Origin of the sequence: Terriglobus sp. 2YAB30_2, from assembly GCF_052114765.1 — a bacterium.
GTDB lineage: Bacteria > Acidobacteriota > Terriglobia > Terriglobales > Acidobacteriaceae > Terriglobus.
Genome location: NZ_JBFRFJ010000023.1, coordinates 1 through 41,393 on the forward strand (window position 1 = coordinate 1; position 41,393 = coordinate 41,393).

The 41,393-nt window shown below is 57.0% G+C and carries 26 protein-coding genes and 1 tRNA gene; 8 read left to right on the forward strand and 19 right to left on the reverse strand.

All coding sequences use genetic code 11. From position 1 onward, the window contains the following. Positions 1–186 (reverse strand): hypothetical protein (locus AB4Y89_RS22600; RefSeq protein WP_442303204.1); only part of this gene is annotated, 186 nt, incomplete at its 3' end. Positions 187–313: 127 nt separating this feature from the next. Between AB4Y89_RS22600 and AB4Y89_RS22605 the strand changes: the two genes are divergently transcribed. Continuing rightward, positions 314–1,258: a ThuA domain-containing protein gene (locus AB4Y89_RS22605; RefSeq protein ID WP_442303205.1), complete on the forward strand. Its 945-nt coding sequence runs from the start codon at positions 314–316 to the stop codon at positions 1,256–1,258. A 9-nt stretch (positions 1,259–1,267) separates the two neighbouring features. Here AB4Y89_RS22605 and AB4Y89_RS22610 read toward each other — a convergent pair whose 3' ends face one another. Continuing rightward, positions 1,268–3,013, reverse strand: a complete 1,746-nt coding sequence (locus tag AB4Y89_RS22610) for a tetratricopeptide repeat protein (protein WP_442303206.1) — start codon at positions 3,011–3,013, stop codon at positions 1,268–1,270. Positions 3,014–3,144: 131 nt separating this feature from the next. Between AB4Y89_RS22610 and AB4Y89_RS22615 the strand changes: the two genes are divergently transcribed. Further along, positions 3,145–4,956, forward strand: coding sequence for a thiamine pyrophosphate-binding protein (locus tag AB4Y89_RS22615; protein WP_442303207.1), 1,812 nt, complete (start codon positions 3,145–3,147; stop codon positions 4,954–4,956). A gap of 132 nt (positions 4,957–5,088) precedes the next feature. On the opposite strand, the gene AB4Y89_RS22620 is transcribed toward AB4Y89_RS22615, so the two are convergent. Beyond that, entirely contained in the window at positions 5,089–6,432 is a 1,344-nt protein-coding gene (locus AB4Y89_RS22620; RefSeq protein WP_442303208.1) for an MFS transporter, read from the reverse strand. A gap of 284 nt (positions 6,433–6,716) precedes the next feature. Between AB4Y89_RS22620 and AB4Y89_RS22625 the strand changes: the two genes are divergently transcribed. Together AB4Y89_RS22625 and AB4Y89_RS22630 are read left to right on the forward strand one after the other, a co-directional pair. Continuing rightward, complete coding sequence (locus AB4Y89_RS22625; protein ID WP_442303209.1) at positions 6,717–7,487, forward strand: citryl-CoA lyase; 771 nt, start codon at positions 6,717–6,719, stop codon at positions 7,485–7,487. Between the two features lie 24 nt (positions 7,488–7,511). Next, positions 7,512–8,921 (forward strand): aldehyde dehydrogenase family protein, encoded by a 1,410-nt coding sequence (locus AB4Y89_RS22630; RefSeq protein WP_442303210.1) that lies wholly within the window; start codon positions 7,512–7,514, stop codon positions 8,919–8,921. Between the two features lie 146 nt (positions 8,922–9,067). Here AB4Y89_RS22630 and AB4Y89_RS22635 read toward each other — a convergent pair whose 3' ends face one another. Then, a complete protein-coding gene (locus tag AB4Y89_RS22635; RefSeq protein WP_442303211.1) occupies positions 9,068–12,331 on the reverse strand; it encodes a carboxypeptidase regulatory-like domain-containing protein in 3,264 nt (1,087 codons plus the stop codon). Between the two features lie 286 nt (positions 12,332–12,617). Here AB4Y89_RS22635 and AB4Y89_RS22640 point away from each other — a divergent pair, with 286 nt between their 5' ends. Further along, positions 12,618–13,613: a ThuA domain-containing protein gene (locus AB4Y89_RS22640; protein ID WP_442303212.1), complete on the forward strand. Its 996-nt coding sequence runs from the start codon at positions 12,618–12,620 to the stop codon at positions 13,611–13,613. A 90-nt stretch (positions 13,614–13,703) separates the two neighbouring features. Here the strand turns inward: AB4Y89_RS22640 and AB4Y89_RS22645 are convergent, their stop codons facing one another. From AB4Y89_RS22645 to AB4Y89_RS22700, 12 genes are all read right to left on the reverse strand, one after another. Further along, complete coding sequence (locus tag AB4Y89_RS22645; RefSeq protein ID WP_442303213.1) at positions 13,704–15,644, reverse strand: outer membrane protein assembly factor BamB family protein; 1,941 nt, start codon at positions 15,642–15,644, stop codon at positions 13,704–13,706. Positions 15,645–15,905: 261 nt separating this feature from the next. Continuing rightward, on the reverse strand, positions 15,906–17,081 hold the full coding sequence (locus AB4Y89_RS22650; protein ID WP_442303214.1) for a M24 family metallopeptidase: 1,176 nt from the start codon (positions 17,079–17,081) through the stop codon (positions 15,906–15,908). Between the two features lie 725 nt (positions 17,082–17,806). After that, positions 17,807–19,183 (reverse strand): aldehyde dehydrogenase family protein, encoded by a 1,377-nt coding sequence (locus tag AB4Y89_RS22655; protein ID WP_442303215.1) that lies wholly within the window; start codon positions 19,181–19,183, stop codon positions 17,807–17,809. Positions 19,184–19,216: 33 nt separating this feature from the next. Next, the gene (locus AB4Y89_RS22660; protein ID WP_442303216.1) at positions 19,217–20,911 is read right to left on the reverse strand and encodes an acetolactate synthase large subunit; all 1,695 of its coding nucleotides are present in this window, start codon (positions 20,909–20,911) and stop codon (positions 19,217–19,219) included. A 134-nt stretch (positions 20,912–21,045) separates the two neighbouring features. Beyond that, positions 21,046–21,576 (reverse strand): hypothetical protein, encoded by a 531-nt coding sequence (locus AB4Y89_RS22665; RefSeq protein WP_442303217.1) that lies wholly within the window; start codon positions 21,574–21,576, stop codon positions 21,046–21,048. A gap of 157 nt (positions 21,577–21,733) precedes the next feature. Further along, positions 21,734–25,012 (reverse strand): TonB-dependent receptor domain-containing protein, encoded by a 3,279-nt coding sequence (locus AB4Y89_RS22670; protein WP_442303218.1) that lies wholly within the window; start codon positions 25,010–25,012, stop codon positions 21,734–21,736. A gap of 259 nt (positions 25,013–25,271) precedes the next feature. Next, positions 25,272–26,309 carry a YncE family protein gene (locus AB4Y89_RS22675; protein ID WP_442303219.1) on the reverse strand — a complete coding sequence of 346 codons (1,038 nt, stop codon included), beginning with the start codon at positions 26,307–26,309 and terminating at the stop codon, positions 25,272–25,274. Positions 26,310–26,332: 23 nt separating this feature from the next. Beyond that, a complete protein-coding gene (locus tag AB4Y89_RS22680) occupies positions 26,333–27,727 on the reverse strand; it encodes a short-chain fatty acid transporter (protein ID WP_442303220.1) in 1,395 nt (464 codons plus the stop codon). Between the two features lie 105 nt (positions 27,728–27,832). After that, positions 27,833–30,979 (reverse strand): efflux RND transporter permease subunit, encoded by a 3,147-nt coding sequence (locus AB4Y89_RS22685; RefSeq protein WP_442303221.1) that lies wholly within the window; start codon positions 30,977–30,979, stop codon positions 27,833–27,835. Next, positions 30,976–32,316: an efflux RND transporter periplasmic adaptor subunit gene (locus AB4Y89_RS22690; protein WP_442303222.1), complete on the reverse strand. Its 1,341-nt coding sequence runs from the start codon at positions 32,314–32,316 to the stop codon at positions 30,976–30,978. The genes AB4Y89_RS22685 and AB4Y89_RS22690 overlap by 4 nt, the downstream gene beginning before the upstream one ends. Then, the gene (locus AB4Y89_RS22695; RefSeq protein ID WP_442303223.1) at positions 32,313–33,644 is read right to left on the reverse strand and encodes a TolC family protein; all 1,332 of its coding nucleotides are present in this window, start codon (positions 33,642–33,644) and stop codon (positions 32,313–32,315) included. Before AB4Y89_RS22695 ends, AB4Y89_RS22690 begins: the two co-directional genes overlap by 4 nt. 98 nt (positions 33,645–33,742) lie before the next feature. After that, complete coding sequence (locus AB4Y89_RS22700; RefSeq protein ID WP_442303224.1) at positions 33,743–34,771, reverse strand: YncE family protein; 1,029 nt, start codon at positions 34,769–34,771, stop codon at positions 33,743–33,745. A gap of 188 nt (positions 34,772–34,959) precedes the next feature. On the opposite strand from AB4Y89_RS22700, the gene AB4Y89_RS22705 reads away from it, so the two are divergent. The 3 genes from AB4Y89_RS22705 to AB4Y89_RS22715 all read left to right on the forward strand — a co-directional run bounded on the left by AB4Y89_RS22705 (position 34,960) and on the right by AB4Y89_RS22715 (position 39,086). Further along, positions 34,960–35,640 (forward strand): response regulator, encoded by a 681-nt coding sequence (locus tag AB4Y89_RS22705; RefSeq protein ID WP_442303225.1) that lies wholly within the window; start codon positions 34,960–34,962, stop codon positions 35,638–35,640. Further along, positions 35,637–37,157, forward strand: coding sequence for a sensor histidine kinase (locus tag AB4Y89_RS22710; protein WP_442303226.1), 1,521 nt, complete (start codon positions 35,637–35,639; stop codon positions 37,155–37,157). The genes AB4Y89_RS22705 and AB4Y89_RS22710 overlap by 4 nt, the downstream gene beginning before the upstream one ends. A 108-nt stretch (positions 37,158–37,265) precedes the next feature. Further along, positions 37,266–39,086: a phosphoenolpyruvate carboxykinase (GTP) gene (locus AB4Y89_RS22715; protein ID WP_442303227.1), complete on the forward strand. Its 1,821-nt coding sequence runs from the start codon at positions 37,266–37,268 to the stop codon at positions 39,084–39,086. A gap of 790 nt (positions 39,087–39,876) precedes the next feature. On the opposite strand, the gene AB4Y89_RS22720 is transcribed toward AB4Y89_RS22715, so the two are convergent. The 3 genes from AB4Y89_RS22720 to AB4Y89_RS22730 form a co-directional block, all read right to left on the reverse strand. Further along, a tRNA-Gln gene (locus tag AB4Y89_RS22720) sits at positions 39,877–39,950 on the reverse strand. Positions 39,951–40,112: 162 nt separating this feature from the next. Next, positions 40,113–41,135 (reverse strand): LLM class flavin-dependent oxidoreductase, encoded by a 1,023-nt coding sequence (locus AB4Y89_RS22725; RefSeq protein ID WP_442303228.1) that lies wholly within the window; start codon positions 41,133–41,135, stop codon positions 40,113–40,115. Between the two features lie 41 nt (positions 41,136–41,176). Continuing rightward, a partial coding sequence (locus tag AB4Y89_RS22730; protein ID WP_442303229.1) for a hypothetical protein occupies positions 41,177–41,393 on the reverse strand: 217 nt, incomplete at its 5' end.

Genomic DNA, 41,393 nt, shown 5'->3' on the forward strand with positions numbered 1-41,393 from the left:
ACGCTGAAAGGTTCCGGCCGAAACCAGTTGATCGCATAACCGGTCGTACTCTTCCTGCGAGCCGTCTACCCAGTGAATCGCCGACGGCTGGCATAGATCCGCCATCTTCTCTACCCAACGGATAAGGTGACGGTTCGTCGTCGGAAGCTTTGCTTGTATTTGTTGCGGTATGGTCTCCACTGGCATCTGTCCATTCTTCCGTTTGAGAAGACCGAGCGAGCGAAGAAAACAGTATCGCTACTGTTCTTGAGCTGTAAGAGCATTCATATCCCATTACGCTTTTAGGGGTGAACCCTTTCCTTGAAGGTGCGTCATGAAACGGTTGGCGCTTTTTGTATTAATGATGGGCGTCCTTCTTTCCGCGGTTGGACAACAAAGCCAGAACCGTCAGGGGACGGCAGACCTGGGAATGCAGGATGGTGTTCGCCGTGGCCCAGGCATGAACGCGGCAAGTGCAGGTGATGCGAGTTACCACAACAATGCTGTGCCGCATCGCAAACGTGTTCTGGCCTGGATCGATGTCAGTAATGGCTATCAGCATGACTCCATCTCACATGCAGTCGCGACAATTGAACGATTGGGCTACGAGACTGGAGCGTATGACACCTTCATTCGTTCCGACTCGAAGATGATCACCAAAGGCACGGTGCGTGGCGGCGATGGCCTGCCGCTGTTGTATTCCAAGAATCTGAATGACTATGACGCTATCTTCTTCTTCGGCGTTCGTGAGATTGACCTGACACCCGGACAGAAGGCCGATCTGCTTTCGTTTGTGCATGACGATGGCAAAGGTTTCGTCGCAGCTCACTCCGGAGCAACCGCTTTCTTCTCATGGCCGGAGTTTAGCGAGATGCTGGGCGGCCGATTCGATGAGCATCCATGGGGCATCACCGAGGCTCCAGTAATTGTGGAGGATTCGAAGTTTCCCGGGATGACCAACCTTCCCGGCTCGTTCGGGCACATCGATGAGTACTACCAGATCAAGGATTTCTCACGCAGTAAGGCGCGAGTCCTCCTGCGTCTGGATGTATCGGCACTCGATAAGAATGCACCGCTGGTCCATCACAAGGATGACGACTTCCCGTTGGCGTGGGCGAAGATGTATGGGAAAGGACGCGTCTACTATTCAGCGTTAGGGCACGACCCCAGCAACTGGGATGAGCGGACCGTGCAGGAGATGTATTACCAGGCGATTCTGTGGGCATTGAAGCTTACGGATGCAGATCTGGCTCCTCGGCCAATTCCGGGAGCTCGATAGACGCAATCCCTATGCCAGACCGAGTTGGCGGTAGAGTGACCTGAAGCGGTGGTCTTCGCGAACGTTATCGAAACGCGGGTCGATACTGATGGTTGCCAGCTCGAAGCAGCGGTCCTGAAATGCCTGTGTCAGGCGCTCGAAACCTTCATCCATATGATTCAGCGCAAAGTAGATCAGCGCCAGCTCAAAGGGTGAGATGTAGCGTCGCGTGGAAAGATCGTTCAGATCGCGCAGCAGACGCAGCGCCTCCTGCTTGCGGCCTGAGATCGCATACGTCCGCGCCAGCGCACCGACCACACGTGGATTTGGCGGCGTGAGCTCAATAGCACGCTGGAAGGCCGCAATGGCCTCTTCACTCTCGTCGCGCTGCTCCTGTACCAGGCCGAGCGTCCAGTAGGCGGCGGCGAAATGCGGGTTCTGTTCGATGGTGTAGTCGCACTGCTCGAGCGCCAGATCGTATTCACGGCGGAAGTGATAGATCTGCGCCAGGTCGCGAGAGACGATCGATGATATGGGATCAAGACTCTGCGCCATCGTGATCTCCTGCAAAGCCTCGTCCAGCCTTCCCAGAGGAACCATGCAGGACATGGCGTACCAGTGGTGGGCCATGGAGTTACGAGGATTCAAGCGAATAGCACGACGGAACTCCTGCTCGGAGCCTTCCCAGTCCCAATCCTGTACCGCCTTCACGTGTGCCAATGAGGTATGCGCATCACTGGAATCGTCGTCGAGCAGTACCGCATGGGCGGCATTGGAGGCGGTCTTGGTCCACAGCTCCATTGGAGCGGAGACACCATAGTTCGCCATCAGCAGTTGCGCATCAGCCATGCCGGCATATGCCTGGGCAAAACCGGGATCTTCGTCGATAGCCTTCTGGAAGTACTCCATTGCCTTGCGCAAACCACCTTCGGTGCGCTGGCTCATCTGATAACGGCCCTGCAGATACATGTTGTTGGCGGCAAGGTTGCCGACCTTCGGATGCAAGGTATGGCGTCCTTCCCCGTCAACCAGTTCAGAACGCAGTGTCTCCGCAACGATGGATGCGACTTCTTCCTGCACCTGAAACGGGTTCCCACGCTTGCGATCCATGGAATCGGACCACAGGATCGAGCCGCGCATCGCATCGCCGATCTGGGTCGTAATGCGCCAGGTATCGTTCGCCTTGCGGACGCTGCCACTCACAACCAGAGCAGCTACCGGTGTTCCTGCAGGTTGCGGTGCATTGTTATCGATGACGACGATGGAGCCAACCTTCGAGAGTGCATGCACGATCTCACTGGCCAAACCACGGCAGAAGTAACCTTCGTCGCCGGCCTGGCTGCAATCTTCAAAGACCTGCACCGCCACGGTATTGCGGCTGACAAGCGCCGGCGCCAGCGAACGCTTCTTAGGAGCGTGCTCTACCATACGGAAGGTAGGAGCATAACCACCTTTGGGCAGCTCGATCACAAGCTCATCGGCCTGCCCTTCTTCCTGATAGTAGGTGAAAAGGCGCATACGCAGGCGGCGGGCCTGAACACGCACAATGGGATCCATCCGCGGATCGAAGCTGGACTCTTTGCTGAAGACATCAACGCCGACGGGATACTCCTTGAGCTGATCGCCGCGACCAGCGAGCGTCTCGTCCACGATGTAGCTCAGAAAGCGCTGTAGACGATCTCCCTGGCGGAAGGACTTGCTGGCAATGATCTTCTGCAACTCGCGGCGGACGGCGTCGTCGAAGCTGACGGATTCGGCGATATTTTGCGGTTTCACTGGCACCGCACGATAGTACACAACCTTCGCGAAACGGTGCCAGAAGATTCAGCCGCCGAAACAAGGCCGACCGTTCCAACACCGTAACAATGTTGAAGACAGTAGTAACCCGCTCCTAAAATCCATGCTCTATGGTTCTGAAAATCGACGACGCCCCGATCGCACCCGCCAAACCTTACGGGCATGTTTTGACCAAGACTCCGCCACCGCCGAAAGAGGGTCACCGGATCGCCGCCTATCAGCTCGTCGATTATCTGGAGGTACTGGGGGTCGAGGTTGTATTCGGACTCTGCGGCCATACAGTAATCGCAATGCTCGACGCCCTGGGGAAGAACCAGAAGGTACGATTCATCACCACGCGGCATGAGCAGACGGCAGCTCACGCCGCCGACGGCTATGCGCGCGCTTCGGGCAAGGTCGGCGTGGTGCTCAGTCACCTTGGCCCGGGCCTCACCAATGCGGCGACCGGCGTCGCGAATGCTGCATTGGACTCCGTGCCTATGGTGGTAATTGCAGGGGATGTGCCCTCCTATTACTACGGCCGGCATCCACACCAGGAGGTAAACCTGCATGCGGACGCAGACCAGAGCCAGATCTACCGCCCGTTCTGTAAACGTGTGTATCGTGTCGATCGCGTCGAAGATCTGCCGCGCGCCGTCGAACGTGCGTTTTACCTGGCACAGTCTGGAAGGCCAGGGCCGGTGCTGGTAGACGTGCCGATGGACATCTTCTCTGCCGATCTGAAAGAAGGATCGTTCTCGAAGACACCGCCGAAGCTAAGTAAACAGGCGATAGATCCCGAGTCGGTGGAATATATCGTCGATGCGCTTGCCAACGCGGAGCGGCCGGTACTTTATGCCGGTGGAGGTGTGATCTCTTCCAAGTCCACCAAAGAGTTGCAGCGACTGGCGGAGGCGCTGGAGATCCCTGTCGCCCACACCTTGATGGGTAAGGGGTGCATGCCGGAAGAGCATCCACTGGTGATGGGCCAGACCGGCTTCTGGGGAATTCCAGTCTCGAATGAGATGTGCCGCACCGCCGACCTGATTCTTGCGGTGGGAACACGCTTGGCTGAAGCGAATTCCAGTTCCTGGGAGAAAGAGTTCACCTTTGACATTCCGCCGACACGGCTGATCCATATTGATATCGACTACGCCGAGATCGGCCGCAACTATCAGACAGAGCTGGGTGTCATCGCAGACGCGAAAGTGGCACTCACGGCTCTGGCCGATGCAGCCGAGGGACGATCGCATAAAGCGCGGCCGGGCATGAGAGAGAAGATCGCCGCGGGCCGCAGAGAGTTCAGCGATCTATGGGCCGATGAGTGGGCGTCGGATCAGTACCCGTTGCGCCCTGAACGCATCCTCTCAGAGCTGCGCAAAGCCGTTCCGGAAGACGGCTTCATTGTGACCGATGTCGGCTGGAATAAGAACGGAGTTGCGCAGCAGTTCAAGTTCCCTGTTCCGGGCACCTTTATTACGCCCAGCGGATTGGCGACGATGGGCTTTGGTCCAGCGGCGGTTCTGGGAGTAAAGTGTGCGCAGCCAGATCGCGTTGCGGTTGCGCTGATCGGAGACGGAGCATTCAGCAGCAATCCAGGTGTTGTGGCGACGGCGATGGAAGCAGGACTTCCCTGCATCTGGCTGGTAATGGATAACTCAGCCTTCGGAACAATCGCCGGCCTGGAGAAGATGCACTACGGCTGGAGTTTCGGATGCCTGTTCGAGTGTAACGGCGAGACCTACAACGTGGACTACGCCAACATCGCGCGGTCCTATGGCGCCAGGGGTATCTATATTAAGTCGGCCGCGGAGCTGGGGCCGGCATTGTGTGAAGCGATTGCGTCGAATATGCCGACGGTGATCCAGGTGCCCATGGAGAATGCACCGACGCCGACGCCGGGACACTGGAATATCAACGACATCTATCGCAACGGCGAATAACGAGAAACATCTCCTAACAATTACTTGCGGAAGACCATAATGGTCTTCCGCACTTTTTTGCGTGGAGGAGGAAGTAAAAGCAGATCCCTTCGCTACGCTACGGGATGACAAAAGGGAGATTTACATGCTCTCTCATGCTGACTGGCGGCATCGGGTTTCGCGAGTGAGGCTCAACAGAAGGACGGAGACGCATAGCCAGCCGACCATCAGTGCGAAGGCCAGCTGGTACGCATGCACGTTATAGACGTGAACACCCTTATTGAGCTGCCCTGTCCAGTGACGATCCAATACCCGACCAATGGCGGGTTGCAGCAGCGTGGGACCAACCATGTTGCCGATGTTCACCGTTCCGGAGATTGATCCGAGGAACTGCGGAGGGACTGACTCCTTCGCATATGCAAAGCCGATGACAACCGCTCCGCTGGCGAAGGCGGTTACCGCCGAGATCGCGACGAAGGCCGCCAGAGGCAGGCTCGCGAGATAGAACATTGATGTCCAGCCGAGCGCAGCCACGATGCATCCCCCGACGTAAATCGGTTTGCGGCGGCCGATCCTATCCGATAGCGCTCCACAGATCGGACTGGCGACTGCCCAGCAGACGATCATCACGGAGCAAACCTCAGCCGCGGTCGTGGCTTGCAATCCGAACCGCGCTCGCAGGAACGGCGCTCCCCACAAGCCGGTGAAGGACAGAATGGAGCCGACGATCCCGCCCTGCGCCAGGAAGATGAGCCAGGTATTGCGATATTCGAAGATGCGGCCAAACCCTTTCAGGCGCTCCACTACCGAGGCATCGCTGCGATGTACCTCCGGTGGCGCATAACTGCAGTGGCCACAGTCGATAGGGTCGTTTTTGACGAAGAAGAAGGAGAGAGCGCCAATACCGAGAACCACACTGGCCGAAGCAAAAACAACTGGCCGCCAGCCGAAATGCTGAATCGCAATCCGCAGAGGCACCTGCGCAAAGAGAGCTCCAAGGTTTCCGAAAAACAAGCCTAGCCCTGAGAGCATGGCGAAATGTCTGGCTGGGAACCAGTGGGTCGTCAAGCTAAGCAGCGTTACCCAACCCACGGCAGTGGACGCCCCGATAATGGCCCGACCGAGGCATGCCAGGGCAAAGCTATCCGTCGATGCAAAAAGAATCGTGCCAATGCCGGCAGCGATGGAACCGGTGATCAGCAACTTGCGGGCTCCCCAGGAGTCGATGAGGATGCCGGTTGGAATCTGCATCGCAAGGTAGCAGTAGTAGTAAAACGCCGAAAGGTTCCCCAGGCTGGCCGCGCCGATGGAAAAGGCGCGCATCAGCTCGTCCGTCATTACCGCCGGCGAGACCCGCTGGTAGAAGCCGGTGAGATAGAACAACGCAGCCAAAGCCCAGATAGACCAGCAGAGCCAGGCCGTCGGATAGCCCGTCTTCTGCGCTTCGGAAGATACAACCACAACTCGCTCTGACTTCGACATTTCCTGGATAATCACGCGTCCATCGCCTGGTTCAAGGGCCCCCGTTGCACGCCCGCGGAACAACCCGCAAACGCAGCACTTCCAAAGTGGCACCTACCGTAACACCACCTTCTCTCGCCCAGCAATGACGCAACCGTATCGCCACGGTAAGGACGGTTTTCGGGGAAATCCGGTGCTAGGCTCTGAATCTGTAATCACGTGCCTGATCGATCCGCTTTCGCCGTGTGGGACCCGTTGTCGCCCGGTTTAGGCTGTCTTTGAAGTCGGAATCGCGGCGAACACGAACGGGAGACGAGCACATGGTAGAGCCCTGGCGCACAGGCATTACAACTTACGACGAAACGAACATCTGGATCCGAGGGTACGAAGTCGGCTCACTGATGCAGCGGGCAAGCTTCGCCGAGACCATTTTTTTGCTGCATGCCGGGCGCATGCCCGGCAGGGAGGAAGGAAAGCTGCTGGACGCCATCCTGATCTCTTCCGCAGACCACGGTCCAGGATCGCCCTCAGCCGCAACGGCCCGGCTCGCCTGCTCAGGCAATCGCGGCTCTGTCTCCTCGGCGATTGCCGCAGGTGTTCTGGCCATCGGCGATCAGCACGGCGGCGCGGGCATGGCCTGTATGGAGCTCATCGCCGAGGGCACCGCTCTGGCGAAGGCCGAAGGCATCCCCCTGGAAGCTGCAGCCGAAAAGCTGGTTGAGCTGTACCGCTCCCGGGGAGAACGGCTCGCCGGCATGGGGCATCGTAAGCACAGCACTGACCCGCGCAAGGATGTGCTCTTCGGAATGGCCGATGAGTTCGGCTTGGCCGGCGACGGCGTGCGCTTCATGCTGGCGCTCGAAGACGCAGTAGCGAAGAAGATCAAACCGCTGCCCATCAACATCGACGGCGTGCTGGCGGCTGTGCTCTTCGACCTTGGATTTCCGCCCATCATGGGCAGGCTGATCTTCATTGTGGGACGCGTTGCCGGACTTAGTGCCGAGGTAGCAGAAGAGCTGGCGCGAGAGAAGGCGATGCGTATCCATGTCCCAGTTGTCTACGACGGACCTCCGCCAAGAGATCTGTCGTAACACGCAAATGCTTCAGGAGAACGTATGGCGCCAAAGGTAATTACCGAAGAACAGAAGCAGGAGATCCAGGAGATGGTGGCCCGAGCCCGCGCGGCGATGGACGCCATCAAGGACTACGACCAGGCAAAGGTGGATCGCCTATGCCAGGCTCTCGGCTGGGCAATCGCGAACGAGAACACCTTCACCCGCCTCTCGAACAAGAGCATCGACGAGAGCGGTCTGGGCGATCGGGAGACCCGTCCTGGCAAGCGATTCAAGATCCACGGAATTCTGCGCGATGTGCTGCGGCAGAAGAGCATGGGCATCATCGAAGAGGTTCCCGAGAAGGGGCTGGTGAAGTACGCCAAGCCCGTTGGCGTGATCGCTTCCCTGGTGCCGGTGACCAACGCCGCGCTGACCGAAGCCGGTAACGGCATCTTTGCTATCAAGGCAAAGAATGCTGCCATCTTCTCACCACATCCGGCGAGCAAGAACACCACCATCGAGACCGTAAACATTATGCGCGAGGTGCTGCGGCGCGAAGGCGTACCGGAAGATGTCTTCCAGGTGGTGGAGCGACCCAGCATTCCTGTCGCACACGAGCTGATGGCGCAGTGCGACATGACCATCGCGACCGGCGGCCCGGCGATGGTGAAGGCTGCATACAGCTCCGGCAAACCGGCCTACGGCGTCGGTGCGGGCAACGCCACGATGCTCTTTGATGAGACCACCAATGTGGAAGAAGCGGCGCGCAACACCCGCCTCAGCAAAGTTTCCGACAACGGATCGGGCTGCTCCTCTGATGGAAACCTGATCGTCGAGGCCACCGTCTACGATGCATTGCTGGAGCAGCTACAGAAAGAGGGCGGCTACCTGGTCTCTCCGGACGAGAAGGTGAAGCTGCAGGCGGTGATGTGGGATGCCGAGAACCATCGCACCGCACCGACGATTGCGCGGCCGGCAGCCACGATCGCCGAACTGGCCGGGTTTTCCATCCCCGCAGGCAAGCGCTTCCTGATCGTTCCGGAGGAACATATCGGCAAACAGTATCCCTTCTCGAGCGAGAAGCTTTCACCGGTGCTCTCCATCTTCAAATACAGCGGATGGGAGAACGCGTTGAAGATGGTGACCGAGATCTACAAAGTCGGCGGGCGCGGACACTCCTGCGGCATCTACTCATTCAACGACGAACACATTGATCAGCTTGCACGTCTGGCCCCCGTAAGCCGCATGATGGTGCGGCAGGCTCAGTCGAAGGCCAACTCAGGCTCCTTCACCAACGGCATGGCCATGACCTCCAGCATGGGCTGCGGGATCTGGGGTGGCAATATCACCAATGAGAACGTCACCCTGAAGCATTACATGCAGACCACCTGGGTGAGCCGTCCCATTCCGGAAGACCGCCCATCCGATCAGGAGCTGTTCGGCGAGTTTTACAACACGCAGACTTACTAAGACGTCCAATCAGTCCCTACTGGCCCTGTGCGATACGCACAGGGGCCAATCTTTTGAGTGCAAAGATGCCGTGCTATCCCTGGATTAAATAGCCAAGGCCTGTGCGACATCTGCACAGGCCTTGAGACGTAGTGCTTCGTTAGCGTCTAAAAGATGTACTTGCCGGCGAACTGCATGATGCGCGGATCACCCGCAGTGGTGATGTATCCGAACTGCGAGTTGCTCAGTGCGCTGGTTGGGTTATTGAAGTTTGCTTTATTGGGAACGTTGAAGGTCTCCCAGCGGAACTGGAACTTCTGCGACTCGGTTACCCTGAACTCGCGCGACAGGGACATATCGAGCTGGAAGGCGCCCGGCCCATGCAGCGTGAGCGGACGATCCAGGGCGTAGGTTCCATTCGCAGGAGACGTGAATCCAGACTTCACGAGGACGTTGGTGATGTATCCGTTGGCTACGCTGAATTTCGTCATCGCACCGTATGGATTACCTGACTTGATGGCGAGCTGCCCTCCCACGCCGGTCAGGGCGTTGTCGACGCCGGTCGTCACGGTGTAATACCCACCGCTGCGAGCCGTAAGGATGGTGGAAAGCCCCCACCCGCCAAAGATTAGATTGGCATAGCGCTCCGCGAAATGTGGCCCAGTCAGAATCAGCGAGACATTAGCCACGTGACGACGGTCCGAGTCGCAGTTGGAGTAGCTGGCGGCACGATTCCCAGGGATGACGTACGACGGTCCAGTTAGCTCCGTCGTCTCTGCCTCGCTCAGACAGTGAGACCAGGTGTAGTTGGCCACCATATTCACAGTCTTGGCTCGGCGGTTTACTGAGACCAGCGTACCGTTGTAGTTGGCTGTGCCACCATCATCCAACTGACCGGTCGTGGAGTAGTACTGGCCATTCGCCAGGTTCGAGGTGATCAACCGACGCCGGTTATTCGTATTGCCGGTGGTGGAGCATGCCCCGGACGTCGGACGTAACGATGACTGCATCCCGGCGCAGTCCGTGGAGGCACCCGTCATGGTCCCTGGGATATAGGTAGCCGGGTTCAGCTCATAGCTCGTCATCAAGTGCGTCGTCTTGTTCCCCAGATAGGTTGCGCCAAAGAGCCAGCGTCCTACCTGCTTCTGAACGGAAAGGTTCCACTGCTGCAGATACATCTGCTTCAGGTCCAGCGGCGCATTGACGTAGATGCCCTGCGTGACGAACGGTGTGGTCGGAGTCAGATGGGCAAGCGCCGGGAACGGGTTTCCGCCCGCATACGTGGCCCAGGGATTTGCCAGGTCAACGTTGTTGACGCTGACCGTCTGGCCCCACGGCGGCGAGTTGGAGTAGCGGGTGAAGAAGAACATCTGTGGAGAGTCGTAGAACATGCCATACCCGGCGCGGATCGACAGGGTTCCGTCCTTCGATGGATCCCAGATCAGGCCGACGCGGGGCTGGAAGCCGCTCATGACGTTGCCACGGTTGTAGGAGCGTCCCGGATATCCTGCATCTCCCGGAAAAGTCAGACCGGCAGGAGCAAGGGCGTACTGTGTACTCTTCGCGCCGGCGTTGAAACGATTGATGTCAAAGTTCTGTGCATGGCTGTCTACGTTGTAGAACGGAATGTATGGTTCCCAGCGCAGACCGTAGTTCACAGTCAGATGATTATTGGCGCGCCATGAGTCCTGCGCATAGAGCGCGACATAGTTCCAGCGGTCGTTCTCGTAGTCGGCGTTGCCCTGATTGAAGCTCGCGACCTTGCCCACCATGAAGTCTGCAAAGCCCGCGGTATTGGCGCCGTAGACTGTGCCGTTGAACGTATAAGCCCCATTCGTTGGCCGATTGTTGACGGTGTTCATATAGGCAAACAGATACTGCGCACCAAACGCGAGCGAGTGCGTACCCCGCGTCAGGCTGACGTCATCCCCCACCTGGTACTTCACAGTGTTGAAGTAGCCCGGATTATTACCACCCTGGCCAAGAGCGAACCCATTGGTGATACTGATGCCGATGAAGCCTTCAAGACCGGGCTTCGTATAARCATTGACCCCCACCGACTGCGGATCGAAGAATGGCGCCAGAAAACGAAGACCGAGCGTCCGGCTTGCCGTAATCCGTAGTGAGTTCACCAACGCCGGGCTGATGATGTACGTGTGTCCCAAGGTGAGCGCGTGCACCTGGTTCAACTGGCCAACCTGGTTTGCAGTAAGCAGGTTCTTCGGATCAACCGTAACCGGTGAGTTGAAGCGAGCGAACAGGTAACGCCCAAAGAAAGATTGCTTGTCGTTGATGGTGTAATCCGTACGTGCAATCACATCATGCCTGGTTGAGTTCTGCGAGTAGCGCACATTCAGGCTTCCGCAAGAGCTGTTAGCAACAATGGGGATTCCCTTGTTGATGATCGCCAGCGCCTGAGGGCTGAGGTTCGATGCACTGGTTTTATTAGTGCCCGCATACGGTCCGGTCAGCTTGGTTGAACCTGTGATCGGATAGCAGCCGGTGAAATCACCCGCCAGCATCGCCGGTGTCGGACCAAAAGTCGAAGCCGGATTGCTGAGTTGGCGGACAATCGTTCCCTGGTAACCTCCGAAGAAGAAGAGCTTGTTCTTCCTGATCGGTCCGCCCAGTACTCCGCCAAACTGGTTGCGCTTCAGGTTGTCCTGCGTCTTCACACCATTGACGTAGTTGAAGTAGTTCGCCGCATTGAACATGAAGTTGCGAACAAACCAGAAGACATCGCCGTGGAACTGGTTGGTTCCCCCTTTCGTCACAGCGTTGATCGCGGCCGAGGCATGATTGCCATACTGCGCGGGCAGAGAGCTTGTCTCCGACTTGAACTCCTGCAATGCGTCCGGGAACGGCAGCGGAAGGTTCAGGTTGTTGAAGACATCGTTGTGGTTGCCACCATCCAGGACGTACGCTACGCCGTTCGGCAAACCGCCCGCGACCGCGATCGTAATCGTTGGAAAGTTTTTATTTGTATTCAGATCACCTGCCGGTGCGGTCGTAGTAGCGCCGGCCAAGGCGATGAGCTGTGTTGGATCACGCCCGTTCAGCGGAAGCTCTACTACCTGCGTCCGGTCGATAACCTGACCGACGCCATTGCTTACTGTTTCCACGGAAACACCAGAGGTTGACTCGACCGTGATGACATCCGTGACACTACCAAGCGAGAGCTTCACATCCACGTCGGCATTACTGCCGACCTGCAGCAGAATGCCGGTGATCGTCGATGTCTGGAAGCCCTGCACGGTGACCTGGATCTTGTAAGGGCCGAGCGGCAGGTCGGGTGCGCTGTACGCCCCGTCGCTGGCCGTTTGTACCGTGCGTGTAAAGCCTGTCTCGGTCTGGGTCAGCACTACCGTGACGCCCGGCACGCCGGCGCCCGTAGGGTCCTGCACAATGCCACCGATTCGAGAGGTGTTCAACGACTGCGCCCCCGCAAACGCGCAGCACAAAAGTACTGCGACGAGTAAAACGTAGATTCTTTTTTTGGTCTGCATCACATCCTCACACTGGCTGAAAACCTGACCCGATTGGCCATTTGCACAATCAGTCCTGTTTCTCAATCGGAAGCGGATGCTAGGCGGCGCGTTTTTAAGGTGTCAACACAATTACCGTGCCAATACCGTTCACAAAAGGTATCAGCTTTGCCGTGCGTGCTAGCATCACGACCGGCACACGAAGACGCGCGCGAAGGTAAGGAGAGGTGGAATGGGTAAGAGCAGTTATCTGCGGTTCGCGGTGATCGCAGCCGTACTCGCGGCACCGGTCATCGGCTATGCACAACCGGCTGCAGCGGACTCAGGATGTCCAGCACCAGGTGTGCGTGGGCTGCGTCCTGGCGGACCGAATGGAGGGACAGGCGTACGTCCTGCCGGGCCACCTCCCGAGGCCGTCCCCGCAGGCCCACCGAAGAAGCGCCTGCTGATCTGGGCTGACACACGCAACGGCATCGCACAGCACGATATCGCCCATGCCATCGCGGTGATTGAAGAGATCGGCTACAAGTCCGGAGCCTATGACTCCTGGATTCGGACAGACTCCAACATCATCTCGCGAAATCCGAAGATGACAACCGGCGAACCTGCAAGCGGAGGCCCCAGCCTATGCAACGTCGATGCAATCTTCTTCCTCGGCCACCGCGAGATCGCACTTGACGAACCGCAGAAGACAGACCTGCTGTGGTTCGTCCACGATGCCGGAAAGGGCTTCGTCGCAGCGCACACGGGAACGACTGCGTTTCTCTCATGGCCTGAATTTGGTGAACTGCTCGGCGGACGCTTCGATCAACACCCATGGGGAACCATCGAAGCTCCTGTAATCGTCACCGACCCGAAGTTCCCGGGTATGGCGCAGTTTGGACCAACCTTCACGATGCGCGATGAGTTCTATCAAAGCAACGGCTTCTCTCCGGAGAAGAGCCGTGTGCTGATGCGCCTGGATACAACGCATCTGAACAACGACCCCAAGCGCGGCGTGAAGGCGGAAGACTATCCTTACGCGCTGACCTGGGCAAAGAGCTACGGCAAGGGACGAGTCTTCTACTCCACCTTTGGACATGCGCCTTCCATCTGGGATAACCCGAAGATCCAGGAGATGTATCTCCAGGCTATCAAGTGGGCACTCGGGGAGCTTGATGCGGATGCATCACCGATAGCCATGCCGCCACCCGCACCAGGAGCATTGCCGGAGAAGGCATCCGAGTAGGTAGCGCAATACTTCTGAGTGGGATTCCTTCTGTTGAGGGAATCCCACTTTGCCTTATCTCCTTTTCTTGCCCGAACGCTACGCTTGACGCTACTTTCCTGCCGTATGTTTCGCGGCCGGCTTGGCAGCGCTCTTCGGCAGAGCAAATGCGATAACAGCATCAGCCACTGGGTCCCGTAGAAAACCACCTCCGGCGGCAGACACAATCACGTACTGGCGGCCGTCCTTACCGAGATAAGTTGCGGGAATTGAGTGCGCAGGCGCATCAATCTTTGTAGACCAAAGCTCTTTGCCGGTTTTCGAATCGAAGGCACGGAACTTTGAGTCAACGGTGGCTCCGATAAAGATGAGGCCGCCGGCAGTGTTAATGCCTCCGCCAAGATTCGGTGTTCCGGTCTTGAGTCCCTTCTCTTCAAGCTCTGGAAACGCTCCGAGAGTCGATCTCCACGCGATCTCACCGTTATTGATGTTGACCGCCACCAGCTCCCCCCAGGGAGTCGGGGCGCAGGAGTAGCGCGTATCAGGCTGCCAGAAGCGCTGACCTTCTGGCGTGATCTTGCTGTAGCGCGGACCGGTGGGCGCAGTAGCAGGACGGTCTGCAAATTCCTGGTCGGGCGGGCCGGAAGGCTGCTGCCCTCCAGTTCCCGGCGGCGGACCTGACGGGCGGCCGCCACCCTGGGCGCCTGGGCGAGGTCCACCGAAACGTGGCCCACCGGTGCCGATATGCCCCCACTGGCCTGCGTTCATCACGTTAGTGAAGACGAGTCCAAGGGCCGGGTTGTACGAGACACCATTCCAGTTGCCGCCACCGACGGCGCCGGGAAATTCAACAACGTCCTGGTTGAGTTTCCACGCATTGAAGGGAACCGCATCCTCGAGCTTGTATTTCTTCCAGAGCCCCTCGCAATAGTCGGTCAAACTCTGGGTAATGTTCTTCGGCAGCTCCTCGTGCTTCATGCTGATGCGCGCGATCGGCTCCGGTTTGATCGGAAACGGCTGAGTCGGAGAGGACTTCTCGCCGGGGACTGTGCTCGGTGGCACAGGCCGCTCTTCTTCACCGAAGATCGGTTTACCGTTGCGGCGATCGTAGATGTACATCAGGCCGGTCTTTCCCATGTGAACAACGGCTGGAATCACCTTACCCTTTTGCCTAATCTCTACCAGGGTGGGCGCCGCTGCGGAATCGAAGTCCCAAAGATCATGATGGACAAGCTGGTGATACCACTTCAGCTTGCCGGTATTGGCATCGAGCGCCAGCAGCGAGGTTCCATACAAAGTGTCGCCTGGACGGCTGATACCGACATAGTCCGGCGATGGTGGCGCCGTCGGGATGAAAGCGATGCCAAGTTTTTCGTCAACCGTAATATGCCCCCATACATTGACGCCGCCTGTAGTCTTCCAGGCATCGTTGTCCCAACTCTCGTGCCCGGGCTCTCCGGGTTGCGGTACCAGGTTGAAGTTCCACACCATCTTGCCGGTCTTGGCATCCCAGGCGCGGACATGCGTATCCGTCGTCGGCAGAATGAGCATGTCCTTGTAGACGGCTGGAGGTGAGGTCATCTTGGACTTGATATCGAGGTAACCGTTTTCGCCAAACTCGGGTACGGGCTTACCGGTCTTTGCGTCCAGTGCCACGATGCGGCCCTTCTCGACGGAGCCGATAATCCGTGCGGGCGAGGTCTTATTGCCGGGCCAATAAGCAACGCCGCGTAACGTAGTCTCCTGGGCAGAGAATTTCCAGATCTGTTCGCCAGTGACACCATCAATGGCGAAGTACCCGTTCGGTGACGACATGTAAACAACCGAATCCACAATGACCGGCGTACCTTCGTTCTGAGTATCCCCGCCAGTGTGAAAGGTCCAGGCGCGCTCAAGTCTTGCAACGTTGGCCGGGTTGATCTGAGTCAACTTTGAAAATCGCGAGGCGCTCTGGTCTTGCCCATAAGAAGCCCAGTTTGACTGTGACCACAACGGGGTGACGCCGGCCAACGTAGTTAGCACCGCAAGACTGCGTAGATATGGATTTGTCATTTGCTCTTTCACATTGCACACGCCTCAGGAGCGCGTGGCCATTCAGCATAAATGGCTATCATGGAAAAACACGAGGTTGTTACCGTATCTACACCGAAGCCTGACCGGTGGAATGTCTCCGGCCGCCGAACGCGGCAAAATCGTCGGTTCACTGATGGCCGGTCTACTCTCCGGCGTTCTGCTTGCGCCGACCTTGGGGCTTTATCGATGATCGATGTCGCTACCTCGGATCCATTTCACATCGATTTCGTCCGCTATCCCCTACTGCAAGACCTTCTTATAAGCTCCAAGTACCAGTGCGCCGTCTTTTGTCACGACAACATCGTCTTCAATCCGAATACCGCCATGTGCGGTCGTATAAATGCCGGGCTCCACTGACGTAAACATACCTTCTTCCAGTACATCCTCCGAACGCGGCCCAAGAATGGGCGCCGGCTCGTGATATCCAAAGCCAAGACCGTGACCTGTGATGTGTGGGAAGCTGGAGCCGTACCCAGCTTCTTCAATCACGGCTCTGGCCGCGGCATCCACGTCTCTGGCGCGTACGCCGGCACGCACAGAAGCAACCGCCGCCTCCTGTGCCTCGCGTACCGTTTCGAAGATCCTCATCTGCTTATCGCTCGCGCGCCCCGCGACGCGAACACGCGTCCGGTCTGCCCAGTAGCCATCGACTACGACTCCAAGTTCCAGTACCGCAATATCTCCATCGGCCATCGGTCTCGTGGTGGAGATGACGTTCGGCCGATGCGCATAGGCTGTCTCTGTCGCCCCTGTCGTCACTTGAGCAAAAGCTCTCACGCGCACACTGTCGCGATACCCGGTACCGTGCACCATCACCGCCTGTTCCACCAGGGCAGCAAGCTGCACTCCAGAGATGCCAATATTGACAGCCTGCTCAAAGGCCTCCAGGCCGAAACACGAGACCTCACTCGCAATCGCGAGCCGCACGATCTCATACGCTGTCTTGCGCACCCGCCCTTCGAGCATCAACCGTGTCACATCGACGAGCGTCTTTCCCTCGCACGCCTCAGCGAGTAGGCATTGAAAGGAGGTTGTGGGCACCAGGCCTTCGGCCGCATTCCATGAAGGGGCAACCGTCTCGAAGTCTCCCTCATACCCAATGGTGCGCCACCCTGGCTTCATCTGCTGCGCCAGCAGATCCTTCACGACCAGGGCCGCCGGCGGATCCAGTGCGCCGCCCAATGGATAGTAGATCGCCTCACACTCAACGAGAGAGGCGCACACCTCCGCCTGGTAACACTCCGGAACAATGCAAACTGATTTTCCTTCACGGGGAAAAACCAGATACGCAGCGCCAATCATCGGCCAGTGCCCACTCAGCAACAACACATTCTCCGGCAGACGAAGAATCAGTACATCCAACTGTTGCGCTTCCATGGCGTGACGCATGCGGAGCCTGCGTTCCTGATTCACCATTCTCTGTTCACCATCCGTCTTCTTCCCTTGCATTGACAATCCCTGTTCTGCTTAACCCGCACCGATAAGCCCGGATACAGCAACATGCCGCCGTCAGAATAAATGGTTGCCCGTGAATGTAATCCGACTGATCTGAAACAAGCCACACCGCAAGTTGCGTGATGCCATCGGGCTCCCCAATCGTTTGGAGGGAATCAACTTCAGCAGCAATTGATCGAATAGTTAGGGAGTTTGCTTCTCATCTTCAGCGCTCATGATTCCGTGCGCTGGATAGAACTTCACGAAGACGAACCAGCATCGAGCGAATGGTATCGCTGTTCTTATGGGGCCGACTAACTCAACCTGATCTCTGCCGCGCGTGAGCTTACCCAACGCAGCTAAGAAAATGCACTATTGGTTGCCCCCAGGGAATCGAACCGATTGAAAACAAGGAAGATAGCAAAGATTTCCACTGGGTACCCGGAATCGTACCCCAGAAAACTCAGCCGGACGCGATCCTGCTTGGCGTGGTTTCGCAATCCAAATCTGCACGGTGGAAATGACGAGGAGTGGACTCTCCCTGCCGTGGCTGCATTCAATCGGCAAAAACGCTTTGCCTTTACAAAAAGACACCCCTCCCCAAGGGTAGGAAGAGGTGTGAAAAACCATATGCCTTAGTTCGGATGGAGCCTAACACGCTTGAGTCGGGTCAAGAGCCTCGATCCCATCCCGCGAAGCAGGCCCGATCATCGTTTCAGAACGATCAGCTTCTCGCGAGTCATCTCGCGCATACTATGGCCAATCCCGCCTACGCCAAGACCTGATTGGGCCCACCCCGAAAAGGGCATCCAGTCCGTTCGAAAAACCGTCATGTCATTGATCATCACCGCAGAGGCGTTCAATGAAGAGGCGGCACACAGCGCAGCGGAGATATCGCGTGCAAAGACTGACGCTTGGAACGCATAGGGCAAATTCCCGGCCTCCTTAACTGCGGATGGAAGATTGGAGAACCGGTAGACAGCGGTTACGGGGCCAAAAACCTCCTGTCTGGAGAGAAGCGCCTCCGGCGAGGGTTCAAGGACGACCGTCGGCTGAAACAATCGATCGCCGAGGCGCGTTCCACCGACAGCTACGGTTCCTCCCGAAGCGACTGCTTCTTGTACCCATGATTCGACGCGCACAACTTCTCGGGGGAGAATCAGCGGGCCAACCTCGGTATCAGGCAAGAGTGGATCGCCTGTACGCAGCATCTGTACGCGTTCTGAAAATAGCGTCACAAAATCATCGAACAGATTTTCGTGAACGAAGACCCGTTGCGTGGACACGCAGATCTGGCCAGCATGATAGTACCCTCCCTTGACCATCGGCTCTATCAAGTCAGGCAAGCAGGCCGATTCATCTACCAGCACCGGCGCCGCGCCGCCGTGTTCCAAGGCGCATCGAGTTCCAGGTGGAAGTTTCGACCGAAGGGACCAGCCAACCTTTGCCGATCCGACGAAGCTTAGAAAAGCCACTCGTGAATCAGTCGCCAATCGCTCCGCGAGTGCATTGTCTTCGAGGACAACCGCCTGACACCAGGCTTCGGGAATTCCTGCGGCGTGAGCAAAATCGACCAAACACAGACAACAGAGCGGAGTGATCGGTGAAGGCTTCACGATCACAGGACAACCGGCAGCGATAGCCGGAATCATTTGATGGACGATGAGATTGAGAGGATGGTTGAATGCGGAGATGGCGACCACCACCCCAATCGGCTCACGCGTCGTGAATGCCCAACGATCCTGCGACGATGGAGTCAGCCCCATCGGCACCTCGCTCCCTGCGAGGTGCTCGGGACCTGCACTCGCAGAGAGAATGCCAAGGACCGCGCGAGCGACCTCAACCCGCGCGTCTGTGATCGGCTTTCCACCTTCGCGTGCAATAAGAGCGGCGAACATCTCGGTTTCGTTCTCTACGAGGCGAGCGAGACGGCGGAGACATTCCATCCGCTTATACGTCGGGAACCAGTTGGCTCGATCTGCAAATGCCTGTACGGCCCGATGCAATTTGGATTCGATGCTCGCGGCATCGTCCGGAGACATCTCGGTTATGATCTCGCCATCAAATGCCTGTGTAATCAACATGGGCCCTCTTCTGCATCCCTGGGACAAAGAACGTCAAGCGGGGGTACTGCTGGTCATCGTTTTCTTGCAGTTGAGTTCGTCGACCAGCACCCGATGGTTCTCTGAATAGTCGATCTCCGCAACCACAAGGTGAACACCCCCTGCTTGAAAAGCCATTTCGAGGGCAGGGATGAGTTCGTCGGCGGAAGCAATGCGAGCTCCGGTAGCGCCGTATGCGCATGCATATCGAACGAAGTCTGGATTATTGAAGGTCAGACCGAAATCAGGGAACCCGTCGATTCTCTGCTTCCAGCGGATCATGCCATAGGCGTTGTCTTCAATAATCAGCACCACTAAATTGAGCCCGAGACGCACTGCCGTCTCCATGTCCTGCGAGTTCATCATGAATCCGCCATCGCCGCACACGGCCATGACCCGGCGCGTGGGGTGAAGCATCGCCGCCGTCATCGCAGAAGCAAGCCCTGCACCCATCGTGGCGAGCGCGTTATCGAGCAAGAGTGTGTTACTCCTATCGGTACGGTAGTTACGCGCAAACCATATCTTGTACATCCCGTTGTCGAGGCAGAGGATGCCGTCTTTAGGCATAACTTTGCGTACATCAGCAACCAGTCGCTGCGGGGCAAGCGGATAGCGTGGATCGTCGCTTCCCTCGGAGGTGCGCTTGAGAACAAGGTCCCGGACCGGGAACATTAAAGTGTCCTTCGCATGCTGACTGCCCAGTTCTTGTCCCAGCCGACACATGCTGTCGGCAATCTCTCCGATTACTTCAATTTGAGGAAAGTAAATCCGATCGACTTCTGCAGGGGAAAAGTCCACATGGATAACAATTGGGCCGCCAGGTCGCATGAGAAATGGGGGTTTCTCCGCGGTATCGTGACCGACTGCGATGATGAGATCGGCACGTTCTATGGCAAGGTGCACATAGTCGCCGGTCGAGAGAGCCGCGGTTCCGAGATAGAGCTCGGAGTTCCCATTGATCGCTCCTTTGCCCATCTGCGTATTGAAGAACGGGATTCCAAGCAGTCGGATCGCAGCAGAAAGACCTGCCGTCTGCCCTGGGCGGTTCGCTCCACCGCCAATCACAATCAATGGGTGACACGCCCGCGAGATCGCAGCCGCGGCCTGCGCGATGGAGACTGCGGAGGCGACCGAGAGATAAAGGGGACTCGGTGAGACAAAGTGAGGCACGGGAACGACCGTGGCAGCAATGTCTTCCGGCAGCTCAAGGTGAACGGGGCCCGGCCTCTCCGACTGCGCAGTACGAAACGCGTCTCGGACAAGGGTCGGTATGTTGCTGGCATCGATAATTTGAGATGCCGATTTCGCTAAAGGCCGCATCATGGCAACCGTATCCACGATTTGAAAGCGCGCTTGCCTACGGTGAAAGATCGACTTCTGACCCGTGATCATAAGCATCGGCATTCCGCCAAGCGACGCATAGGCGGCGGCCGTGACAAGATTTGTGGCTCCGGGGCCAAGAGTGCTTAAGCAGACTCCAGGTTTCCCAGTCAGCCGACCATAGGTGGATGCCATGAATCCCGCGACTTGCTCATGGCGGGTCACGATGAATTTTATGGACGAAGTGCGAATCGCCTCCAACAGAGCCAGATTCTCTTCCCCAGGAACACCGAAGACATACTCAACTCCTTCAAGTTCCAAAGCTCGCACAAGCAGCTCTGCACCGGTCTGCGGCTTTACTGGTGGCACAATTGCTTCAATTGCCGCCACTGTTGACCTCCTGTCCTTCACACTCGCTCCAGGAAAGCCTCAGCCCTCTCTTGCTCGGTACAAAGAGTTGGGGGACTGAGGCAGATATGCTCACGGATCTCTGCGCCAGGGTTCTCTGCTATTCACACTCGCGGTTAGCTCGCCGGGCCAAAGAGTTTGCTCTTCGAAGGCAGTTGCTCCTTCATCTCGTCGCGGACTTGATCGGCGATCTTGGCAAGCGCGGCTTTATCGTCACCAGGTTTGTAGTTGAAGACGACACCGAGCGCCCCTATGGTTTTACCGGATGCATCCAGCAAGATCAGTTCGTCTTCAAAATGTTTGCCTGTGGAGTTGAGCTCGAGGTTGCTCTTGCCGGTCCGGATGCAGCGAAGATCATCGTCGTCGCCGATTTTACCGATGCGTCCAAAATTCGATGCGACGATGAGGTTCTTGTGGCCAGGAGGCTGCGCATGGATGGCGATCAGGATGACTTCGGGATGCTTAGCGAGAGCCTCCTCAACAAGCTTTTGAGCAAAGGGCGCTGGCTTTGTATAGGAGGCGTCCATCTCCTTAGGATCTACTTTGCGCATACCGGCAATCGCTTGCTCCCGTGTGTCCTGCGCGAAAGCTGAACTGGCGGTTAGAGCGGCAAGAGCCAGGCAAAGAATGGTGGCGATACGTTTCATTGTTCCTCCCGGGTGTATTTGCTACAAGAATTGAGATACCTGCTGTCCATGGCTTTCTCCAAGATGGCTGTGGCAGATGAGTGATGGCTGAAGAGCGAATGAAATTGCATTCAGCCGTCGGGACGGGTTCGGCATCGCACAGTGAGCCTCCGCAAACCTAAAACAGCACCTTCAGTGCGAACTGAGCCTGTCGCGAGCTGGTAGCGGCAGGACCAACAATGACGCCGGCGCTCGCGGGGGAGAGTGCGACGCCGTTAGCACCGAACAATTGCGTTCCCGCCTTTGGCGGGGGGCCATAGTTGCCATGATTGAGCACATTGAAGAGCTCGGCTCGAAACTGAAGGTTGAAGCTTTCAGAGATGGCGCGAATCCTAGTGTTCTTTATCAGTGAGGTATCGAACTCGGAGAGCCTCGGGCCAATGATGGAGTTACGACCAGCGTTCCCAAGATGGGTGTAGCCCGTGGCTGGATCGACTGCGGGAAAGGCAAAGCATTGGGTCTTCACGAAGGCCCGGTTGATGGCGGTGAAGGATTGCGTGGGATTGCCCGAGCATCCCGGACTGGTGAGACGGTCTGGGAAGGCGAAGACATCGGCGCTCTTGAGATTGAGGGGATCGCCGCTGATCAGAGGTGTAAAGGGTTCGCCCGTGCTGAACTGGAAGATACCGCCCCACTGCCAGCCATTGAGAAGAGCCGAACCCAGCATCGTCTCACGCACGTTGGGCAGTTCATAGAGATAGTTCAGGACGAGATTGTGCGCAACGACGAAGTCCGAGATGGCGCGACGGCGGTCCGGCGCCCAAAGAGGAAGGCTGGAGACCGAGTTGGCAAAGGTGTCTCCGAAGGTGGAAGAAGAACCATCGTCGATCGATTTGGCCCAGGTGTAGGAGATCCCGAGTTGTGTGCTGTGCGAGAGCCGTTTATTCAGGCTGGCCTGGAGGGAATTGTAATGTGAGTAGCCGGTCATAAAGACGGCGCTTATTTGACCGATGTTGGAATTGAGCTTCGTGGCATTAAGTTGCGCCGCGGTCTTGCAGTTTGCCGCAACAGTGCAGTTTGGACCGAAGAACCCATAGCCCTGAGCGTCGCGGATCGGCTGGACGGTGTTGACGTCATCGACGCGATAGGGGAGATGGATGCCTCGTGAACCGGCATACCCTACCTGCAGCGTGAAACCGTACGATAGAGATTGTTGGACATTCAGGCTGTACTGTTCGACATAGCCGCGCTTAGGGTTCTGGTCCGCATACGCATAACGAAGCCCTGAGGCTCCAGCAGCATTCATCTTGCTATAGGCATTTTTCGGGAAATCACCCGCCCCAAGGGTGGTGATGTTCCCAAGAAGAAGATAGGGTGCCGTAAAGATGGAGAGACCCTCATACAAGTAGTTCAAGGTCTGAGTGTCATAGAGGCCAAAGCCTCCGCGAACAGAGGTTACATCCTTGCCAAACGGGTCCCAGGCGAAACCAACGCGAGGCGCAATATTCGTGTAGCTGGCGTTCTGGAAATATGGGCTGCCGAGCCGCGGCGCTACGGATGTCAGAGTTGGTAGAACAGCAATGCGATTGGCAGTCTCGGTGGGAACCGTGACGGGTTCATAGCGGATGCCTAGATTCAGGGTTAGGTTAGGAGAGATCCGGTAGTTATCGGTAATGTAACCGCCAAAGACAGATTGGCGGAGATCGCGAGGCGACGTACCCTGGGCAATCGGACTATTGAAGCTCGTAGGAGTAGCGCTGAGAAAAGTGGCGATGCTGGAGAAGATGTACTGGCCGTTGGGATTTGAGGTACCCAGCTGGTTATTCTGGAGACGCTCGAAGGCAAAGCCCATCTTGATGGCGTGCTTGCCCCGGGTTAGATAGACGTCGTCGTAGACCTGATAAGAGTTCAGATGAAAATCGAACTCGCCGGTCGCCTTGAGACCTCCCTGGAAGTTGGAGACCCCTCCTATGTTGATCAGGCCGACAGGAAGAGTGGGAACAAAACCGAGATTGACGTCTCCCGCCGCCGGATTGATTGCCGATAGCGTGGTCGGAGCGATCGAAACAACGCGGCTATAACCAAACTTGATGGAGTTCAGCAGCGACGCGCTGAAGGTATGCGATACGCCGATCGTTGCGAGCTGCCGTTTAGCGATGTTGCCGGTAACGCGAACGCCAAAGGGGTCCGGTGACTCGAGGTCACCGCTGTCGTAGAAATACGTGCCGGCCAATGAATCCTTGTCCGACAGTTTATGGTCGGCGCGTGTTGTGAAGTAATTCTCGTGGCTGATCTGGGGGGTGTTATAGGCAAATGTTCCTATGTCGCTGGTTGGACTATTGACAGTACCGGCGTTTGGCAAAGGGTAAAACGTGAGATACGGAACAACGGTTGGGCTGACAGGATTCTTCACTTTGCTCGCGCATGCACTATTGACACAAAGCAGGCCGCTGCGGGCGTCCGCGTTCGGAACATTGCTCGTTACATTGATGCCTTTGTACTGGCGAAGCCCCTCATAGTCTCCGAAGACAAACGTGCGTTCGCGAACAATAGGGCCACTCGCAGAAGCACCAAATTGATTGCGGCGGAATTGGGCGATCTGTCCAGGTAGGTCGAACTCATCGCGAGCATCAAGGGCGCTGTTGCGAAGAAACTCATAAACACTTCCGTGCAATTTGTTAGCGCCCGTCTTCGTGACGGCATTGATAATGCCGCCTGCACTCTTCCCATAGTCGGCAGTGGCGTTACTTGTGACGACCGAGAACTCCTGAATGGCGTCCACCCCTAGATTTGAGCCGATGACGCCGCCAGGACCGCCGTTCGAGTAATCATTAATGCTTATGCCATCGACACGGTAGTTGTTTTGCTGTGGTCGTGCGCCTCCGACCGTAAGCTGGCTTCCTACGCCACGATTCGCCCGCTGATTGCTGACGGCAACTGCCGGTTGGGTGCGAACTCCAGCGACACCAGGCTGAAGGTTAGCGAGCGACGTCCAATCACGACCGTTGAGAGGAAGATCTACGATCGTGCGCTCGCCAACGACAGGCATCGTCGTTGAGCTCACAAGATCGATATCGGGTGCCCCGGTCATGACAACAATCTTCTCGGTAACTTCACCGAGCCTGAGCGTGAAATTGACCTCTTGTTCGGCGCCCACACGCACCTGAATATCGTTGACGAGCTGCTCGGAGAAACCGGCAGCAGAGACCGAGATGTTATAAGACCCCGGCTGCAGATTCGGCACGGAATAGAGACCGCTGGAGCTGGTTCTGGTCTCTGACACAATGCCGGTGGCGCTATTCGTCACCCGTACCGAAGCTCCAGGGGTGACACTGCCGCTTACGTCAATCACGGTACCTGCAATGGTGCCCGTGGAAACCTGGCCAAATGCTTGCGATGCGATAGACATCACGATGAGCAAAGCTACTTTGCTTAAGTTACGGATGAAACCGTTCATGGAAGACCTCTTGGCTCGGCCGTGAAGAGTGTTATCGAGGGTTGGCTCGTCTAGCGCTCTTCCCTGGCCCCAAATTGGAACTCTGCCATTTAGGAGCCGCAAAATGAAGATCGACTAAAGCAAACATAAAAAAGCGTTCACACGATTTCGAATGCATCAATGCACCATCTCAGCCGCCCGAAAGCATAGGCCTTCCTCCAGTTGCAGGCAACCAAAAGTTGCACCGCACCGGGGGGCGTTTGCGTGCCTTTATGAACGGCTATTGGCTGATGACGAGAACTACAAAGCTGTCAGGGACTACCGCGGGCTTCGGTTTTGGAACCGCTGCCGTAGCTGCCGGCTTTGGTCCGAGATCCGCCGACACGGTATACAGTCTTCCGGACGCCGAGTCGACGGCCAGGGTCCTCGCCCCCAGTTTCGTTCGAAGGGTCTGAATCGTGACATAACGATTCGGGGTCACCTGCTGGACGACCGTAAGATTTCCGCTTTCGCCATTGGAGCTAAAAATCATTGACCGGACTGGATCATAGACAACTGCGTCCGGCCCTTCGCCAATCGCCACAGTGGCAACCAGCTTTCCAGAGATACTGTCAATCACAGCCATCTTTCTGTTGTCGCAGACCGAAAACAGTCGATGGTGAATGGCATCCATCGAAAGCCCGGAAGGCCCCTCGCAAGGCGCCAGGGGCCATGAACTCGTGATCTTTAGCGACGACGCATCGATGCGAAGGATCTGGCTGCTTCCTTCGATGTTGACGAAGACGTTTCCCCCCTCGCCGGCAACGGAAAACTCCGGTTTTCCAGGCAATGGGATAGTTGCCAGCACACTGTTTGTATCGTTATCGATAACCGTTGCGCTTTTGCTCGCCCCATTGAATACGAAGAGGCGGTGCGATACCGGCTCTATCAAAAGCGAGTCCGGGTTTTTCCCGGTTGGGATGGTAGCGATGGTTTTGTAGCTGGAACGATCGAACACGACTACCTGTGCGGCGCCCCCATCGCTGATATAGCCCGTCCTGCCGTTGTCATTGAGTACAACGCCATGCGCGTGTTCGAGACCGCCGATCTCCCCCAAGAGCTCTCCGTTTGATATGTTCACCACCATCACCCGGTTGAGGCGAGCTACGTAAAGCAGATGATTTGGGCTGTCGAGTGTCAGATAGTCCCAACTGCCGTCGCCGCCAAGCTTCCAGGTCTCAACGGGCTTGTAGCTTGGACCGGGTGCGCCCTGTGGAGGAGCCGCGTAGAAAAGGCTGGAGAACACCAGGGTTGAGCTGAGCAGAGATAAGCATTTCATGAGTTGTCCTTTGCCAGGCATGGCTAAGAGGTAGGCACCAGAAAGAGAAGCGAGAGGCCAAATACGATTGCGGAGACCGCGAATGTGACGACCATGAAGCCCATCATGCGGTTCATTTTGATGCCGGCGATCGCCAGGATGGGCAGCGCCCAGAATGGCTGCAGCATATTGGCCACGGACTCTCCCATCGCAACGGCCATCGTGGTGCCAGACAATGAGGCATGCAGCGCCTGCGCGGCAGGAACAGCAAAGGGGCCCTGCACGGCCCAATGACCGCCACCGCTCGGAACAAAGAGCGTAATGATCATCGAGGTCAGATAGGTAAAGAATGGTAGCGTATGCGCTGTAGAGAACCGGATAAATGCCTTTGAGAGCACGCCTGCAAGCCCGGTCGTGGTGATAATCCCCATGAGGCCGCCGTAGAGCGGATACTGCAGGATAAGAGAGCCGCTGATGCGAGCGGCATGTTTGACCGCCGCAATATAGGCCGAGGGCCGCCAGTGCAGCAGGAGACCTCCGAGCAGCAGCAAAACGATGACTGAGTTCAGATCGAGGGAGAACCCGCTGTGACGCCATACGGTGATCAGAGCGAAGATGCCCAAGGCCACCAGGAGCAGGTTAAAAAGCCAGGCATTGTCCAGCGTTGCGCCCAGGTTTTTCCCACGCTCTTTCGTGTCGCGCTGGCTGTCCTCCTGACGCAGACGATCCGGGTCTGCAACTACAACCTCCTGCGCCGCAGGCCCTAGCGACCGGAAGAGAATGGGCAAGATCACTAAAAGCACGAGGCAAGGTATCAGATTGAAGCCCGTAAAGACGGTCTGCGTAAGCGGAAGCCCGTGCCCCGTCACCTTCTCGACGATATTGAGTGCAGAGCCGTGCGTTGCTTGAGAGAGCGCGATCGAACCGGAAAGTCCTTCGGTAGAAACCACAAAACCGGTGTAAGCGGCGGCGACAAGCCAGCCGAAGTCCACGGGGATGCGCTTTGCCATCTCGCGCGCCAACAGCGCCGCGGTGACGAGCCCAAGGCCCCAGTTCACCCACGAAGCAATCATGCTGGCGACGACAGTGACGGAAATCGCCGAGAGCGGTGTGGAGGCGAAGCCTGCAATGCGCGCAAGGAAACGCTGAACGGGAGGAGCAACCGCCAGAGCGTAACCGGCAACCAGCATGATGACCATCTGGAAGGCGAAAGCAAAAATGGCAAAGACGCCTCCGTACCATGCTGAAGCGATGCTTGGGGCCGTGGCGCCAGGAGCAAGGACACGGGCAAGTATGGCTCCAGCAAAAGTAAGCAGAACCGCGAAGACAAACGGATCAGGCATGATCCGCTCAAAGAGATACACGAAGAAGCTGGTTACCCGCCCCAGAAGAGATTGCCTGGCCTCGTAGACCGCGGTTACCGGCAATGACTGTGACATAATCTCGTCTCCATTCCAAAGCTCATCTCAGAACCAGTCCATACTGGACAAGATGCAGTGAAGCCTACATAAAAGCTACATAAACAAGCGTTCATGATAGGCCAACTATCGATGCTCGACCAGCGACTCAACAGGAACCCGATGGCTGCGACGAGTCAGCTGGTAATAAACAACGGGAGTGACCACAAGCGACAGAACCATTGAGACCAGCAGACCACCGATGACTGCGATCGCAAGTGGCTGCAGCATCTGAGACCCGGCGCCCAGAGCAAAGGCCAGTGGGAGCATTCCCGTAATTGCTGCGAGTGCCGTCATAAGAATGGGACGAAGGCGCCGTCGAACGGCCTGAAGCATCGCTTCTTCAGGCTCGAAGCCCGCAGACCGGAAGCGGGACTCCGCGTCGAGCAAGAGGATGCCGTTCTTCGCCACGATTCCAATCACCATAATCAATCCCATAAAGGAAGCGACGCTGAAGGTTGTTCGCGTGATAAGAAGTGCGAACACCACCCCAAAGGCCGACAACACTGACGAGGCGAGAATGGCGAAGGGAGCGGATAGATTGCGAAACTCAGCCAACAGCACACCAAAGACCAGAACGAGTGCAAGTATCAGGACGCGAGTCAGTTCACTGAAGGACTTTTGCTGCTCCTCATAGGTCCCGCCATAGGAGACACGAACACTCTGCGGCAGGTGAAGAGCCTTGACCGCAACCTGTACTCGTCCCACGGCGGAGCCCAGATCGGAGCCTTCGAGACGCCCGGTGACGACCACATCGCGTCGAAGGTTTTCTCTGCGAATCTCTTGTTGGCCGGGCAACTGTTGCACTTCTGCCAAGGCATGTAGGGTTGAAAGCTTCCCCGAACTGCTATTGAAGATCGTATTCTCAATGGCACTCAGCGAAGCGCGATTCGCTTCAGGAAAGCGAACGCGGATCGTATAGGGATGACCGTTGGAGATCATGGGGACCGTTGCAGGCACGCCTTCGACAACCGCCGTGGTGTCGACGGAGACCTCCTCCGCGGTGAAGCCAAGACGTGACGCAATCGATGGGTTGACCTGAAAGGAGACCGCAGGCCCGCTCACCGTGTTCTCAAGCCCGTCCAGGACATCGACGACACCGTTCTCTTTCTTGATCGTATCGGCAACCCGGGTCGCAACCTCATCCAACGTCTCTGGATTTTCATTGAAGAGCTTTATTTGAATCGGCTCCGGCGCGTTGGAAAGGTCGCCGATCATATCCTGCAACACTTGTGTGAATTCGATATCGAGCTGTGGCTCGCTTTTCTTGATCTCGGCCCTGAGGTCTGCGATGACCTCATCGATCCCACGATCCCGTTTCTTTTTCAGCTTGACGGTGATGTCACCGGTATTCGCCTCGGTCACCGCGGCCAGGCCCATCTGGAGACCTGTGCGCCGGGAGATGCTCTCCACCTCGTCTGTCTTTTGCAGAATATGCTCAATGCGCTGAAGCACACGATTTGTCTCCGCAAGCGAGCTGCCCGGAGGCATGATGTAGTCGAGGATAAAACCGCCTTCGTCCATCTCGGGAAGCAGATCGGAGCCAAGCGCGGTATAACCTGCGCATACTCCTACCAGAAGAACGACGCAGCCGGCAAAGAGCAGCATGGGACGCTCCAGTGCCCGCCGAAGCAACTTGCCATGCGCGTCAAGAATGCGGAGCATAAAGCCGCTCTCCTGATGATGAACCGCGGGACGGCCATGTTCATGTCTCGCTTCAGAAGTTGCCCTGGAGCGCAACAGCAGCCCGCTCAACGCGGGGGTCCATGTGAGCGCCAACATCAGCGATGCCAGCAATGCAACCGTCATCGTAACCGCAAGCGCCCGAAAGAAGCTGCCCGTCACGCCCTGGACCGAGATAAGCGGCAGAAAAACAACGATCGGCGTAATCGTCGATCCGATGAGCGGAACGGTGATCTCATGCAGTGCCTTGCGGATCGCCTCGACTCTTCCCTCCCCTGCCTGTCGGTGAAGCACGATGTTCTCCACGACCACGATCGCATCGTCGATCACAAGTCCCACTGCCGCCGCAAGGCCGCCAAGCGTCATCAGGTTGAAGCTCTCGCCAAGCACATAAAGCAACACGAAGGTAATCGCGATGGTCGTAGGAATAACCAGACCGGCGACCAGAGACGATCTCCAATCACGGAGAAAGACAATGATGATAATTGTGGCGAGCACGAGACCGATCAGGATCGCATCGCGCACACTACCAATGCTCTCGCGAACAAGCTCCGACTGGTCGTAGTACGGCTGCAACGTCACGCCTGGAGGTAGCAACTGGCGTAGGCGCTCGACCTCGGCAGTCACTTCATCGGCGACCTGAGCCGTATTGCTGGACGGTTGCCGGGCAATATTGATGAGCACCGCGGGCTTACCGTTTGCGCGGACCATCGTGTAGTGCGGCTCGATCGACGGCTTCACGATGGCGACATCAGAGATCCGGATAGGGATGCCGGCGGCCGTATTCTTGATCACCACCTGCGAAAGCTGAGCCGCGTCGTGAACCTGCGCCCCAACGAGTCCCAAGACAAGTTCATGCTCCGTCTGAAAGAGTCCTGGGGAGTCGATCAGATTCGTGAGCTGAATGGAGTTGAGAATATCGCTGATGGTCACACCCGAAGCGACAAGCTTCGCAGGCTCAGGAGCAACCTCCAGGTTCGGGATCTGCTCCCCCTGGATGACGACCGTGCTTACGCCGGGCAGCCGATTCAATGAGGGCTTGAGTTCATAGGTCGCCAACTCCCAGAGCTTTGTGAGTGGAACCGTATCAGAGGTGAGGCTATAGCCCAGGATCGGAAAGGTAGCGAACGTCAGCCGGTTCGTCGTGATGACCGCGGTTGCAGGTAGAGTCTGGCGAACCTTGGATAACGCGGCGTCGACAAGTTGAAGCGTGTGAAACATGTCCACGTTCCAATCGAAGAAGAGGCTGACTTCAGCTGAGCCGCGACTGGTGTTCGAGCGCACCGTCTGAAGGCCCGGCACCGAGTTCATGGCGTCTTCGATGGGCTTGGTGATCGTAACCTGCATCTGCTCAACCGGCATGACACCGTTATCGATTCCAATAACGACCCGTGGAAAATTTGTTTCCGGGAATACAGAGATCGGGATGCGGGCGGAGAGATAAATTCCCGCCGCACTAAGCACGATGATGAAGAAAAGAATCGTGGTCGCATGGCGCGTCACCCAAAAATCTGATGGGCTCTCCGCATGAGTATGGATGGATTCTCTCACTTCTGGTCGCCTTTCTGAGGCGCTGTCGCAGAAGGCTTCTCGTCATCCGCCGCTCCCTGTTCTGCCTCTTCCCCATCGGCGGCCACCACTTTCACTTTGGTACCGTCGTCCATGCCATAGGCGCCCTTCGTGATCACCTGGCTGCCTGCTTTCACCCCGTGGAGAATCTGCGTATCGTGTCCGTCGGTGATCCCGGTCGTTACCTCCTTCTGCCGGGCGATACCATCCGATCCAATCACCATGATGGCCTGTTTGCCTGCCTTGGTTGAGATCAAAGCCTCATTCGGTATGGCAATCGCATCCGGTTCTGTGCGTGTCGCGATGGAAACGTGAACCGGCATACCGGCCTTATAGGCTGCATCCTTGTTTTTAACGAGCACCCACACTTCCAGCGTCGTCGAACCTTGATCCAATGCAGGGCTCACCAACATGACCGTGCCCGATATGGGGTCGGACTTACCTGTGACGTTGAGCGTTGCCGTCGCTCCCTTCTGAATGCCGCTCGCTTGCTCCTGGGAGAGATGTACCTTGGCAATCAAGGAAGAGACATCCATCACCGTGACAATGGCTTGCCCCGCATTGGCCATCTCCCCGGCAAACAAAGGACGATCGGTAACGACGCCATCGATCGGGGAGCGGATCTCGGAGTAGGTGAGACCAGCCTGAGCCGCCTCATACTTTCCCTGGGCAGAATCGAGAACGCCTGCCGCATTTTTGATCGTTGCCTTCTGACTGACGGAGTTCAGCGATCGAAGGTGTTGTTCCGCAATGTCCATCGCCGCTTTCGACTGCACGAGAGCGGCACGCGCCGTCTCCAGGTCTCGACGTGGTATCGCTCCCTGTTGCAGGAGCGCTTCGCGTGAATCGAAGACGCTCTGCTGCACGTCGAGGTTTGCTTTAGCTTGCTCGACATCGAGTTTTGCCTTCTGCATGTCCTCCAAAACGGCAGCCTGTGTAGTCGCAGTGTAAGTCGCGTCGGCCTGGCTAAGAGCTCCGCGGGTGTCATGTACCGCTGCGATCAGGTCGCGGTTTTCAAGTTCCGCAAGAAGCTGACCGCTATGGACATGCGCGCCGCGCTGCACTAAAAATCGTCGCACCGGAGCCGAGATCTTCGGCACAATAGCCGCCTGCGCCAGTGGCGTCAGCACCGTATCGCCCGAAACATATTCCGTAAGCGCCTTCTTCTCAGCCTTCTCCGCCTGTACTGACACCTCTGCCGCAGCGTCCGCCTCTTTGCTCTTACAGCCTGCAACTGCAAGAGCAAACCCCAGCACGGCGGTAGTGGTAACCGATGAGAGAACAGAAACGGAGCTGGTCTTGCATAGTCTTCGCATCATGGCATCTTTCCTGTCAGTGTTTGTAGATTGGCCAATGCGGTGTGGTAGCGGACGAGGCCATCCGTCCTGCCCGATTCGGCAAGGACAAGAGAGCTTTGGGCATCGACGATCTCAAGTACCGTCCCTTCACCCGCTGTATACCGCAAATTTGTCAGACGCAACGTTTCGGTAGCCGTCGCAACGCTCTCGTCTAGAAGAGCAAGCTGCTTCTGGGAGACTGCCGCCTCATCATAGAGCTCATGGAGAGAGGCCAGCAGGCGTCGCTGCGTGACGGTTAGGTCAACGCGCGCTTGAGCCTGGCGGGCCTGACTTTGTCGCACGCGCTGATGCGTCGCCAGCCAATCCCAGAGAGGAATGTCGAGAGTCGCGGAAGCCGAATAGCCGAGGTTGCGCACGCCACCGGGTCCATGCACCGCAAACTGTGGTGCATCGATACCGTAGGTCACATTGAGCACAAGATCTGGCGTGTAGCCAAAACGCGATGCCGCCACATCAAGGTTCGCCGATCGCAGCTGCTCAAGTGCAGCTCGCAGATCAGGGTTGTTCGCCTTCGCGGCCGCCTCCACTTCGATCTGAGTCGGCAAGGACGGGAGTGCGTCCAGATTCGCAGCCAGTTGATATGGCGTCGAAGGGTCCGGAAAAAGCAGCGCGCCAAGATCGAGGCGCGCCTTATCCGCGGCGAGAACGGCGTCGTTCAAATCACGCTGTCGTTGCTGAACCTGCAAGTCAGCCCGCACTGCGTCCGCATGTGCAGCTTCCCCACCGCGTTCACGCTGTTGCGTCACCGTGCGAAAGCGCTCAGCTTCAGCCAGCGCACGCTGCGCGACGACCACTTTCGCCTGTGCGGCAAGCATCCCATAATAATTTCCAATGGTCGCTGCCACCAGGCCGCGTCTTGCTACTTCGAGGAGCGCGTGTGCTGCGGCGTAATCGGCTTTTGCCTTGCGATATGCCGTGATGCTTGCGCCGCCTATCGTTTGGGTTGCCGAACCTTGGCTGATGTATTCGTGAACGGCATTGTTCGCCACAAAGCGGACCGCAGAGGCCGATTGAGTCGAGTCCGAACTCTGCCCCTGCGTGTAGAGAAATTGATTGTGATAGGTGAGCCCAGGGAGAAGAGCCGATCGTGCAATTCCCTTCTGCGCCTGGGCTATGCCGGCAGCTGCCTGGGCTGCGGCATAGGCCGTATCTGCGCTTCGTGCCCGCGCAATGGCATCCTCAAGGGTGATCGGAGCCGAGGCAGCCGCCGTAGTTTGAGCCGGCATCCCCGAACTCAGGCAGCTACCGACACCGAACAATGCGAGAGCGAAATGTATAAGATGTTTCATCACGGTTGTCACTACATTCCTCATTCGCGAGTGCCCATAGTTCCGCTCTCACCCCACGGGAGGCGTAGCGGAAACAGGTGCAGAGCTTGCGAGATTCGTTATTTGGTCTCGTAGGCCAGGATCTTTGCCATTGCTTTCGTCTCTCCCGGCGAGACAGCCAGGAAGAGCCGATGCAGCGACGGAATCAGTACGCCTGTCTTTGCACCAGGTTCTGTCTTCACCTTTTCGACAAGCTTCAAGTGATCCGGATCGCTCGTATCGTAGATCCCCATGTACCCTTCACCTCCCGGAACATACAGCCGCCGTGCGGTCGCGTCATATTGCACTTCGTCGGAGCGAAGCGGCGCTGAGAGCGTGCTTACGACCGCGCCTGTGTCCGAGTTCATCACCACCACCATTCCAGGATCGCGGCAAACGACATAGAGCCGATGCTGCGCAGGATCGAAGGCGACCATGGCATTCTGTTTTGCCGGAGGCACAGGCCATACCTTGAGAACCTTCATGGCCTTACGGTCGACAACCGCAAGCGTGTTGGTTTGCGTGAGATTGATAAAGAGACGAGGGTCCCCGTCGGAAAACGACATCGCCTCAACATGGTTGTCTTGGAACGTAATCGATCCCAGCTTCGCCCCCGTATCCGGGTTGACCGCTTCCAGGTTCGCGGTCTTCATATCGACGTCCTTACCGCCTGTCACAACGTAGAGGGTATTCGCTGACGCATCGTACTTTGATGTATCCGAGCCCGGAGTCAATGACACGGACTGTTTTTTTGCATAGCTGTCTGCATCCCGGATCGTCGCTCCCTGTTTCTCGCTGTCCGTGATAAAGACTGTATTCGCGCCTTTCCGAACCAGAATGCTATGAGGGTTTCCGAACCCGCTCACTGTCTTCAGATGGGCAGACGTCTTAAGGTCGAAGACCTCCAGGGTGCCATGGTCCTCCGCAGCCAGGAGCAAGCGATTCCGGTCGAAATCGACGGCGAAATGATCAAAGTCGCCGGAATAACCGGGGAGGTCGACCGACTGGATCAGCTTCACGGAGGAAGCCCCTTGCGCGATGGCGAGCGCAGAGCCTAAAGTTGGTAGCGCAAAAGCGAGGAAGAGAGCGCGATTCGATGTGTTAAACATAGATTCTCCTGAACACAGGAGCTAGGTTCGAAGGGCAGCATGAGTTCCGCCTAAAGGCTGTATAAAAATGTATTCATTTACCCATCGCGCTCGAGTCCTCGAATCCAGAGCCTGCAGGATGAAAAGATTTTCATCAGTGGTTCAGCCGTCGTTCAGGTGAATTCCAGCTAATAAGGACGCGAGAAAATATGCGTATCTTAGTCGTTGAGGACGAGCAAAAGGTATCGGCGCTGGTACAGCGGGGTCTGACCGCTGAACGGTACGCGGTCGACATTGCGTCCGATGGCATCGAAGGCTTCGAACTTACGGAAGCCTATCCATACGATCTGATACTCGTTGACCTAATGTTGCCACGTCTTGCCGGAGGCGACCTGCTGCAGAGGATACGGCGAAAAAATACCTCTGTGCCCGTACTTGTACTCACGGCGCGAGACTCGATTGATGACAAGGTCAAACTCTTCGAGCTGGGCGCCGACGACTACCTTACTAAGCCATTTGCATTTGCGGAGCTCCTTGTAAGAGTCAAAGCTCTGCTCCGCCGGGGTCCCGTCAACCGTTCCAGCACATTGCATGTCGGCGACCTTGAGCTTGACAGGCTCACCCAGCAGGTAAGACGGGCTGGGCGCCGCATCGAGCTTACCGCGAAGGAATACTCGCTGCTTGAATACCTGATGCAGAACGAAGGGCGTGTCTTATCACGCAATATGATCATTGAACATGTGTGGGACCAGAGCTTCGATGGGATCACCAATATCGTCGATGTCTACGTAAGGCATCTCCGTAGCAAAGTGGACGACGGCAATCCGATGAAGATGATCCGTACGGTTCGTGGCACGGGCTATATGATTCGCTCCGGAAGTGAACTGTGAACCGGAACTCTCTCCGCCATCGCGTGACCTTCTTTTACGTCGCACTGCTCGCCGTCGCGCTTCTCACATTCAGTGTTGCCGTCTACCTGGGCGTACGGGCATTCATTACTCGATCGCTTGAGCATTCGCTCAGCATGAACGCATCGACGATCCTGACCGATTACATAAAGCCGTTGGACTCCAAAGGCTCAGCCTGGTTCCAAAATGAAATGAGCGAATCTTACCCCACCGGGGTCAGCGATACTTTTGTGCGCGTCTCGCGCGGGCAAGAGGTCCTCTACGAGACCGGCGAGATGCGCGGTCTTCCAATCAGCGCTTCAGCGCTGGCGTCGGCAGGAGACGCGGATACCTCTGGCGAAGTGAACCGTACATACACAAAAAGCGGCCAGGAGATCTTAACGTACACGTTGCTCTACCGCCAGCCTCAGGGCGATCCGATTGTGATCGAAACGGGCGCTACGACTGAGCCAATCCGCCACGTTCTCCGCTCTCTATTCCTCATATTGCTGACCGGAACGCCCATCATTCTCATTGCCGCCGCGCTGGGAGGTTATGTCCTTATGGCTCACGCGCTACGACCGGTCGAGACTCTTACCGAGCAGGCTGAGCGAGTCGGACGGGAAGATCTGGGGGAACGTTTGCCCGTCATCCCCTCGGGCGACGAACTGGAAAGGCTGTCGCTCGCCTTAAATCGTATGATCGAGCGCCTTGAGGAGACTGTCGCCCACAACCGCCGCTTCTCTGCGGATGCCTCCCACGAATTGAGGACACCTCTGACCATTATTCGAGGTGAGCTCGAGGTTGTGATGCAGACCCCGATGTTGTCGCCAGCTCTCATCGAAGGAATCGGAAGTGCTCTCGAAGAAAGCGATCGAATGTCTCATATCGTCGAAAGCCTCATGACGATCTCCCGCCTCGAAGGTGGAAGTGAGCAGATGGCGATGATGCCGGTTGACCTGATAGCTCTGGCCACAGAGACGCTGGATCATATGAGTTTGTTGGCCGAGGAAAAGGAGATCAAACTGACCTGCGCCACCTCGGGAAGCATTTATGTGATGGGCGATGCCATGCGCTTGAAACAGGTCGTCGCCAACCTGCTTGACAATGCCATCAAGTACACCCCAGCCAATGGCAGCGTCGCAATGTCTATCGCCGCAGAGGGATCCCTAGCCGCGCTGGAAGTATCGGATACTGGCATCGGTATTCCTGTGGATGCCCTCCCCCTTGTGTTCGAACGCTTCTTCAGGGCAGACAAGACGAGGTCGCGCGGGTCAGGCGGAATAGGGTTGGGCCTGGCCATCGTGAAATCGATATGTATAGCGCACCATGGTACGGTTACGGTCTCTAGCATCGAAGGACACGGCACAACACTACGCGTTGAGTTGCCGTTACTGCACGAATGGACCGCGTTGAAGACCGCCGAACAGGTATCTGTAGTAACCACACATCATGTGGAGTCATTGCCGGAAAGAAAGTCGTCGGTCAAAGAAAGGCATCCGGTCATCGGCACTCACTGAACTGCTTCAGGCTGCAGTCGACATATCAGCGTTACCCAGGTCAGGAGCGATGCCTGCATCCCCCCGACACGTCTTAAAACGCAACTTTGAGTGGAGGTTCCTAGACTTATGGCAACAGCGGCGGTCAGCACACCAACGACAAACAAGCATCTCGTGCGGTGGGTGGAAAAGATGGCCGATCTCATGCAGCCGTCTTCCATTCACTGGGTTGATGGCACCGAAGATGAGTATCGATACCTCTGCGACACACTCGTCGAGAACGGCACCTTCACCAGGCTCAACAATCAGCTATGGCCAGGGTGCTTTGCCGCGAGATCAGATGCAGTGGACGTAGCTCGCGTAGAAGAGCGAACCTTCATTTGCTCTCTCTCAAAAGACGACGCCGGCCCCACCAATAACTGGGAAGATCCATTCGTCATGCGCCGTACGCTGAAGAAAATCTTTCGTGGCTGCATGCGCGGCAGGACCATGTACGTGCTCCCATTCAGCATGGGACCGGTGGGATCGGCCTTCTCCCGAATCGGCGTGCAGCTCACCGATTCGGCATACGCAGTCGTCAACATGCGCATCATGACCCGCATCGGGCAGCCGGTGCTCGATGAAATCGAAAAGGGACAGCAACGTGTAGTGCCGTGCGTTCATAGCGTCGGCGCTCCACTCGCTCCGGGTGAAGCCGATGTACCATGGCCCTGCAACAAAGAGAAGTACATCGTCCACTTCCCTGAAACAAGGGAGATATGGAGTTACGGCTCGGGTTATGGCGGGAACGCCCTGCTCGGAAAAAAATGCTTCGCGCTCAGAATCGCCTCCAACATAGCCCGCGACGAGAATTGGATGGCGGAACACATGCTCATCCTGGGGTTAGAGGACCCGCATGGAGAAAAAACCTACGTGGCAGCAGCCTTCCCTTCTGCCTGCGGAAAAACGAACTTCGCTATGATGCTCACGCCGCCCGGCCTGGAGGGATGGAAGGTATCCACTGTCGGCGACGACATCGCCTGGATCCGGCCAGATGCAGACGGCAAGCTGAGAGCCATCAACCCCGAGGCCGGCTTCTTCGGCGTCGCGCCAGGGACATCAGAAAAAACCAATCCCAATGCGATGGCCACCTTGCGGCGGAACACGATCTTTACCAATGTCGCCGTAACTCCCGAAGGCGGCGTCTGGTGGGAGGGCATGACCGAAAGGCCCCCAGCCGAATGCATCGATTGGCGAGGTCAGCGCTGGACCCCGGAGATCGCTGCGAAGACAGGCGCGACAGCTGCTCATCCGAATGGAAGGTTTACTGCGCCCGCCTCGCAGTGTCCGACAATCGATCCAGCTTGGGAAGACCCAGACGGCGTACCTATTAGCGCGATCGTGTTCGGTGGACGGCGATCCTCAACCATTCCCTTGGTCTTTCAGGCATTCAACTGGAGCTCAGGTGTCTACCTCGGCGCCACGATGGGATCTGAAACCACCGCCGCCGCTACCGGTGTCCTTGGCAAGGTACGGCGGGACCCAATGGCGATGCTCCCGTTCTGTGGCTATCACATGGGTGACTACTTCCGGCACTGGATCCGAATGCAGCGCACCGTCTCCGCAATGCCCCGCGTCTTCCATGTCAACTGGTTCCGCAAAGATGAAAACGATAGGTTCCTATGGCCTGGCTTTAGTGAGAATATGCGCATCCTGAGATGGATCGTCGAACGTGTAAGAGGCCGTATCCATGCCAGCGAAACCCCCATAGGCTGGACACCCCAATTCGGGGACATCAACTGGGACGGGTTGGCATTCTCCGGGGCGAGCTTCGAGCACCTGCAGCGGGTCGACCGAGCCGCATGGCGTAGGGAAATCATGGGGCACGAAGAATTGTTCCTCACCTTGCACGATCACTTGCCACCAGAGATGATCTACGAACGTGAGCTATTAATATGTCGGCTCGGGTAACTCTCCATTGCAGCCTGTCCTAAACATTTGCAGAGCAGCGGCAGTCACCGTCAGCCCTGCTGCATCGATCATCTCCGTCCGCAAGCATCTCAGGAGGGCAGGAGATTCTTGACATACCTTCCGGCTTCTCTATTCCTCAACATACTCAGTTCAGCAGAAGACTGGACACACCGGGGATATCCCGTCGGTCTCGGATGTAGATTGCGTTGTCGGAGCAGGGAGTTTCCCGCCGCCTTCCGTCCTCCCCCTAACTTCTCACGGAGGCGGTCGCCTCTGCTGCGGGTGGGCGATTCGGGAACGCCAGCCAGGGCGGCGGCAAGTTCGATTGATGCGAACAGGCGACGATCATCGTCCGGGACCTGGTCGAGAAGCTCGGCTGCATCAGGGCCAAGGCGCTTGCCGGCGCCGAACAGTCCCGGTATCGCGTCTTGAAAGCGACCGCTCATCACGGATTCCGGCGAAGATCAAGCCTGGGTAGAGGTGATCCATTGGTGCGAAGTTGTCTGGCAGGAAGCAGGCGTAATTCTGTCGTAGACAAATCGAACCAAGACGGCTTTCTGTACCCAGGTTTTCGCTTTGATCGTACCCCAATTCATACCCCTTTTTTTTGACTGCTGGAAGTCCATAAGACGAGTTCTGCCACGTGCTAGAGACAGCGCAACCTATTGATAAAACTTGCCTTAGTGAGAAAAAGCTCAGATTTAGAGGGGGAGTTTCGGGGGCAGCTTAGGGTCAGTTCGAATCCCTGATTGGGATTTTATGTTACTGATTCTAAACGGTTTATTTTCATTGGTTGCCCCCCAGGGATTCGAACCCCGATTGATCGGTTCAGAGCCGACTGTCCTACCATTGAACGAGAGGGCAATACTTAGATTGGCCGGGAGAGTCGCGCTTTGCTGCCGCGCCACCACTCACCTAAGTCAGTGTATGACCCTTGCAGGCTTCAGGTCAAATCTCCCTCGTTTTCAGAGGGATAGTTGAGATTCCTGAAGGGCGCCGAAGCACGGCGCCCTTCCTGTTCCCTGCTTATTTCGTTGCAGCCTCAGCCGCAGTGCCAAGCAGTTTGATCGCATGCATCACGTCCTGATGCGGCAACGTACCGGAGGTGAGCTGGACGTTCACGCGGTCCACGCCGCCCAGCGCCTCGTCCACATACTTCAACTTGGCTGCAACCGTATCGGGACTGCCCACGAAGAACGCTCCCATGGGAGAGGCGTTACCGTCAAACTGAGCCCGTGTCGGCGGTGCTCCCCAGCCCCGCTCGGCGCCGATCTTGGCAAACTGGCGCTGCCAGACGGGAAACATGGTATCGCCTGCCTGCCTATCCGTATCCGCAAGGAATCCAAGCACATGCAGCCCAACCTTCATGTCTTGCTCCGGATGTCCCGCCTGAAGATAGATCTTGCGGTAGAGGTCGATCAACGGGCGGAACCGGTGTGGTTCCCCGCCGATGATTGCCACCATCAGCGGAAGTCCAAGAACACCCGCACGTGCGAACGACTGCGGCGTTCCACCAACTCCCAGCCATACCGGAAGCTTCTGCTGCACCGGGCGAGGATAGACACCTTCCCCGTTAAGCGACGAACGAAGCTTCCCTTCCCAGGTGATGTTGGCCTGCTCGCGCAGCTTAAGCAGCAGATCAAGCTTCTCGGAGAAGAGCTCGTCGTAGTGCTTAAGGTCGAAACCGAAGAGCGGGTAAGACTCAGTAAATGAGCCGCGGCCCACAACAATCTCGGCACGTCCGTTCGAGATGAGGTCCACGGTGGCGAACTGCTGAAAGACTCGCACGGGGTCGTCGGAGCTCAGCACGGTGACCGAACTCTGCAGACGGATCTGTTTCGTGATGGCGGCAGCCGCCGCAAGAATGGTCGACGGCGAACTGGCCAGATAGTCGGGCCGGTGATGCTCGCCAATTCCAAACGCGGCGAGACCGACCTTGTCAGCGAGCGCGATCTCTTCCATCAGATCTGCCATACGCTGCTGCGCAGGAACGAGATTGCCGGCGGCATCCGGCGTGCAGTCCACGAAGCTGTCAATTCCTATTTGCATACAGAGGAATAGATGCTTCGATATCGAAATAGTTTCAGGGGCTATTTCTGTAAAATCCCGCCCATCACCTTCTCACCCCAACGAATAAATTCGTCGGGGCCCCGATTTTGCGATGGGTGGGGCACCTGTGATGTTTCAAGAGGTTGTTGTCCATCCGTTTGTATCTGGAGATTCTGTTTGTGACGAGCAAATAGAAGTTTCCGGAGGAACGGATGGACTATCACTATCATGCCCGATTGACGGTGCATGGTCGAAGAG

Coding starts and splice junctions, on each gene's coding strand:
- AB4Y89_RS22605 (WP_442303205.1), top strand. CDS start 314: ATGAAACGGTTGGCGCTTTTTGTATTAATGATGGGCGTCCTTCTTTCC.
- AB4Y89_RS22615 (WP_442303207.1), top strand. CDS start 3,145: ATGGTTCTGAAAATCGACGACGCCCCGATCGCACCCGCCAAACCTTAC.
- AB4Y89_RS22625 (WP_442303209.1), top strand. CDS start 6,717: ATGGTAGAGCCCTGGCGCACAGGCATTACAACTTACGACGAAACGAAC.
- AB4Y89_RS22630 (WP_442303210.1), top strand. CDS start 7,512: ATGGCGCCAAAGGTAATTACCGAAGAACAGAAGCAGGAGATCCAGGAG.
- AB4Y89_RS22640 (WP_442303212.1), top strand. CDS start 12,618: ATGGGTAAGAGCAGTTATCTGCGGTTCGCGGTGATCGCAGCCGTACTC.
- AB4Y89_RS22645 (WP_442303213.1), bottom strand. CDS start 15,644: ATGACAAATCCATATCTACGCAGTCTTGCGGTGCTAACTACGTTGGCC.
- AB4Y89_RS22650 (WP_442303214.1), bottom strand. CDS start 17,081: ATGGTGAATCAGGAACGCAGGCTCCGCATGCGTCACGCCATGGAAGCG.
- AB4Y89_RS22655 (WP_442303215.1), bottom strand. CDS start 19,183: ATGTTGATTACACAGGCATTTGATGGCGAGATCATAACCGAGATGTCT.
- AB4Y89_RS22665 (WP_442303217.1), bottom strand. CDS start 21,576: ATGAAACGTATCGCCACCATTCTTTGCCTGGCTCTTGCCGCTCTAACC.
- AB4Y89_RS22670 (WP_442303218.1), bottom strand. CDS start 25,012: ATGAACGGTTTCATCCGTAACTTAAGCAAAGTAGCTTTGCTCATCGTG.
- AB4Y89_RS22675 (WP_442303219.1), bottom strand. CDS start 26,309: ATGAAATGCTTATCTCTGCTCAGCTCAACCCTGGTGTTCTCCAGCCTT.
- AB4Y89_RS22680 (WP_442303220.1), bottom strand. CDS start 27,727: ATGTCACAGTCATTGCCGGTAACCGCGGTCTACGAGGCCAGGCAATCT.
- AB4Y89_RS22690 (WP_442303222.1), bottom strand. CDS start 32,316: ATGATGCGAAGACTATGCAAGACCAGCTCCGTTTCTGTTCTCTCATCG.
- AB4Y89_RS22695 (WP_442303223.1), bottom strand. CDS start 33,644: ATGAAACATCTTATACATTTCGCTCTCGCATTGTTCGGTGTCGGTAGC.
- AB4Y89_RS22700 (WP_442303224.1), bottom strand. CDS start 34,771: ATGTTTAACACATCGAATCGCGCTCTCTTCCTCGCTTTTGCGCTACCA.
- AB4Y89_RS22705 (WP_442303225.1), top strand. CDS start 34,960: ATGCGTATCTTAGTCGTTGAGGACGAGCAAAAGGTATCGGCGCTGGTA.
- AB4Y89_RS22715 (WP_442303227.1), top strand. CDS start 37,266: ATGGCAACAGCGGCGGTCAGCACACCAACGACAAACAAGCATCTCGTG.
- AB4Y89_RS22725 (WP_442303228.1), bottom strand. CDS start 41,135: ATGCAAATAGGAATTGACAGCTTCGTGGACTGCACGCCGGATGCCGCC.